Annotated in this window: 51 protein-coding genes; 20 read left to right on the forward strand and 31 right to left on the reverse strand. The window is 63.7% G+C overall.

Annotated elements, in window-relative coordinates; genetic code table 11:
- From BKY26_RS02090 to BKY26_RS02135, 10 genes are all read left to right on the forward strand, one after another.
- A partial coding sequence (locus BKY26_RS02090; protein WP_131541746.1) for an SPOR domain-containing protein occupies positions 1-250 on the forward strand: 250 nt, incomplete at its 5' end.
- Positions 251-268: 18 nt separating this feature from the next.
- Positions 269-1,435, forward strand: coding sequence for a D-alanyl-D-alanine carboxypeptidase family protein (locus BKY26_RS02095; RefSeq protein WP_071688747.1), 1,167 nt, complete (start codon positions 269-271; stop codon positions 1,433-1,435).
- The gene (gene tmk, locus BKY26_RS02100; protein WP_071688748.1) at positions 1,435-2,046 is read left to right on the forward strand and encodes a dTMP kinase; all 612 of its coding nucleotides are present in this window, start codon (positions 1,435-1,437) and stop codon (positions 2,044-2,046) included. The genes BKY26_RS02095 and tmk overlap by 1 nt, the downstream gene beginning before the upstream one ends.
- Positions 2,043-3,179: a DNA polymerase III subunit delta' gene (locus BKY26_RS02105; protein WP_071688749.1), complete on the forward strand. Its 1,137-nt coding sequence runs from the start codon at positions 2,043-2,045 to the stop codon at positions 3,177-3,179. The genes tmk and BKY26_RS02105 overlap by 4 nt, the downstream gene beginning before the upstream one ends.
- Before the next feature lie 34 nt (positions 3,180-3,213).
- Complete coding sequence (locus BKY26_RS02110) at positions 3,214-4,020, forward strand: TatD family hydrolase (protein ID WP_071688750.1); 807 nt, start codon at positions 3,214-3,216, stop codon at positions 4,018-4,020.
- Positions 4,020-4,817, forward strand: a complete 798-nt coding sequence (locus BKY26_RS02115) for an MBL fold metallo-hydrolase (RefSeq protein WP_071688751.1) — start codon at positions 4,020-4,022, stop codon at positions 4,815-4,817. The genes BKY26_RS02110 and BKY26_RS02115 overlap by 1 nt, the downstream gene beginning before the upstream one ends.
- Entirely contained in the window at positions 4,818-5,750 is a 933-nt protein-coding gene (locus BKY26_RS02120) for an AEC family transporter (RefSeq protein ID WP_071688752.1), read from the forward strand.
- Positions 5,751-5,820: 70 nt separating this feature from the next.
- Complete coding sequence (locus BKY26_RS02125) at positions 5,821-6,555, forward strand: fused DSP-PTPase phosphatase/NAD kinase-like protein (RefSeq protein WP_083431279.1); 735 nt, start codon at positions 5,821-5,823, stop codon at positions 6,553-6,555.
- Positions 6,548-8,293, forward strand: coding sequence for an ABC transporter ATP-binding protein (locus BKY26_RS02130; protein WP_071688753.1), 1,746 nt, complete (start codon positions 6,548-6,550; stop codon positions 8,291-8,293). The genes BKY26_RS02125 and BKY26_RS02130 overlap by 8 nt, the downstream gene beginning before the upstream one ends.
- Before the next feature lie 260 nt (positions 8,294-8,553).
- Complete coding sequence (locus tag BKY26_RS02135) at positions 8,554-9,462, forward strand: DUF2927 domain-containing protein (protein WP_071688754.1); 909 nt, start codon at positions 8,554-8,556, stop codon at positions 9,460-9,462.
- Positions 9,463-9,626: 164 nt separating this feature from the next.
- On the opposite strand, the gene BKY26_RS02140 is transcribed toward BKY26_RS02135, so the two are convergent.
- Positions 9,627-9,998 (reverse strand): hypothetical protein, encoded by a 372-nt coding sequence (locus tag BKY26_RS02140; protein ID WP_071688755.1) that lies wholly within the window; start codon positions 9,996-9,998, stop codon positions 9,627-9,629.
- Positions 9,999-10,353: 355 nt separating this feature from the next.
- Here BKY26_RS02140 and BKY26_RS20570 point away from each other — a divergent pair, with 355 nt between their 5' ends.
- Positions 10,354-12,771 carry a glycosyltransferase family 2 protein gene (locus tag BKY26_RS20570; RefSeq protein ID WP_227434888.1) on the forward strand — a complete coding sequence of 806 codons (2,418 nt, stop codon included), beginning with the start codon at positions 10,354-10,356 and terminating at the stop codon, positions 12,769-12,771.
- On the opposite strand, the gene BKY26_RS02155 is transcribed toward BKY26_RS20570, so the two are convergent.
- The 3 genes from BKY26_RS02155 to BKY26_RS02165 are packed head-to-tail and all read right to left on the reverse strand — an operon-like array spanning position 12,765 to position 14,360.
- Positions 12,765-13,421: an SDR family oxidoreductase gene (locus BKY26_RS02155; protein WP_071688756.1), complete on the reverse strand. Its 657-nt coding sequence runs from the start codon at positions 13,419-13,421 to the stop codon at positions 12,765-12,767. The two genes, BKY26_RS20570 and BKY26_RS02155, sit on opposite strands and share 7 nt — an antisense overlap.
- 1 nt (position 13,422) lies before the next feature.
- The gene (locus BKY26_RS02160; protein WP_071688757.1) at positions 13,423-13,857 is read right to left on the reverse strand and encodes a DUF1178 family protein; all 435 of its coding nucleotides are present in this window, start codon (positions 13,855-13,857) and stop codon (positions 13,423-13,425) included.
- A gap of 59 nt (positions 13,858-13,916) precedes the next feature.
- Positions 13,917-14,360 (reverse strand): NUDIX hydrolase, encoded by a 444-nt coding sequence (locus tag BKY26_RS02165; protein WP_227434889.1) that lies wholly within the window; start codon positions 14,358-14,360, stop codon positions 13,917-13,919.
- A 168-nt stretch (positions 14,361-14,528) separates the two neighbouring features.
- On the opposite strand from BKY26_RS02165, the gene BKY26_RS02170 reads away from it, so the two are divergent.
- On the forward strand, positions 14,529-15,689 hold the full coding sequence (locus tag BKY26_RS02170; RefSeq protein ID WP_071688759.1) for an acetoin utilization protein AcuC: 1,161 nt from the start codon (positions 14,529-14,531) through the stop codon (positions 15,687-15,689).
- Here BKY26_RS02170 and BKY26_RS02175 read toward each other — a convergent pair.
- The 12 genes from BKY26_RS02175 to BKY26_RS02230 form a co-directional block, all read right to left on the reverse strand.
- Positions 15,676-16,026: a hypothetical protein gene (locus BKY26_RS02175; protein WP_071688760.1), complete on the reverse strand. Its 351-nt coding sequence runs from the start codon at positions 16,024-16,026 to the stop codon at positions 15,676-15,678. The genes BKY26_RS02170 and BKY26_RS02175 overlap by 14 nt on opposite strands.
- 152 nt (positions 16,027-16,178) lie before the next feature.
- A complete protein-coding gene (locus tag BKY26_RS02180) occupies positions 16,179-17,900 on the reverse strand; it encodes an IlvD/Edd family dehydratase (RefSeq protein ID WP_071688761.1) in 1,722 nt (573 codons plus the stop codon).
- Complete coding sequence (locus BKY26_RS02185) at positions 17,897-19,348, reverse strand: NAD-dependent succinate-semialdehyde dehydrogenase (RefSeq protein ID WP_071688762.1); 1,452 nt, start codon at positions 19,346-19,348, stop codon at positions 17,897-17,899. Before BKY26_RS02185 ends, BKY26_RS02180 begins: the two co-directional genes overlap by 4 nt.
- A gap of 8 nt (positions 19,349-19,356) precedes the next feature.
- The gene (locus BKY26_RS02190; RefSeq protein WP_071688763.1) at positions 19,357-21,237 is read right to left on the reverse strand and encodes a thiamine pyrophosphate-dependent enzyme; all 1,881 of its coding nucleotides are present in this window, start codon (positions 21,235-21,237) and stop codon (positions 19,357-19,359) included.
- Positions 21,230-22,741: a tripartite tricarboxylate transporter permease gene (locus tag BKY26_RS02195; protein WP_071688764.1), complete on the reverse strand. Its 1,512-nt coding sequence runs from the start codon at positions 22,739-22,741 to the stop codon at positions 21,230-21,232. The genes BKY26_RS02190 and BKY26_RS02195 overlap by 8 nt, the downstream gene beginning before the upstream one ends.
- A 5-nt stretch (positions 22,742-22,746) precedes the next feature.
- Positions 22,747-23,250, reverse strand: coding sequence for a tripartite tricarboxylate transporter TctB family protein (locus tag BKY26_RS02200; RefSeq protein ID WP_071688765.1), 504 nt, complete (start codon positions 23,248-23,250; stop codon positions 22,747-22,749).
- A 24-nt stretch (positions 23,251-23,274) separates the two neighbouring features.
- The gene (locus BKY26_RS02205) at positions 23,275-24,240 is read right to left on the reverse strand and encodes a Bug family tripartite tricarboxylate transporter substrate binding protein (protein WP_071688766.1); all 966 of its coding nucleotides are present in this window, start codon (positions 24,238-24,240) and stop codon (positions 23,275-23,277) included.
- Positions 24,241-24,304: 64 nt separating this feature from the next.
- On the reverse strand, positions 24,305-25,357 hold the full coding sequence (locus tag BKY26_RS02210; protein ID WP_083431281.1) for a xanthine dehydrogenase family protein molybdopterin-binding subunit: 1,053 nt from the start codon (positions 25,355-25,357) through the stop codon (positions 24,305-24,307).
- A complete protein-coding gene (locus BKY26_RS02215) occupies positions 25,354-27,243 on the reverse strand; it encodes a molybdopterin-dependent oxidoreductase (RefSeq protein WP_071688767.1) in 1,890 nt (629 codons plus the stop codon). Before BKY26_RS02215 ends, BKY26_RS02210 begins: the two co-directional genes overlap by 4 nt.
- Positions 27,236-28,156 (reverse strand): FAD binding domain-containing protein, encoded by a 921-nt coding sequence (locus tag BKY26_RS02220; protein WP_071688768.1) that lies wholly within the window; start codon positions 28,154-28,156, stop codon positions 27,236-27,238. Before BKY26_RS02220 ends, BKY26_RS02215 begins: the two co-directional genes overlap by 8 nt.
- A 23-nt stretch (positions 28,157-28,179) precedes the next feature.
- On the reverse strand, positions 28,180-29,343 hold the full coding sequence (locus tag BKY26_RS02225) for a zinc-dependent alcohol dehydrogenase (protein WP_071688769.1): 1,164 nt from the start codon (positions 29,341-29,343) through the stop codon (positions 28,180-28,182).
- A gap of 32 nt (positions 29,344-29,375) precedes the next feature.
- Positions 29,376-30,215 (reverse strand): IclR family transcriptional regulator, encoded by an 840-nt coding sequence (locus BKY26_RS02230; RefSeq protein WP_071688770.1) that lies wholly within the window; start codon positions 30,213-30,215, stop codon positions 29,376-29,378.
- Positions 30,216-30,656: 441 nt separating this feature from the next.
- On the opposite strand from BKY26_RS02230, the gene BKY26_RS02235 reads away from it, so the two are divergent.
- The gene (locus BKY26_RS02235; protein ID WP_071688771.1) at positions 30,657-31,088 is read left to right on the forward strand and encodes a BLUF domain-containing protein; all 432 of its coding nucleotides are present in this window, start codon (positions 30,657-30,659) and stop codon (positions 31,086-31,088) included.
- A gap of 23 nt (positions 31,089-31,111) precedes the next feature.
- Here BKY26_RS02235 and BKY26_RS02240 read toward each other — a convergent pair whose 3' ends face one another.
- The 7 genes from BKY26_RS02240 to BKY26_RS02270 all read right to left on the reverse strand — a co-directional run bounded on the left by BKY26_RS02240 (position 31,112) and on the right by BKY26_RS02270 (position 39,534).
- Positions 31,112-32,314: a sugar ABC transporter permease gene (locus BKY26_RS02240; protein ID WP_071688772.1), complete on the reverse strand. Its 1,203-nt coding sequence runs from the start codon at positions 32,312-32,314 to the stop codon at positions 31,112-31,114.
- A gap of 15 nt (positions 32,315-32,329) precedes the next feature.
- On the reverse strand, positions 32,330-33,094 hold the full coding sequence (locus BKY26_RS02245) for an ATP-binding cassette domain-containing protein (RefSeq protein WP_071688773.1): 765 nt from the start codon (positions 33,092-33,094) through the stop codon (positions 32,330-32,332).
- 70 nt (positions 33,095-33,164) lie between these two features.
- Positions 33,165-34,253, reverse strand: a complete 1,089-nt coding sequence (locus tag BKY26_RS02250; RefSeq protein ID WP_071688774.1) for an ABC transporter substrate-binding protein — start codon at positions 34,251-34,253, stop codon at positions 33,165-33,167.
- A 153-nt stretch (positions 34,254-34,406) separates the two neighbouring features.
- Complete coding sequence (locus tag BKY26_RS02255; protein WP_083431282.1) at positions 34,407-35,282, reverse strand: SDR family oxidoreductase; 876 nt, start codon at positions 35,280-35,282, stop codon at positions 34,407-34,409.
- Complete coding sequence (gene iolG, locus BKY26_RS02260) at positions 35,279-36,283, reverse strand: inositol 2-dehydrogenase (protein ID WP_071688775.1); 1,005 nt, start codon at positions 36,281-36,283, stop codon at positions 35,279-35,281. The genes BKY26_RS02255 and iolG overlap by 4 nt, the downstream gene beginning before the upstream one ends.
- A gap of 229 nt (positions 36,284-36,512) precedes the next feature.
- A complete protein-coding gene (locus BKY26_RS02265; protein WP_071688776.1) occupies positions 36,513-37,946 on the reverse strand; it encodes an NAD(P)(+) transhydrogenase (Re/Si-specific) subunit beta in 1,434 nt (477 codons plus the stop codon).
- Between the two features lie 13 nt (positions 37,947-37,959).
- A complete protein-coding gene (locus BKY26_RS02270) occupies positions 37,960-39,534 on the reverse strand; it encodes a Re/Si-specific NAD(P)(+) transhydrogenase subunit alpha (protein ID WP_071688777.1) in 1,575 nt (524 codons plus the stop codon).
- A gap of 300 nt (positions 39,535-39,834) precedes the next feature.
- Here BKY26_RS02270 and BKY26_RS02275 point away from each other — a divergent pair, with 300 nt between their 5' ends.
- The gene (locus BKY26_RS02275) at positions 39,835-41,118 is read left to right on the forward strand and encodes a DUF3422 family protein (protein ID WP_071688778.1); all 1,284 of its coding nucleotides are present in this window, start codon (positions 39,835-39,837) and stop codon (positions 41,116-41,118) included.
- A 389-nt stretch (positions 41,119-41,507) separates the two neighbouring features.
- Here the strand turns inward: BKY26_RS02275 and BKY26_RS02280 are convergent, their stop codons facing one another.
- Positions 41,508-43,121, reverse strand: coding sequence for an AMP-binding protein (locus BKY26_RS02280; protein ID WP_071688779.1), 1,614 nt, complete (start codon positions 43,119-43,121; stop codon positions 41,508-41,510).
- A gap of 1 nt (position 43,122) precedes the next feature.
- On the reverse strand, positions 43,123-43,575 hold the full coding sequence (locus BKY26_RS02285) for a hypothetical protein (protein WP_071688796.1): 453 nt from the start codon (positions 43,573-43,575) through the stop codon (positions 43,123-43,125).
- 74 nt (positions 43,576-43,649) lie between these two features.
- Between BKY26_RS02285 and moaA the strand changes: the two genes are divergently transcribed.
- A complete protein-coding gene (moaA, locus tag BKY26_RS02290; protein WP_071688780.1) occupies positions 43,650-44,660 on the forward strand; it encodes a GTP 3',8-cyclase MoaA in 1,011 nt (336 codons plus the stop codon).
- On the opposite strand, the gene BKY26_RS02295 is transcribed toward moaA, so the two are convergent.
- The 6 genes from BKY26_RS02295 to argE all read right to left on the reverse strand — a co-directional run bounded on the left by BKY26_RS02295 (position 44,661) and on the right by argE (position 51,406).
- Positions 44,661-45,257 (reverse strand): SAM-dependent methyltransferase, encoded by a 597-nt coding sequence (locus BKY26_RS02295; RefSeq protein WP_071688781.1) that lies wholly within the window; start codon positions 45,255-45,257, stop codon positions 44,661-44,663. It lies immediately after the preceding gene.
- 5 nt (positions 45,258-45,262) lie between these two features.
- Entirely contained in the window at positions 45,263-46,426 is a 1,164-nt protein-coding gene (locus BKY26_RS02300) for a M20 aminoacylase family protein (RefSeq protein WP_071688782.1), read from the reverse strand.
- Positions 46,427-46,446: 20 nt separating this feature from the next.
- Positions 46,447-47,613 carry a M20 aminoacylase family protein gene (locus BKY26_RS02305; RefSeq protein WP_071688783.1) on the reverse strand — a complete coding sequence of 389 codons (1,167 nt, stop codon included), beginning with the start codon at positions 47,611-47,613 and terminating at the stop codon, positions 46,447-46,449.
- A 14-nt stretch (positions 47,614-47,627) separates the two neighbouring features.
- Positions 47,628-48,797, reverse strand: a complete 1,170-nt coding sequence (locus BKY26_RS02310; protein WP_071688784.1) for a M20 aminoacylase family protein — start codon at positions 48,795-48,797, stop codon at positions 47,628-47,630.
- A 102-nt stretch (positions 48,798-48,899) separates the two neighbouring features.
- Entirely contained in the window at positions 48,900-50,246 is a 1,347-nt protein-coding gene (locus tag BKY26_RS02315) for an NAD(P)/FAD-dependent oxidoreductase (protein ID WP_071688785.1), read from the reverse strand.
- Positions 50,243-51,406, reverse strand: a complete 1,164-nt coding sequence (gene argE, locus BKY26_RS02320; RefSeq protein WP_071688786.1) for an acetylornithine deacetylase — start codon at positions 51,404-51,406, stop codon at positions 50,243-50,245. The genes BKY26_RS02315 and argE overlap by 4 nt, the downstream gene beginning before the upstream one ends.
- Positions 51,407-51,628: 222 nt before the next feature.
- Here argE and BKY26_RS02330 point away from each other — a divergent pair, with 222 nt between their 5' ends.
- From BKY26_RS02330 to BKY26_RS02350, 5 genes are all read left to right on the forward strand, one after another.
- Complete coding sequence (locus tag BKY26_RS02330) at positions 51,629-52,636, forward strand: ABC transporter ATP-binding protein (RefSeq protein WP_071688788.1); 1,008 nt, start codon at positions 51,629-51,631, stop codon at positions 52,634-52,636.
- A complete protein-coding gene (locus BKY26_RS02335; protein ID WP_071688789.1) occupies positions 52,629-53,621 on the forward strand; it encodes an ABC transporter ATP-binding protein in 993 nt (330 codons plus the stop codon). The genes BKY26_RS02330 and BKY26_RS02335 overlap by 8 nt, the downstream gene beginning before the upstream one ends.
- A gap of 68 nt (positions 53,622-53,689) precedes the next feature.
- Entirely contained in the window at positions 53,690-55,399 is a 1,710-nt protein-coding gene (locus BKY26_RS02340; RefSeq protein ID WP_071688790.1) for a peptide ABC transporter substrate-binding protein, read from the forward strand.
- A 92-nt stretch (positions 55,400-55,491) separates the two neighbouring features.
- Positions 55,492-56,502 carry an ABC transporter permease gene (locus BKY26_RS02345; protein ID WP_071688791.1) on the forward strand — a complete coding sequence of 337 codons (1,011 nt, stop codon included), beginning with the start codon at positions 55,492-55,494 and terminating at the stop codon, positions 56,500-56,502.
- Entirely contained in the window at positions 56,495-57,412 is a 918-nt protein-coding gene (locus BKY26_RS02350; RefSeq protein ID WP_071688792.1) for an ABC transporter permease, read from the forward strand. The genes BKY26_RS02345 and BKY26_RS02350 overlap by 8 nt, the downstream gene beginning before the upstream one ends.
- Positions 57,413-57,446 lie beyond the last annotated feature (34 nt).

A 57,446-nucleotide genomic window follows, 5' to 3' on the forward strand; every position in this document is an offset into this window, starting at 1 on the left:
CCCGCAGACCAGCAGCCTGGACCGGCCCTATATCCAGATCGGCATTTTCAGCGTCGAGGCCAATGCCAACCGCACCGCCCAGATGATGCGCGACGCCGACCTTTCGCCCATTGTGCATGAGCAATCCAGCAGCGGCCGCACCTTCTGGCGCGTCGTGATCGGCCCCGCCCAGACCAGCGCCGAGCGCAACCGGATGCGCGAAACCGTGCGCGGGCTTGGCTTTACCGACGCCTATTTCGTCACCAACTGACCTGATCAAAGAGGACCCATGTTCGCCCGGCTTCACCTCGTCATCGTCTTCCTTCTCGGGCTATTGGCCCTGCCCGCGGCCGCGTTCGAGACCGAGGCTAATGCCGCCTATGTGATCGACCACAATACCGGACAGGTTCTGCTGGATCTCAATGCCGACGTGCCCCTGCCGCCGGCCTCGATGTCCAAGCTGATGACGCTGAACATGGTGTTCGAGGCGTTGGAGGACGGGCGGCTAGCGCTTGATACAATGCTGCCGGTCAGCCAGCACGCAATGGATTACGGCGGCTCGACCATGTTTCTAAACACCCGAGACCGGGTCAGCGTCGAGGATCTGATCCTTGGCGTCATCGTGCTATCGGGCAATGACGCGACGGCGGTTCTGGCCGAGGCGCTGTCGCCGGATGGCACGGAAGCGGGATTTGCCGAGCTGATGACGCAGCGTGCCCGGCAATTGGGGATGATGAACTCCACCTTCCGCAATTCCAATGGCTGGCCAGAGCCGGGCCACGTGATGTCCGCCCGCGATCTGGGCATTCTGGCGGAACGGCTGATCACCGAGTTTCCGCAGTATTACCATTATTTCAATGTCCGTGAGTTCGCGTTCGACGGGCGCGCGCCCGACAACCGCTTCAACCGCAACCCGCTGCTTGGGCTGGGGATCGGTGCGGATGGTCTGAAGACCGGCCACACCCAAGAGGCGGGCTATGGGCTGGTTGGCTCCGCAGTACAGGGTAATCGGCGGGTAACCTTCGTGATCTCTGGTCTTGGCAGCGCCGAGGCACGGGCGCGCGAAAGCGAACGCATCGTTAACTGGGCCTTCCGGCAGTTCGCCGAACGCGAAGTTGTGACCGAAGGCACCGAAGTGGCGCAGGCCGAGGTTTTCCTTGGCGATGCCGCCAGTGTTGGCTTGGCCGCCGCCGAAACCGTCACCATGCTGCTGCCTGCGCTTCTGGACAGCGAGATGGAGGCAGAGGTGATCTATACCGGCCCCATTCAGGCCCCTATCGTGGCGGGCCAGGAACTGGGGGAGCTGGTCATCCGCGTGCCCGATATGGAGGAACGCCGCGTGCCATTGCTGGCCACGCAGGATGTGGGCACCGCCGGGATCAGGCTGCGGCTGCGCACCGCCTTCGAACAGGTCATGCAGATGGTCTTCGGCGGCGGCGATCCTCTGGCCGGCTGATGTTCATTTCCCTTGAAGGCATCGACGGATCGGGCAAGAGCACTCAGGCGCGACTGCTGTCCGATGCCCTGCGCGCAATGGGCCGCGACACGGTTCTGACACGCGAACCCGGTGGCTCACCGGGGGCTGAAGAAATCCGTGCGCTGGTGTTGGAAGGCGACCCGGACCGCTGGTCGGCGGAAACCGAGATCCTGCTTTTTACCGCCGCGCGCCGCGACCATCTGGAACGCACGATCCTGCCCGCTCTGGCTGCCGGGAAAGTGGTGATCTGCGACCGTTTCGCCGACAGCACCCGCATGTATCAGGGCCTGTCGCGGGGCGATCTGCGCGCACAGGTGGATGCGCTGCATTCCCTGATGATCGGGCGTGAACCGGACCTGACGCTGCTGATCGACATGGACCCGGCCAAGGGACTGGCCCGCGCCAAGGGCCGCAACGGAACCGAGGAGAGGTTCGAGGATTTCGGGCTGGAACTGCAGGAACGCATGCGTGCGGGGTTCCTTTCGCTTGCCGAAGAATTTGCCGATCGCTTCCGCGTGATCGACGGCGATCGGCCTCAGGAGGTTGTGGCGGCCGATGTGCTGGCCACCGTTCAGGCGGCGCTGGCATGAAAACTCTGGGCGAAGCCGATGACCTGCCCGAAGCCGACCGCGCCGAAGGGGCCCCGCATCCGCGTGAGGCGCATGACCTTTATGGTCACGACAAGGCCGAACAGGCGTTCCTGGAGGCCTACAACTCCGGGCGGATGCATCATGCATGGCTGATCACCGGACCAAAGGGCATCGGCAAAGCGACACTGGCTTGGCGCATTGCGCGCTTCCTGCTGGCCACGCCCATGGATGACGGTGACGCGCTGTTCGGCGCGCCGCCCCCGCCCGACCGCTTGGATATCTCGCCCGAGAACCCCGTCGCGCATCGCATTCATGCGCTGTCGGAGCCGGGGCTGTGCCTGATCCGCCGCCCCTGGGATCATGAGAAAAAGCGGCTCAAGACCATGATCACGGTCGATGAGGTCCGCAAGATGAAGGATTTCTTCGGGCTGTCCGCCGGGGGCAATGGCCGCCGCGTGGTCATCGTCGATGCCGCCGAGGAGATGAACCAGAACGCCGCCAATGCGCTTCTCAAGATGCTGGAAGAGCCACCGAAGAACGCTACGCTGCTGCTGGTCTCGCATCAGCCCTCGCGCCTGCTGCCCACCATCCGGTCGCGCTGCCGCACCCTGACGCTTGGCACGCTTGGACCCGAGGATATGGGCCGCGCCTTGCAGCAGGCCGGGATCGAGGCGGCGGACAGCACCGCGCTGGCCGAACTGGCCGCAGGATCGGCGGGCGAGGCGGTGGCGCTGATCCAGCAAGAGGGCCTGACGCTTTACGCCGAGATCATGGAGCTGTTTGCCACCCTGCCCCGCATGGACCGCAGCCGCGCGACCAAGCTCGCCGACAGCGGCGGCGCGCGCGGGGCCGAGGCGCGGTTTGACCTGACGCTCGACATGATCGACCGGATGATGTCGCGGCTGGCCCGCACCGGGGCCACTGGCCAAACCCCGCAGGAAATCCTGCCGGGCGAGGCCGATCTTCTGACCCGCCTTGCGCCCAATATGCAGGCAGGCCGGGCCTGGGCTGACCTGTCGGCGGACCTGACCTCGCGTGCCCGGCGCGGCAAGGCGGTCAACCTTGACCCTGCCGCGCTTCTCCTTGATATGTGTCTGCGGATTGGCAGCACCGCCGAGCGCCTGCCCCTCTGATCCATCCACGGGAAGGCACAAAGGACGACACTTGATGAGTGACCTGCCGGATATTGTCGACAGCCATTGCCACCTCGATTTCCCCGATTTCGCGGAGGAACTGCCAGAGGTGATCAGCCGCGCGGTCGATCAGGGCGTCACGCGCATGGTGACGATTTGCACCAAGCTGCGCAACGTACCCCAGGTACAGGCCATCGCCGACGCCCATGCGCCGGTGTTTTGGGCCGCTGGCACCCACCCGATGAGCGCCGCGGATGAACCCATGGCCACGGTTGAGCAGCTGGTGGCGCTGGCGCAACATCCCAAATTCGTGGGTATCGGCGAAACCGGGCTCGATTACCACTACACCGCTGAGAGCGCAGAGGTGCAGCAGGTCAGCCTTCGCCTGCATATCGAGGCCGCGCGCCAGACCGGCCTGCCGCTCATCATCCATTCGCGCGATGCCGATGACGACATGGCCCGCATCCTGACGGAAGAACACGCGGCAGGCGCGTTTTCCTGCGTGATGCACTGCTTCACCTCGTCGCCCGCTTTGGCAGAAACGGCGCTTGGGCTTGGCTTCTACCTGTCCATGTCGGGGATCACCGCCTTCCCACGCTCCTCCGACCTGCGCGATATCTTCGCGGCCGCGCCGGTGGACCGCATCCTTGTGGAAACCGACGCGCCCTACCTCGCCCCCCCGCCCTATCGCGGCAAGCGCAATGAACCGGCCTACACCTTCCACACCGCCAAGCGCGCGGCAGAAACCTTTGGCATGAGCGAAGCGGAGTTCTTCGCCCAGACCACCGCCAATTTCGACCGCCTGTTCTGGAAGGCCAAGGATTGGAGGCAAGCCGCCTGATGGCCGAGCTGCGCTTTACCATTCTGGGCTGCGGATCGTCCGGCGGGGTGCCCCGGCTTGGCGGCCATTGGGGCGATTGCGACCCGGAGAACCCGAAAAACCGCCGCCGTCGCTGTTCAATGCTGATCGAACGCGAAACCGACGCAGGCATTACGCGCGTTCTGATCGACACCTCGCCCGACCTGCGGTCTCAGCTGCTGGACGCAGGTGTGGGCGAACTGCATGGCGTCGTCTATTCCCACGGCCATGCCGACCATGTGCACGGGATCGACGACCTGCGCATGATCGTCTTCAACATGCGCCAGCGCATCCGGGTCTATGCCGATGGGGCCACGCAAAACGACCTGCTCAGCCGCTTCGGCTATGCCTTCGTGCAACCCGAAGGCTCGGCCTATCCGCCGATCCTCGATCTTTGTTCCATCGACGGCGAGATCGAGATCGACGGCCCCGGCGGCCCGATCCGCCTGACCCCGTTCGAGGTGGAACATGGCAATATCGACAGTCTGGGGTTTCGCATTGGCGACCTGGCCTATCTGCCCGATGTCTCCGATATCCCGGAGGCGACCTGGCCCGCCCTGCAAGGCCTCGATTGCTGGATCGTCGACGCCCTGCGCCGCACGCCACACCCCAGCCACGCGCATCTGGACAAGACCCTCGGCTGGATCGAGCGCGCTGCCCCCCGCCGCGCGGTGCTGACCAATATGCATATCGATCTCGACTACCAAACCGTTGCGAATGAAACGCCCGATCATATCACCCCCGCCCATGACGGGCTGGTGATCCGATACGAGGTCTGAATGACCGCCCTTCTCGACATTGTGCTGCCGGTCTTTCTTGTTCTGGGGGCCGGGTATATCGCCGTCTGGCGGGGGCTGTTTTCCGATGCGGGCGTCGATGGGCTGATGGTCTTCACCCAGAAATTCGCGATACCCTGCCTGCTCTTTACCGCGATCTCGACGCTGGACCTTGGACAAGGCTTCGACTGGCGGCTGCTGCTGTCCTACTACACGGGGTCCACGACCGTCTTTGTCCTGGGCATTCTTGGCGCGCGCTTTGTGTTCGGGCGCAGCATGGCAGACAGTATCGCAATCGGCTTCGTGGCGCTCTTTGCAAATTCGGTGCTTCTGGGCCTGCCCATCACCGAACGGGCTTACGGCATCGACGCGCTGGTTCCGAACTATGCGATTGTCGCGATCCATGCGCCGTTTTGCTACGTGCTCGGCATCACCACGATGGAAATCGCCACGGCCACCAGCCGGGACCCGCTGCGGCTGGTCACCACGGTCGGCAAGGCGGTGTTCAGCAACGCGCTTATGATCGGCATCCTTCTGGGCTTTGCCGCCAATCTGAGCGGCCTTGAAATGCCCGGAGTCGTCGGCGACGCGCTCGACCTGATGATCCGCGCCGCGCTGCCTGCCGCGCTTTTTGGCCTTGGGGGGGTGCTTTATCGCTACCGGCCCGAGGGCGATGCCAAGGTGATTGCCTTTGTCTGCGGCCTGTCGCTGCTGGTTCACCCCGCCATCGCCTATTGCATGGGGCAGGTGGTCACCGATCTGACCACCGATCAGCTGCGCAGCGCGGTCCTGACCGCGTCCATGGCCCCGGGCGTCAACGCCTATCTCTTCGCCAATATGTATGGCGCGGCGCGGCGGGTCGCGGCCTCTGCCGTGCTGATCGGCACTGCGGCCACGGTGCTGACGGCCTCCGGCTGGCTGTTGCTGTTGCCGTGACGCGCTTGTGAAACGGCTCTGTCCAGCGTAATCAGCCCTCTACCTGAAACAGCCCGAGGCACCTGCCCCCGTGATCCCCGCCCTCAAGACAGCCCTGCGCAATCGCCGCGCCCGCCGCCGAGCAGCGCTGGCCCGTTGGCGTTCAGGTTGGTCGGCGGATCTGGATGCCCCCGGGGCGCGCGCGGCCGCGCGCTATGACATGAATGTGCTGGATCATGGTTTCGTCCGGCGGTTCTGGACGAATGCCCGTGAAATCGCGCCGGGCGTCTGGCGATCGAACCAGCCCTCGCCTGAACGGGTGGCCGTGCTCGCGGATATGGGCATCCGCACGATCCTGAACTTTCGCGGCGTCAACCACTGGGGCAGCTATCTGCTGGAGGTCGAAGCCTGTGCCCGCCATGGCATCACCCTGCTGAACGGTCGGCTCAGTTCCAACACCGCCCCGACCCGAGAGGAGATCCACACAGCGCTGGCGCTGATGCAGACAGCCGAACAGCCGATGCTGATGCACTGCAAATCGGGGGCCGATCGGGCCGGGTTGGCCTCTGTGCTTTATCTTCTGTCCAACGGAACCGGGCCAGACGACGCCGCGCAGCAGCTGTCTTGGAAACACGCACATTTCCGGTTCACCCGAACGGGCATTCTGGATGCGTTTGTTGCCGCCTACGCGGATGCCCGCCGCAAGACGGGCATCGGCTTTCTGGACTGGGTCGACACGGTCTATGATCCCGAAACGCTGACCGCTCGATTCACCGAGACCCGAGGCGGAAACCAATTGCTGGACTGGGTATTGCGCCGTGAATGAGCCCAAGACAAACCTTCTGATCCGCCTTTGGCGGGACCACGTGGTGCAGTTCTGGCCGCTGCTGGTCGTGGCCTTCCTGCTAATGGTGATCGAAGGCGGATCGCTTGGCGCGATATCTTACCTGATCCAGCCACTGTTCGACGAGGTCTTCGTCGCGGGCGACGCCGGTGCGGTCACCTGGGTCGCCATGGCGATCTCGGGCGTTTTCATCCTGCGCGCAATTTCAGGCTTCGGGCAACGGGTGCTGATCGTCACGGTCGGCCTGCGCGTGACCACCAATCTGCAATCGCGGCTGCTGGCACATCTGCTGGGACTGGACGCGCGGTACTTTCAGGACAACGCGCCGGGCGCGCTGATTGAACGGGTGCGCGGCGACACGCTGGCGCTGCAAGGACTGGCCAGCGCCACGCTGATGACGCTCGGGCGTGACACGATTTCGGTCATTTCGCTGCTGGCCGTCATGATCTGGTCGGACTGGCAATGGGCGCTTCTGGCGCTTGCGGGCGTGCCCTTGCTGATCTTCCCGCTAACCTTCCTGCAAAAGCTGATCCGAAAGACCACCCGCGCCGCCCGCGAAGCCGCCTCGCGCCTCTCGACGCAACTTGATGAGATCTTTCATGGCATCGTATCCATCAAGGTCAACCGGCTGGAACGCCACGAAGCCAACCGCTTTGATCGCGAAGTGAACGGCTTCCTTGCCGCGCAGTTGCGGGCGGAACGGGGCAAGGCCGCCAACCCGGCGCTGATCGACATTATCGCAGCCATCGGGTTCATGGCGGTGCTGATCTATGGCGGGCATCAGATCATGTCGGGCGACAAGACCGTGGGGCAGTTCATGTCCTTCTTTACCGCGCTGGCGCTGGTCTTCGATCCGCTGCGGCGGCTGTCCGCTCTGGCCGGAAATGTGCAGGCCGCCATGGCCTCGCTCGACCGGCTTTACGAAGTGCTAGAGGCGCGCCCGACCATCCTGACGCCCGCTGCCCCCAAACCGCTGGCCGCCGGCGATGTGGTGTTCGACGCGGTCGATTTCGCCTATGGCGACACGCCGGTTCTGCAAGGGCTGAGCTTCACCGCCGCCGAGGGCAAGACCACCGCGCTTGTCGGGCCTTCGGGCGCGGGGAAGAGCACCGTATTCGCATTGCTGTCACGCCTTGTGGACCCGGTATCGGGGCAAATCACACTGGGCGGCACCACCACGACCGATGCTGATCTGGAACGCCTGCGCGATTCCATCGCGCTCGTGGGACAGGCAGAGGCGTTGTTCGACGAAACCATTGCCCAGAACATTCGTCTCGGGCGGCTCGATGCCAGCGATGAAGACGTGCGCGCCGCTGCCGACGCTGCGTCCGTTCTGGACTTCGCCAAGACCCTGCCCCTCGGGCTGGACACGCCCGTCGGTCCGCGCGGGTCCGGGCTGTCCGGCGGACAGCGCCAGCGCGTGACCATCGCCCGCGCCATGCTGCGCGATGCGCCGATCCTGCTGCTCGATGAACCGACCTCGGCGCTGGATGCGCAATCCGAGAAATTGGTGGGTGAGGCGCTTTCACGCCTGTCCAAGGGGCGCACAACGCTGGTGATCGCACATCGCCTATCCACCATCCGTGACGCCGACCTGATCGTCGTGATGGACAAGGGCCGGGTTGTGGAACAGGGCACTCATGAAGCGTTGATGCAGGCGGGCGGGGCCTATGCGCGTCTGCACCAGTTGCAAAGCGCCGGGGTGACGACGTCGCTATAACCCGCACCCCGCCGATTCTTTCCCGCCTACGTTTCTCCGGCGAAACCCCAAAAAGTGATGAAAACCGGTTTGCGCCGATATCATCCTTTTTCTCGATTTCCACCAACGGTTTAGCATTGCTGCGAGCGGACAGGCCGCTTTTCCGTGCGTTCACAATTTCCGCTCAGCGGTTGACAGTCTGAAAGCACCCCAGAACACTGATTTTCAAAGGCCCGGATCGCTCGCCGGTGCCGATCCCGACACCTGTGCCGGAGACAGACATGATCTTTACCCGCAACACGCCCGCATGTGGCGCGCTTGCCCGACTGATCCTTTGCCTCGCCGCTTGCGCGGTCTGCGCCCTTGGGGCGACGGGCGCATCGGCACAGCACCAATCAGTCATCCAACTGGCCAGTTACTACCAGCAACTGGAACATCAGCTCGTGTCACAGGGGCGCTTGCGGCAGGAACGACGGATCGTCGGCATTGATGCAGAGACCCTGGCGCGCAACTTCATGGCGATTGCGATGCGGTCGGAATATTCCCTTCGCGGTGGCGGCATGGCTCAGGGTGGGGGCGCATCGGCCCTGCGCCGGTGGGAACAGCCCATTCGCCTGGGTGTGCATTTCGGCCCGTCCGTAAGCGGACCGCAACAGCAGCGCGACCTGTCCACGGTGCAAAGCGTGGCGCAACGGCTGCAACGGGCCAGCGGGCACCCGATCCGCGTTGTTGGGTCCAACCCCAATTTTCACGTGTTGATCCTCAATGACGAGGAACGCGCCAATGCCCGCTCGGTCCTGCAGCAGATCGCACCGGGGCTCAGCCGCGCAGCGCAGGGGGCGATCCTGCGGATGCGGCCCAATACGTTCTGCATGGTCGTGGCCATCCCCGGCGCCAATCCCGCCGATGGCTATCAGCAGGCCATCGCCATCGTGCGCGCCGAACACCCGCCTTTGATGCGCCGGTCCTGTATTGAAGAGGAGCTGGCCCAAGGTATGGGGCTTGCCAATGACAGCCCCGAGGCGTGGCCATCTATCTTCAATGATGACGAGGAATTCGGCGTACTGACCCGCCATGACGAGCTGCTGCTTCGCATGCTCTACCATGACAGCCTGCGCTGCGGCATGTCTGCCGGAACGGTCGATGACTATGTCGAGGCTTTGGCGCGCACGGTGTTGTCCACAGGCTGATCCGGGTCCGGCTTCGAAACGCAAACCGGCCCCGGCGCTTTCGCGTCGGGACCGGTTCACCGCACCGCATCCATGGGTGATCCGCTTGGGGAGGGTCGGATCAGGAACAGGGGGACGGTCAGGGATGGGGCGGTCAGGGCAGGCCGATCCGGCCCGCCATGGTCTTAGTTGTCGTCGGCGGCAGCCAGTTCCGCGAAGATGCGGGCGGCGGTATCGTTCATGGCAAAGCTCTGGGTCGAGATCACTTCCGAGCCGCTGTTACGCAGGTACGATGCGATGGCGAAGTCGCCGTCTTCCTCGGCCTGACGCAGGCGGGCCTCATAGGCGACCGATCCGTCGACGGGGTTTGCAGTTCCATTCAGAATGAAGGCTGCTGCGGCCCGGTCATCGCCTTCCAATGCGTCGCGCAGCTGGATCAGTTCAGCCAAGGAATACTGGCCTGCTTCCACACCGACAGAAGCGGCAAGGGTATCGTTTGCGAAGGCCGGTGCGGACAGGGCGGCAACGAGCGAAGCGGTGATTGCGAGGGTTTTCATGGGTCTTTCCTTTCGAGTGTCATATGTCTGTTTGCGGTGTTGTGGCGGCGGTGCGACCCGCCTTGTGAGGAAGCAGATAGGCCCGGTTTCAGCCGACCAAAACGGCGAAACTGGCAGAGAGTTCTGCGCATTTACGCACACAACTTTTCGCGACGGAAAGTTTTAGCTCATCACGATAGATTGATCATCCCACCTCTTGCGACAGGAAAAATGGTTCCAATTGGAACCGACCGCATGCTGCCCCTCGCATTTCCACTCGATATGCGCTTTAATCCTCAACAACGCGAATGACCGGTCCCGCCAGACGGACCGGCACGAGGATACGAGTAACGGGCACGCGCCCAGGGGGCAGTTCATGCCGAAGCACAGGTTTACGATCCTGTCGATGATGAAGGACGAAGGTCACTGCCTGCTGGAGTGGGTGGCCTATCACCACCTGATCGGCTTCGATAACATCTGCGTCTACACCAACAACTGCCAGGACGGCACCGACGACATGCTGATCCGGTTGCAGGAGATGGGCTATTGCCAGCATTTCCGCAACGAGGTGCCGAAGGGCAAGAAACCACAGCCCCACGCGCTTTGGCTGGCGGGCAAGAACCCGGAGATCTGCGAGTCAGACTGGGTTCTGACGATGGATGCCGATGAATTCGTCAACATCAAACTGGGTGACGGCACCGTTCAGGAACTGGTCGATGCCATGCCCGATGGCACCGAAGGCATCATGATCACCTGGCGCTTTTATGGCTCCAACAACATCCTGGACTGGCGGCCCGGTCTGGTGACCGAAAGCTATACCCACGGCGCGCCCGACCGGTTCCGCAAGGGATGGGGCGTCAAGTCGATGGTGCGGCCCTTCCCCGACATGAAATTCGGCATCCACCGTCCCTCGATCAAGCACAAGGCCTCGAAGGAAGGGCAGGTCGAGAAGCTGCTGGCGCTCAAATGGATGAATGGCGGCGGCAAGCCGATGACCGAAAGCTTCAAGAAAAGCGGCTGGCGGTCGACCGGGCCGACGCTGTCCTACGATTTCGTCGAGCTGAACCACTACGCGGTCAAAAGCTATGAGGCCTACCTGCTGCGCCGCCTGCGCGGCAACGTGAACAACAAGGAGGACAAGTATAACGCCTCCTATTTCTCGATCTTCGACCGGAACGAGCAGGAACCCAATGTCAGCGCCGCGCGCCACGCCCCCAAGGTCAAGGCGTTGATGGCAGAGATGCTGAAAGACGCCAAACTGGCCGAGTTGCAGGACAAGGCGCTGGCCTATCACGCCGCCCGTGTCGATCAACTACGCCATACCGGCGAGTATGACGAATGGGTTGAAAGCCTGAGGGAAGCTGGCGCCGTGCGGATTGACCAGCTCGACGAGGTGCTGTTCACCCAGCATCTGCCGAAAGACACCCAGGAACTTGTGCGCAAGATGCAGGCCGATGGCGTGCCCAACAAGACCATCGCCAAGATGATCGCGCGGTCGACCGGGATCCGGAATGCCGAAAAGCGGCAGGATGCCACCGATGCGGAAGAGCTTGCCAAGATGACCGGGGTCGATCTCGAAACCGGTGAAAGGCAGGACAAGCAACCCGAACCCGAACAGCCCCCCGCCGCCAACCTGGCCCCGGAAACCCGCGCCCGGCTGATCGCGCTGATCCAGAAAGCCCGCAAGACCGGAGATGTGATCGACGAAACTGGGGCTGCTATATCCGAACCGGAACCTGTTGCTATGCCAGACGACAAACCCGCCGCCCCCGCTATCCGCCCCAAACTGTCGCAACCTTTCCCCGGCAACGGGCGTAAGGTGGTGCTGTCCACCATGAAGAATGAAGGCCCCTATCTGCTGGAATGGATCGCCCATTACCGCAACCTGGGCTTTGACGATTTCGTTCTGTTTTCCAACGACTGCACCGATGGCACCAACCTGCTGCTGAACAGGCTCGATGCAATGGGGATCGTGCATCATTACGACAACCCGCTCGGCCCCCGCATGGACCCGCAGCGCCGGGCCTATTCTCGCGCCAACCAGATGGATGTGGTGCGCGATGCGTCCTGGGTGCTGATTGCCGATGCGGATGAGTTCCTGAACGTCCATGTGGGCGATGGCACCGTTGACGCGCTGCTCGACGCCTGCCCGGACTATACCGAGGCCGTGTCAATCAACTGGCGGCTCTTCGGCTCTGGCGGCCAGCGGCACATGATGCCCGAACCGGTCACTCAGCGGTTCACCCGCGCCTGTCGCATCGAAGACCCCGAAAGCGGGCTGGTCTGGGGGTTCAAGACGCTCTTCCGCCCGGCCAGTTTCGACTATTTCGGCGTTCACCGCCCGCGCTTTGAAAAGAAGGTCGAGATCCACTCCGACCAGGTGACCTGGGTCAATGCCCGCGGCGAGCCCATGGGCGAGAAATACCTGCGTGGCGGCTGGCGGTCCAACAAAGAGATCGTGGCCTATGATTTCGCGCAGATGAACCACTACGCGATCAAGAGCCGCGAGGAATTTCTGCTCAAACGCCTGCGCGGCACCGCCAATTCCAAGGACAAAAGCCGGATCGACCTGGGCTACTGGGACAAGTTCGATCTCAATTCCTGTGAAGATGCGTCGATCCGGTCAGGCGACCTGCAGGGACGGATGGACGAGATGTTGCAGGATGGCGATCTGGCCGCATTGCACCGCGCCACGCTGGACAGCGCGCTTCGCACCATCGAAATGCAGCTGGAAGACCCGGAACTGCGCGAATTTGTCGAAGGCGACAGCCCGGCAGAGATGGCCGCTCAGTAAGGGTGCTCGCGCCCGTCCCATGTCAGGAAACAGCCGGTCGAGGCCAGAGACAAGCCGTCAAAGCGCGCCAACAGCCCCGCTGCGGACTCCGCCACCGTGATGTCAGCCGCGGTGCCGCCCATGTCCGTCTGAACCCAACCGGGATGATAGATGCCCACGGCAATCCCCTCGGGCAGCAGTTCCGCCGCCAGGTTGCGCCCAAGGTTCAGCGCCGCCGCCTTGGACGCCCTGTAAATGAACGACCCGCCCGGCGCGCGCGTATCGCTGCCCATCTGTGACCCGATGATGGCGATCTTCGCGCCCGGCGCGGCGCGCAGTTGCGGCAACAACGCCTGAACCGTCAGGAACACGCCGGTCACGTTGACGGCAAAGGTCTCGGCCCAAAGCTCTGGCGGAAAGCCATCATCAATCTGGTGCAGCTTGTCCAGATACACGCCCGCGTTGCACACCAAAAGATCGACCGGGGCAGGATGCGCGTCTGACAACGCCGCGACCGCGCCCGGATCGGTCACATCCAGTGCGTGCCACGCCCCGACGTCATGGGTCTGACCATCGCGGCAGGTGCCCATAACCTCATCGCCGCGCGCCGACAGTGCCCTGACCAGTTCCAATCCGATGCCACGGGACGCCCCGGTCACGACTGCGCGCATGTCAGGTGCTCCGGCTCTTTGGGATGATCGGCAAGGGCGCGACGGGAATGCCATCCTCGATCAGCGCCTTGGCCTCTTCCGGCTTGGCTTCGCCGTGGATCAGCCGGTCGGGGGCCTCGCCCAGATGGATCTTGCGCGCCTCGCTGGCAAAGTTGCCGCCCACATAGGTGGAGTTCTCCTCCACATGTTTGCGCAATGCCTTGAGAGCCTCTTCCATCGGGTTGTCCGGCTGAGACAGCTTGACCGGTGCTGTGCCCTCGCGCTGCGGGGCGGATTTCGCCACGCCCGGCGCCATCATGGCCTTTTGCACAGCGCCGCCGCCACAGACGGAACACGACAGCATGCCGCGCCCTTCGAGCGCCTCGAAGGCTTCGGCGGATTTGAACCAGCTGTCAAAGCTGTGGCCATCGGCGCATTTAAGCGTATAGCGGATCATGATCTCGAAACAGTAATCTTCGCGGGTGCAGAATCAAGCCCTGCAACGTCACAGAGGCGTCACAAGTACTTTCCCGGAGTGAAATTGCGAATGATTTTCTTCAATTCCGGTTCATCGACGCGGGCCGCGGCCTTGCGTTGGGAAAACCATTTCAGCTTGCGGATGCCTTCCTCGGGAAACTCTCGCTCCAGCTTGCGCACTTCCAGCGGAAACACGGCAACGATGCAAGGGGTCCGGCCATCGTCCGGCAGCGACTTGGTGTAGGAATAAAACCCCGCGCAGGTTTCACTGATCACCCCGCGCAACCCGCCTTCCTCCCACGCTTCCTGTGCGGCAGCCTCGGCCGGGGTCTTGCCATCCATCGGCCAGCCCTTGGGAATGATCCAGCGCCCGGTATCGCGGCTGGTCATCAGCAGGATTTCAACCTCGGACTTCCTGCGCCGGAACGGAAGCGCGGCGAACTGCATGCGCGGCTCGCGCTTTCCCGCGCCGTCCAGTCGCATGGGCGCTTGATATGTTCGAAAGCTTCCCATCTGCGCTTGGGTGCCTCTTGTTGTGACGGTGCTGCTCAGCCATCAATCTAAGCGGAAATTCCGGGATCGCAAACAGAAGGGCTTGAATTGCGGCCATTGGGCGCGAAGTCTTTTCGGACAATGGCCGGAAAATCACGCATGACCGATACCAATCCCCCGCAAGGCCCGTCCGACGGGGAAACCTGGCCGCTTTTCTTCGGCTCCGAGATATACCGGCATTCCTCTTACGGTGCGCATCATCCGCTGCGTGTGCCGCGCGTGTCGACCGTCATGGACCTGTCGCGCGCCTTGGGCTGGCTGCCACCCGACCAATACCGAAACAGCCCTCGTGCCAAGCCCGCCGCGCTGACGATCTGGCATACATCCGACTATCTGACTGCCCTGCAAGAAGCCGAGGCACGGCAAGAGGTCAGCCCGGAGACCCGCGAGCGCCATGGGATCGGCACTGTGTCGAACCCGGTCTATGGCGAAATGTTCCGCCGCCCCGCCACCGCCGCAGGGGCATCCCTGCTGGCAGGCGAGCTGCTGGCCGGTGGCGGTGTCATCTACCATCCCGGCGGCGGCACCCACCACGCCCTGCCCGACCGGGCGAACGGGTTCTGCTATCTCAACGACCCGGTTCTAGCGATGCTGTCCCTGCGACGCGCAGGTGCGCAGCGCATCGCCTATGTCGATATCGACGCCCATCACTGCGACGGGGTCGAACATGGCTTTGCCGGCGATCCCGACACGCTGCTGATCTCGGTGCACGAGGACCGCCGCTGGCCCTTCACCGGGGCACTCTCGGACGACGGTGGTGGCAACTGCTTCAACCTGCCGGTGCCGCGCGGGCTGAATGATAGCGAAATGGCCCTGATCCGCGACAGCCTGATCCTGCCCGCGCTGCACGCCTTCCGCCCTGACGCCATCGTCCTGCAATGCGGCGCGGACGCGGTCGAGGAAGACCCGTTGTCGCGCCTGACACTATCCAATAACGCCCACTGGGCCGTGGTCCGGGCAATCATGGACCTGAACGCTCCGCGCCTGCTGGTCCTGGGCGGGGGTGGCTACAACCCGTGGTCCGTAGGCCGCCTCTGGACCGGGGTCTGGGCCACTTTGAACGGTCTTGAGATCCCCGACCGCCTGCCGCCAGAGGCTGAGGCGGTTCTGCGCGCGTTGAGATGGGACAAGGCCCGGCGCGGGAAGAACCCACCGGACCACTGGTTTACCACACTGCGCGATGCGCCTCGTGGCGGGCCGATCCTGAGCCAGCTTCGCCACGATCTGGGGCGACTGATCAAGCGGCTCAGTCGATGGTGAACGCCACGATCACGTTTTCCCGGTCCGGGTATGCGGACCCCTTGCTGATATAGACCTCCAGCCAATTGGACTGCAGCAGGAAGGACGTGTCGATCTGGTCGGGGCCGGTTTCGGGCGTATCAAAGGTGGTATCCGTTCCGCCGATGATGCGCACATGCGCGACCTGACCGGGCCGCACGCGAAGGAAGAAACACTCGGTCAGCGCGTGATAGGAGGTTGCGTGCACCTGCGCGGAATTCGTGCCGGGGGCGAATTCTATCACCCGACATTCGGCATGGGCGGCGGCAGTCGAAAGGGTCAAGGCGGTCAGGGCAGCGGCAAGAAGGCGGGTCATCATCAGGAGCTCCGGGATCAGTCATTGTGTCTGACCCGAGCCTAGTCAAACCTGCAAGCAGAGGGCATGGGGGCAATCCCCCATCCTTGCCCCACGGAAAGAACGCCCCCAAGGATCACCGCCTTGGGGCACGTTGTTCGATGCTGTTCAGGCGCTCAGCCGCCTGTTTCGTCCAACGGTTGCAGGAAGTCGAAATCGCATCCCGCATCGGCCTGAAGCACGGTTTCCGCATAGAGCCGGTCATAGCCGCGCCGTTTCTCGGGCGGGACATTGACCGGCTGCCAGTCTGCACGGCGGCGGGCAAGCTCGTCCTCGTCCACCAGCAACTCGATGGATTTGTTGGCCACCGACAGGCGGATCCGGTCGCCATCGCGCACCAGCGCCAGCGGCCCGCCCACGGACGCCTCGGGCGCGACATGCAGCACGATGGTGCCAAACGCCGTGCCCGACATGCGCGCATCCGAGATGCGGACCATGTCCTTGACGCCCTTGGCGCTCAGCTTTTTCGGGATCGGCAGGTAGCCTGCCTCGGGCATGCCGGAGGCGCTTTTGGGTCCGGCATTCTGCAACACCATGAAATCGTCCTCGGTGATGTCGAGATCGGGGTCATCCACCCGGTTCGCCAGATCTTCAAGCGAGGAGAAGACGACCGCGCGGCCTTCCTTCTCGAAAAGCGTCGGATCGGCGGCGGAGCGTTTCAGAATCGCGCCCCTGGGCGCGAGATTGCCGAACAGCGCGACAAGCCCGCCTTGGGGTTCCAGCGGTGCTTCGGCCTTGGCGATGATGCGATGGTCGACATAGCCGGGGTCTTCCTCCAGCCGGTCGCCAAGCGTGGTGCCCGCAACCGTCAGCGTGTCGAGATGCAAAAGCGGTTTCAACTCGCGCAGCACGGCGCCTGCCCCGCCTGCAAAGAAGAAATCCTCCATGTAGTGCTGACCCACCGGCTTGAGATTGACCAGAACCGGCGTGGTGTCCGACAGCTCGTTCAGGCGGTCGAGCGAGATCTTGATGCCAAGCCGCCCGGCGACCGCCGTCAGGTGGACAATGGCATTTGTTGACCCGCCCACGGCCAGAAGCATCCGCATCGCGTTTTCGACCGATTTTTCCGTGATCACCTCGCTTGGGCGGATCGGGTGGTCGATCATCCGCGCCGCCGCAAGGCCCGAGGCTTCTGCCGCGCGCAACCGGTCGGCATGGACCGCCGGGATCGCTGCGGTGCCGGGCAGCGACATGCCGAGCGTTTCGGCGATACAGGCCATGGTCGAGGCCGTGCCCATCACCGCGCAGGTGCCCGAGGTCGTGGCCAGCCGCCCCTCGATATCGTCGATCTGGGTCTTGTTGATCTCGCCCGCGCGGAACTTGCCCCAGAAGCGGCGGCAATCGGTGCAGGCGCCAAGCCGCTCTTCCTGATAGCGCGAGGTCATCATCGGCCCGGCCACCAGTTGCACGGCAGGCAGATCGGCCGAGGCCGCGCCCATCAGCTGCGCAGGCACCGTCTTGTCGCAGCCGCCAAGCAGAACCACCGCATCCATCGGTTGCGCGCGGATCATCTCTTCTGTGTCCATGGACATGAGGTTGCGGAACTTGAGGCTGGTGGGGTTGAGGTAGACCTCGCCCAGGGAGATCGTCGGAAACTCGATCGGCAGACCGCCACCCAGAAGAACGCCCCGCTTCACCGCCTCCACCAGTTCGGGGAAATGGCGGTGGCAGTTGTTGAAGCCGGAAAAGCTGTTGGCGATGCCGACGATGGGCTTCTTCAGCACCTCCTTGGAATAGCCCATGGAGGCGGCAAAGGAGTTGCGCAGGTAGACCGAGAAATCCCGGTCGCCATAATTGGTCAGCCCGCGGGCGAAGCCCTGGTCCTTCTTGTCGCTCATGCGCCCAACTCCGGCAGCTTGGTCTTGATGTATTTGGGGTTCAGGTAGTCATGGACGCCAAGCGACCCGCCCTCGCGCCCCATGCCGCTTTCCTTGATGCCGCCGAACGGGGCCTCTGCGGTGGCCAGCAGCATTTCGTTCACGCCGACCATGCCAAGCTCCAGATCCTCTGAGGCGCGCGTGGCAAGGCCGAGATCGTTGGTGAACACATAGCCCGCCAGCCCGAAGGGCAGCGCATTGGCGCGCTCCATCACCTCGTCGTAATCGGTGAAGGTGGTGATCGGCGCGATGGGGCCGAAGGGTTCCTCGGTCATGACAAGGGCATCGTCGGGCACCCGGCCCAGAACCGTGGGCTCAAAGAAATAGCCCTGGTTGCGGCCATCGGGCACGCGGCCACCGGCCAACAGATCGGCGCCTTTCGACACGGCGTCCTCGGTCATCTTGCGGATGGTCTCCACCCCGCGACGGTTGGCCATCGGACCGACCTGAACGCCCTCTTCCAGCCCGTTGCCGATCTTCAGCCCCTTGGCGATTTCCGCGAAGCGGCCCGCGAAGTCCTCATAGCGGGATTCGTGCACGTAGAAGCGGGTCGGCGAAATGCAGACCTGCCCGCAATTGCGGAACTTGGTGGGCGCGCAGACCTCGGCGGCCTTTACGGGATCGAAATCCTTGAAGACCACGACGGGACCATGCCCGCCAAGCTCCATCGAGACCTTCTTCACCCCTTCAGCGGCAAGTGCGAGGATCTGCTTGCCGACAGGCACCGACCCGGTGACCGAGACCTTCTTGACGATAGGCGACCGGATCAGTTGTTCCGCAATGGCACCGGAATTACCGGTGACGAAATTGACCACCCCCGGCGGAATGCCCGCATCATGGCAGGCCTGCACCAGCGCGGCACAAGAGGCAGGCGTTTCACCCGCAGGCTTGATGATGATCGAACAGCCCGCCCCAAGCGCCGCCGCGATCTTGCGCGCGGGCAGAAGCGCGGGGAAGTTCCACGCGGAAAAGGCCGCAACCACGCCCACGGGCTGGTAGATCACCGACATGCGGCTGTCGGGCGTGCGTGCCTCGATGATCTGGCCGTAGAGACGCTTGGTTTCCTCGGAATACCACTCGAATTGATCCGCCGCCGCGCCGGTTTCGCCAAGCGCCTCGGCCTTGGGCTTGCCGGTTTCCAGCGACATGAGCGTGCCGATCTGATCCGCCCGCTCGCGGATCAGGTCCGCCGCGCGGCGGATCTTGGCAGCGCGGTCCCACGTTCCGGTGCGTTTCCAGACGGTGAAGCCCTCGCGCGCGGACTCCAGCGCCGCGTTCACATCGGCCTCGGTCGCCATGGCGATGGTGCCAAGCGCGTCCTCGGTCGCGGGGTCTGTAACCGGTTTGGTCTGGCCATCCGACGCAGGGCGCCATTCCCCTTTGATATAGAGGTCGAGATCTTGATACATGGTGTCCCTCAAATCTTCGAGTTCAGGTAAGCCGCCTGGACGTCATCCACCCAGTTGCCGACATTCCAGGAGCCATAGGCCCCCATGGATGCAATCGGATCGCGCCCCGCGTAGACCGGGATATGCACAAGCGACAGCCCGTCATGGGAAAAGGCATTGTCCAGTGCGGCGTTGAGGCTGGCCTTGGTCGTCCCCGCATAGACCGAGCGCACGCCGGAAACGGCCCCGGCCAGCGTGGCGTAGTCCACCGCGACGGAGTCATTGGTTTTGAACTCGCGCCCATACTGGTCGTATTGCAGCCCGGTGATCGCCGCCATCCGCCGATTGTCAAACAGCGCGATCATCCCGCGCACACCATGTTCCACCGCATCAATCAGGATCTGCGGGTTCATCATGAAGGACCCGTCTCCGGTAAAGGCGATGCCATAGGGCGCGTCCCTCTCCCCCGCCAGCCCGAGCAGCGCCGACCCGGCGAAGCCCATGAAGGACGCCCCGGTTTCGGTGTAGGTCTGCCCCGGCAGGTCATCCTCGACGATCTGGAACCCGTTGGCCTGCACATCGCCCGCGTCGAAGAACTTGATCGCGCCGACGCGGTTGGCGAAGGAGGACACCGTGTGGATCGCGGCGGGCTGCGTAAGAACAGGGGCCTTCCAAACCACATCGGCCAGAGGCGCGGCCCCGATCCGTTCCGCCTTGAAGCGGGTCCATTCGTCTTTCTTGGCCTCGCAGGCGCGCAACCAATCGGTGCGCAGCTCGGCCCCGGTGCCATCGCCGAGGAAATCCAGCAGCGTGCCGATCACCGCGCTGATGTCACCCGGCAGGCCCACGGTGTTGGCGTAGTGGTCGAGATCGTCGAAATCGCCGTTGATGTTGATGACGGCCTTGGCATTGGGATAGCCCGCGCCGGAACAATCGGCCTGGCAGACGCCCCGGCTGCCGATGATGACGACCGCCTCGGCCTGTTCCATCGCGTGATTGCCGCTGATCGAGCCCTTGGAGCCGCCCACATGCATGTTCTGCACATGAGCATCCATCATCACGCCGGTCGATCCGGGCGACAGAACCACCGGCGCACCGATCCGCATGGCGAACTCGCGCAGCGCCTCGTGGTGCTTGCGGGTGCCGCCCCCGGCCTTGATCGTGACCTTTTCGACCGTGCGCAGAATGCCTGCGGCTTCCGCGAAGGCATCCGGGGTCGCGGGCACCAGCGGCGGCTGTGCGCTGCGCCCCGGCAAGGTGCCGGTGTTGACCTTCACGCGCTCGGGCTGCGTGTTGATCGGCAGCAGGATGTAGAACGGCCCCGCCTTGTAGGGGTGATGCACGCAGGCCGTGCCCCGGCGCAGGCATTCGCGCAACGCGCCGGGCGTGTGCAGCGTGTAGGATTGCCCCATCAGCGCGCCCATCTTGCCGAAAATCCCCTGTTCGGGCTTCGGCACCTGCTGCATGTTGTAGCCTTCGCCGCGCGTCGTCTCGTCCCCGTAGATGTGGTAGACGCCGACGCCGTTGGAGGCCGCTGCCAGTGACCCCGCCATCGCCTGCAAACCGCCCGGCCCGATGGACGTGACCACGGCGGGCGTCTTGCCCGTCACCCAGGCATGCGCCGTGGCGGCATGGGCCATTTCCACCTCGTTGCGGCAGTTGACGACGTTGACGACGCCTTCCTCGTGGTAGATGCGCAGCACTTCGCCCAGATCGGTCGAGCCATGCCCGAAGATCGCGTAATACTGGGTCACCCCCTGCTTCAGAAGGCCGACGATCAACGCCTCCGACAGCGTCAGTTCGACAATCCCCCCGCCAAAGGTCATGTCCACATCGGCCTTGGCCAGCCGGACGGCGCGGGCGCGGATTTCGCGGGTGACGGGATCGTTCTTTTCGGTTTCGTCAAGCATCGGCTTTGACCTCGTTCTTGGGTTGTTTCTTGGCCTTGAATTCGCTCACGGCCTGAAGACCGATCACCAGCAAGGCGAAAGAGAAGAAAACCAGCACCGTGGGCGATGTGTAGAAGATCGCCGGATCGCCCATGGACAGCATCATCGCGGTGCGGAACTCGTTTTCCAGCGTCGGCCCCAGCACCATGCCGAGGATGATCGGCGTGATCGGCACCCGGAAGGAGACCAGCACATAGGCCGCAACCCCGATCGCCCCCATGGCGTAGATGTCGAAGACGCTGTTGCGGATCGAAAAGGCCCCGATGGCGCAGAGCACCAGAACGGCAACCGCCAGCAGTTCGCGGGGGATCTTCAGCACATGCACGAACAGGCGGATGCCCATCAGTTGCAGGCCAAGCACCCACAGATAGGCCAGCACCACGGCGACATACATGCCATAGACCTCGCCCGCATGGTTCATGAACAGCGCCGGACCGGGGGTGATGCCGTGGATCATCAGACCCGCCAGCACGATGGCCGTGGCCGGATCGCCGGGAATACCAAGCGACAGCAGCGGGATCAGCGTACCACCCGTAACCGCGTTGTTGGCGGTCTCGGGAGCAACGACACCCTCGATATTGCCCTTGCCAAAACTCTCGGGCTTCTTCGAGAACCGCTTGGCGTGGTCATAGGCCAGAAAGGAGGCGATGGCGCCGCCGGTTCCGGGAATGGCGCCGATGCCGGTGCCCATCACCGAACACTTGATCATCAGCCACAGGTTGCGGCCAAGCAGGCCAATCGAGGGCAATTCCGCCTTCACGCGGCTGATCCTCTGGGATTTCTCCGGCATGGAGGTCTTGACCGCGAAGGCCTCGATGATGAAGGGCACCGCAAAGAGACCGATCATGGCCACCAGCAGGTTCACCCCCTGCATCATGTTCACGCTGCCGAAGGTCATGCGCTGCACACCGTCAATCGTGTCGATGCCGATGGTCATGATCATCAGGCCGATCGCCCCGCTGATCAGCCCCTTGATGAGTGATCCACCGCACAGGCCGCAGATCGTGGACAGACCGAAAAGGACCAGGGCGAAGATTTCCGCCGGGCCGAAGGAAATGGCCACGCGCGACACAAGATCGACCGAGACGATCATCACGATCAGGCTGAAGACACCGCCGAAGACCGAGACGATCACCGCCGTACCAAGCGCGATAGAGGCATTGCCTTGCTTGGTCATCGGATGGCCGTCCAGCACCGTGGCGGCGGCAGACGGCGTACCCGGTATGCCCAGAAGAATGGCCGAGACCGACCCGCCGGTCATGCCGCCGATATAGGTGCCCAACAGCAGGCCGATGGCGGGCACCGGGTCCATGCTGAAGGTGATCGGCAAGGCCAGCGCCAAAGCGACCGTGAAGGTCAGTCCGGGGATCGAGCCAAAGATCAGCCCGATCAATGCCCCAAGACCGATCGAGGCAATGGCCATGGGCGTCATGGCAGACGCAAGAGCTTGAAGGAAGATGTCCATGGCGGTTATCCGATATTGAACCAGCTGCCATTGGCCAGGTAAATCCCGAGAAGCTTCTCGAAGAACAGCCAGCAGCCGAGTGTCATGCCAAGGGTCATGCCAAGGATCGTTTTCCACGATCTCAGGCGCAGATGGATGACCAGCACGAACAGGATGAGAATGGGGGTGGCGATCAGGAAGCCGAGTTTCTGCAAGAGAAACCCGTAAGCAGAGATCTCGATAGCCACGAGGATCATGGATCCCCAACGTTCGGAGGACGCCTCTTCGATGGCATCCACATCGCCCGTGCCTGCCTTGCCTGCCGGGGTTCGACCCAGCAGATAGGTTCGGATCAGCAGCAGGATGCAAAGCCCCCCGAGGATGATCCCGAGCACCATGGGAAAGGCTCTTGGTCCGATGTCGCCATGGCCCCAGCCCGTCGGGATCGTATCAATGACCAGCCAGGTCCAGACCGCCGAAAGCGCCAGCAGGCTCAGGCTCAGGGCCACGTCTTTTGCACTGTTGGTCATTGATACGTCTCCTGCTGTTCCGGCTTACTGGGCCATGCCGAGTTCGGTCAGCAACGCGCCATAGAAGGCATCGTCCTCAGCGATCAGCGCACCGAATTCGGCGGCGGGCAGGAAGGCCGGGGTAAAGCCGATATTGCCCGATGCTTCCTGGAAGGTGTCGCTCATGACGGCGGCTTCCGCTGCGGCCTGAAGGGCGGCAACAACGTCATCGGGGGTGCCCGCCGGGGCTGCAAGGCCGCGCCACATCGAGATATTCACGTCATATCCCTGCTCCATCGCCGTGGCGACATCGGGCAGCACGTTGACCCGCGTGTCACCGGTCACGGCCAGCACGTTCAGCTCTCCTGCCTCGACATAGGAGGCGAACTGACCGGGCCACTGGATGGCGGCGTCGATCCGTTCCGCCAGCAGTTCCACCGGGGCACGCCCGTCGCCATAGGCGATATAGGCAACCTGCTCGCCGATCCCGAGCGCATCGAAGAGCGCCGCAGAGGTCAGATGGGTAAACGACCCGCGCCCGGAAATGCCGACGCGCAGCACATCACCAGAGGCCTGAACGGCTTCGACCATGTCAGAGAGGTCTTCCCACCCGGTCGACGCATTCACCGCCAGCGCCGGGATCTCGGTCGAGACACGGGCGATCGGTGCGAAGGCCTCGTAGTTGAAGTCGATCCGGCCCATGTGATTGCCGGTGTTGATGGAATTGGAGTTCCAGACGATGTTGTAGCCATCCGCGGGCGTGTTCACCACGTAGGAATAGCCGACCGCGCCACCGCCACCGGTCCGGCTTACGGGCACGATTGGCTGGCTCATTTCCTGCGACATCAGGTCGGTGAGAAGCTGTGCGATGGAATTCGCCGTACCGCCGAACAGGATGGTCATCTCGATCGGCCGGTCGGGGAACTCCGCCTGAGCGGTCCCGGCGAAGCTCATCGCTGCGGCGGCCAGCAGGCCGGTTGTGGCTCTGCGCAATGTCTTGATCTTTGTCATTGTCTTTCCTCCCAGTTGGTTGATGTTCTGCGCCCCCTCCTCCGGAGACGCGGTCTTTCGCGTGTCAAAGGCCTCTTCTGTGGGCCTCGGCACGATCCTGCCGCGCGGATTGCGCGATCTGTTCCCGGCCCGGCACATGGTTGCGCAGGGCGTCGAGGATCTTTTCCGGTGTTGCGGGTAGCGATTTGATGCGCACGCCAATGGCGTCGTAGATCGCGTTCATGATCGCGGGCGCGGTCGGCACAAGCGCCGGTTCCCCGATACCCTTGGCCTGAAGCGGGCTCAGCGGATCGGGATCCTCGACGATGGTGCAATTGATCTGCGGAATATCCAGCGACGTGGGCAGGATATACTTGGCGAACCCGTGGGTCGTCGTATAGCCCTTCTCGGTCTGGTAATCCTCCATCAGCGCCTGGCCGAGCCCCTGCACCACGCCGCCTTCGATCTGGCCCTCGACACCACGCGGGTTGATCGCCCGGCCCACGTCATGGGCGGCCCAGATGCCCAGAACCTGCACCTCGCCGGTCCATGTATCGACCTCGACCTCGGCGATCTGGGTGCCGAAGACATAGGCCTGCCACGGGCTGCCGGAACCATCGACGGGATCGAGCCCGGTGCCATGCGCGGTGAACGATGCAGACCCCACGGGCACGACGCCGCGCCCCTTGCAGGTCTTCACCGCCTCGTCCATCGACATGCGCAGGTTGGTGTCCTGCGCCCAAAGCTCGCCGTTGAAGGCGCGCAGGCTGTCCACCGGCACATCCCAGTGATCGGCGATTTCGGCGAAGAGCTTGGCGCGCGCATCGCGCGAGGCCAGAGCCACCGAATTGCCGATCATGTAGGTCTGGCGCGTGGCGCCTGCATGGGCGGCCTCGGGCGAGCGCGAGGTATCGTTGTCCCCGATAGTCACGTCTTCGGGGCGCACGCCCAGTTCCTCTGCTGCGACCTGCGCCAGCACCGTCAGGATGCCTTCACCGATCTCGGTCACGCCGGTGACGATCTTGGCGGTGCCGCCGTCATCCAGTTCGGCCCAGGCCCCGGCCCGGTCGATGGTGGCGGTCCGGGCGATGCCGTACCAACTCGACGCCATTCCGCGTCCGCGCATCTTGCGGTTCATGATGCTACCCTTTCGTCCTTGGTTTCGGTGTCGGCCGCGTCACCGATCCGCGCGCCAAGCGTGCAGGGCTTGCGCGCATCCGGCCCGCCGAGGTCGCCACGCCGGGGGCCGCGCACCTTGGGTGCGCCCGCTTCCCAACGCGAGGCCGCTTCCGCCGCGTCCAGCACCCGGTCGAGCGAGGCGGTGGTCAGTTCCTGCTGCGTATGGGTGCGCGAGCCGATCCGCATCATGTTGATGCGGCGCAACTCGAACGGGTCCATGTCCAGCGCCTCGGCGGCCATGTCCATCATGCTCTCGGTTGCGAATTGCGCCTGCATGCCGCCAAAGGTGCGGAACGCGCCCGATGGCGTGTTGTTGGTATAGACCACCTTGGTATCGACCTTGAGGTTATGCACCTCGTAAGGTCCGCAGGACAGGATCGCCGCCTTGCGCATCACGCCTTCGCTGGACATGCCGTAGGCGCCGCCGTCGCTGAGCATGTCGAACTCGATCGCGGTGATCTCGCCCGACCACTTGAGGCCCATCTTGTACTTGACCCGAGACGGGTGCCGCTTGGCGCTTGCCACAAGGCTTTCCTCGCGGGTGAAGTTCAGTTGCACCGGGCGATGCGTCTTCATGGCTGCCAGCGCCAGCATGCCCTGGTAGATCATGTCCTCCTTGCCGCCAAAGCCGCCTCCAACGGGGCTCATTATGAAGCGCACCTTGTTGATCGGCAGATCGAGGATATGGGCCAGCATGTGCCGGTGATGGGTGATGTTCTGAGAGGGCGAGAGCACCGTGACCACATCGTCGTGATCGACATAGGCGATGCCCGCTTCCGGCTCCAGATAGGCGTGTTCGACCTGTTGGGTGCGGAACTCGTCCTCCAGGATCAGATCGGCCTCGGCAAAGCCCTTGTCGATGTCGCCCTTGCGGATCGGGATATGCTTGATGACGTTGTCCTGCGCGTAATCGTGGATCACGGGCGCGCCGGGTTTCAGCGCGTCCTCGGGCGCGTAGATGCCCGGCAGTTCCTCGTATTCCACCTTGATCTTGGCCAGTGCGCGGCGCGCTGTGACCAGGTCTTCGGCGGCAACAGCCGCAACTGCCTCGCCGAAATGGCGCACCTTGCCGCGCGCCATGATCGGCTGGTCATGGATGAATACGCCGAACCCGTCCGTGCCGGGCACGTCATCTGCGGTGATCACGCAGGCCACACCGTCCATCGCCTCGGCTTCGCTGGTGTCGATGGACACGATCCGCGCATGGGGCATCGGCGCCCGCAGCACCTGCATCTGCAGCATGTCCACCATCTTCATGTCGGCGGCATATTTCAGACGGCCCGAGACCTTCGACGGCGCATCCAGACGGCGCACATTGGCCCCGATGAAGGACTCGCCCGTCGCATCCTCGTCCAGTGCGGTTTCCGGCAAGCGGCCTGCGATTACGTCGCGGGCGATCTCGACCGCCTCGAAGATCTTGGTGTAGCCGGTGCAGCGGCAGATATTGCCGCCAAGGCGTTCCTTGATCTCCTCGATCCCCGCATCGGGGTTTTCGCGCAAGGCGGAGGTCGCGGCCATCACCATGCCGGGGATACAGTAGCCGCACTGGCTGGCCCCGGTCTTGTGAAAGGCCTGCTGCACCGGGGTGAGAGAGCCGGGCCGCGCCAGCCCTTCGATGGTTTCGATCTTCGCGCCATCGGCCTTGGCGGCGGGCATCAGACAGGATTTCACCAGCTTGCCATCCACGAAGACGGAACAGGTGCCGCATTCGCCCGCGCCGCAGCCTTCCTTGGTGCCGGTGAGGTTCAGATCCTCGCGCAGGAAGTCCAGAAGGCGTTTATGCGGCTCGGTCTGTTTCACGACCTTGCGGCCGTTCACATCCATGGTCAGGTCGATCTTAGGCATTCTCGGTCTCCCCGAAATTCTTGAACTTGGCGCCGATTTCCGGCTGGTTGGCGAGTGCCTCTTCCAGCCCGGCGCGCACGAAATTCACCACCACGTCGCGGCGGTATTCCTTGCGGCTGCGCGATCCGACAGAGTCGGCGGCGCTTTCCGCCACCCGCTGGATCAGCTCCTGCGTGATGCGTTCTCCCTTCAGGCGCCGTTCGGCGTCGCGCAGGCGGATGGGACGTGGTCCGACCCCGCCGAGCGCCAGCCGGACATCCTCGAACATGGTGCCGGTGCTGTCGGCGCGCACCAGCGCGGCACAACAGGCGACCGAGATCACCAGCGACCGGCGCTGCCCCACCTTCTGGAACGAGCCGCCGTAGCCATAGGCGCTGTCCACGGTGACGGCGGTGGCAATCTCGCCGGGTTGAATGAGGGTCCGGCCAGGGCCTTCGATGAAATCGACAACGGGGACCGTGCGGCGTTTCACGTCGCCTTCTTCCAGCCGCGTCAGTTCGATCTCGCCATTCAGGGCCACGACCGGAGGGGTGCCGTCGGCAACCGGTGACGCATTCACCAGGTTGCCGACGACGGTTGCCTGTTCACGGATCTGGTCGTCGGCAAACCAGATCGCGCAATAGGGCATGCAGGGAAGGTTGCTCATCAGGGTGCGGTCGGTCAGGAAGTCCTGATAGACGGTCGCGGCCCCCAGACGAATGCGCCCCTTGTCACAGGAATACCCCTTCAGTTCCGGGATCTTCGTGACGTCGATCAGCGCCGGGATTTCGACATCCCCTGCCCGGCCCTCACGGGCCCAGGGCAGGATGTCGGTGGCGCCGGAGACGAGCCGGCTGCCATCCGGTGCATCACCCCAGAGGCGCAACGCCTCTTCGAGGGTTTTCGGAACGTGGTAGCTCTCACAGATCAGCATTGGCTCGTCTCCTTCGTGCGACCTTATTCCGCCGCGACCTTGCCGGCTTCGGCGTGCTTGTTCTTCACCACCACCTTGATGGCATCCTCGACCCGGTCCTTGGCGTAGCGCAGGGCCTCTTTCAGGTCGGACATCTCAAAGGTGTGGGTATGGATCAGCGTGGCGTCGAAACGCTTCTGCCGCATGAAGGCCTCGGCCCGGTGCGTGGCGGTCTTGCCCTCGCCGCGGATGCCGTAGAGGTAGATGTTGTTGCGCACCAGATAGGCGACATCGACCTCGGGGCTGTTATGCGGGAAGGCCGCGAGACAGATCTTGCCGCCCCGGTTCACCATCAGTGCCGCTTCGTTTACACCGTTGGGTGCCCCGGCGCATTCCACCACGTAATCGACGCCCTTGCCGCCGGTCAGTTCGCGGACCTTCTCGACCGCGTCTTCGTTGCGCACGTTGATCACGTGATCGGCGCCAAGCTGCTTGCCGATTTCCAGACGGTTGTCGCGGGTGCCGGTCAGGATCACCGGCTGCGCGCCAAGCGCCTTGGCCACGGCCGCGCCCATCAGACCGATCGGACCGGGGCCGGTCACGACCACGCTTTCACCAGCGACGAGGCCGCCCAGTTCGGTCAGGCCATACATCGCGGTGCCAGCCGTCACGACCAGCGTCGCCTCTTCGTCGGTCATGTTGTCATCGACATGAACCAGCGTGTTGATGTTGTTCACCGCGTATTCGGCAAAGCCGCCATCGGTGGTGAAGCCGTTGGCGCGATGGCCCTTGTCCACGCCGCCGTAGTTCTTGCCGTAGTTGTGGCAGGAGGTGTACATCCCTTGACGGCAGCGCTTGCACTGGCCACAGCCGGCGTGAATCTCCACCGTCACACGCTCGCCGATTTCGTATTCATCGACACCGGGGCCAAGCGCCACGACGGTGCCCATGTATTCATGGCCGGGGGTGAAGTTCTTGTTGAACGGATCGCCACCATGGATCTGGGCGGGCGGGCCGTGATGGATGATCTCCAGATCGGTCGCGCAGATTGCAACCGCGTCGATACGGACCAGGACCTCCGCCTTGCCCGGCACGGGAACCGGCTTGTCCGAAAGCGTCAGCTCGCCGGGATCGCCCAGAACCCAGGCTTTCATCGTCTCGGGCACCGGGTAATCCGGGCTGGTTTTCACATTGGCGGGAAGCGTCATGTCCTGTCCTCCTAAGGTTGCTAACGGGGCTGCTAACGTTGCGCGTTTCGCAGCTTGTTCGAGAATATGTTGGCCGCCTCGATCATCTGGCGGGTCAGCTGGGCCTTGCGCTCCTCGGTCGCCTCGCTGGCGGGCAGCGTCGTCGAGATGGACGCCACGACCGCGCCGCCCCCCTCGCGGATGGCCGATCCGATGCAGACGACGCCCTCGCGCAGTTCCTCGTTGTCGATGGCGTATTTGAAGCGGCGCACGCTGCGCAGTTCTTCCACGAGACCGGACAGGCTGTTGATCGTGTTGGGCGTGTAGGATTTCAGCCCATTGGTCGAAATGATCCGCACAAGTTCCGTATCGGGGATCCAGGCAAGAATGGCCTTGCCCGTCGCGGTTGCGTGCAGCGCGGTCATCTTTTCGACCTCGTTGGGCTCTTGCAGGGTCGAGGCCGCGCCGGGAAAGCTGAGCTTGGTCAGCAGCGACGTTTCGCTAAGCACGGCAAGCTGCACGCCGAGCCCGAGCTGTTCGCCCAAGCGCCGCAGGTCTTCGCGCAGCAGAACCGCCGGGTCGGAGTCATGCTCCATCATCTCCAGCAGTTCCCGAACCCGCGGGCCAAGCGCATATCCACGGCTGCGGCTGATATGGGTCAGATACCCCCGCGCCACGAGCGTCATGACAAGGTGATGGCAGGTCGAGGCGTTCAGGCCGATCCGATCCGACAATTCCGACAAGGTGATGCCGTCGATTTCACCGGCTGCCAGTTCCAGAAGCGTCAGGGCCCGATCAACCGACTGGATCGTCCGAACCGGTTTTTGCGGGCTGCGCAGCACGCCTCGCAGGTCCTCTGCCGACCGGTCCTGAGTGTGAAGCTGTTCGTTCATGATCTGGCGATCTCCTCTGGCATCAGGGTTTCGAAATGGGCCCCTCAGGGCAAGATAATTTGATTATATTGGCTATAATTTGATATCGTGAAACTTAATTCGACCACGCCAGGACACTACCGGATCGCTACAGATGAAAAATCCCCTTAAGATCAATGGGCTAGAAGGCTTTCCTCGCCCCTCTGCCATTGCTGCAATTGCGAAGGCCTCACGCAGCATTCCCTTCGCAAAGACGCGAATCGGGGGCAGAGCCAATGGGCTGACCATGGCACGGATTGCGGATCTCAGGTCACTAATTTCACAATATCAAATTCGCAATCCAGAACTCCGTTTTGTTGACAGCTGCACTGGACTTTCGCCAATGGGCAACCAAATGCCCGTAACACGTAAGCTCCGGGGCGAACCCATCGGTCGGGGCAGACAAGAGAGGATGACCTCAAGATGAAATTCATAGCCTATGTCAGTCAGGCCGAGCGGCCCTTCTCTCAGGAAGATCTTGGCGAATTGCTGCGCCACAGCCGCGCGCGGAATGAAAAGGACGGCGTCACCGGATGCCTCGTCTATCGCTTCAACGAGGATTTCCGCCGCGGGAATTTCATTCAGGTTCTGGAAGGGCCGGACGCGGCCATTGACGATGTCTGGCGCCGGATTTCCAACGATACAAGGCACCATACCATTGTGGTGATCGACGAGGGGCCGATTGACGACAGGATGTTTTCCAACTGGTCCATGGGCTTCAAGAATGTCGACGCCGATGACCTGACCGGCGTCGAAGGTTTCGCCGATCTCGGCAGCGATGCCTTCTGGCAACGGGCAAGCGACGGCGAGCTGTCCAACGGGCTGCAATTGCTGCGCAGCTTCTACGAGGGCTGAGCGCCGCCTGCTTTCGGTCCGCCTCAGCCCGGACGCGCCAGCCTTTCGATCCCGCGGTCGATCGACACCGCCACGACCAACAGCAGGCCGGTCACGATCAGACGCGCCTCATTGGCCACGCCCATCAGGTTCAGCCCGTTCGACACGGTTGCGATGATCAGCGCCCCGAACAGGGCCCCGACGACCATGCCGCGCCCGCCGAACAGGCTCACCCCGCCAATGACCGCCGCTGCGATGCTTTCCAGCAGCAGCGCCCCGCCGCCGACGCCGCCGCCAGACGACACCGATACGCCAAGCGAGCGCGAGGCCGACAGGATACCGCCAAAGGCCGCCATGCCGCCCGCGATGGCGAAAGCGGTGATCTTGATACGGTCTACCTTGATGCCCGCCCGCCGCGCGGCCTCGGCATTGTTGCCGATGGCATAAAGATAGGTGCCAAAGCGGGTTTCGGAGGTGATGTAGGACATGATCCCAAGCAGCGCGAGGAACAGGATGACCGGCATCGGCAACCCCCGCTGGTTTTCCAGAAAGATCAGAACCCCGACAAGAAACAGCGCCACGATGACCACCGGCAGCAGAACGCCCGCGTTGAAGGATGCAGACAGCCCCGCCCGCTGGCGTGACCGCCAGGTCGATCCCATGACCAGGGCGAACAGCACGATGGCGCACAGCACCAGCCCCCAGGCCATTGGGCCGGTCACATGGGTCGCGGCAAGCTGATCGACACCGGAATTCATCAGGTTATAGCGGCCCGTGCGCGGCAGCAGCAGCAACTGGATGCCGTTCAGCACCAGCCCCACGCCAAGCGTCACCACGAAGGACGGCACCCCGATCAGCGTCACCCACCTTGCCGAGGCCGCTCCGACAATCCCGCCCAGTGCAACGCCCGCAAGGATCGCAAGCGGCACCGGCAGGCCGAAATCCATCACCAGCTTGGCCATGAAGACAGAAGCCACGCCCGAGGTTGCGGCGACAGACAGGTCAATCTCACCCGTTAGCAGCACGAAGACGAGGCCAAGCGCGATGATCCCGGTCACGGTCGATTGCACCAGCAGGTTGGACAGGTTGCGGCTTGTCAGGAACACATCCGACTGCGTTGCAAAGAAAAGGAACAGTGCGATCAGGCCAACGGCCACCGGCACGAAACTAAGCTCATTGCCCAGACGTTCCGTCAGCGACCGTGTCGGCGTCGCTGTGGGCGTGGGAGGGATGGATATATCGGTCATTCGTCTGTCCTCGCCTCAGCCTGCCATGTTGACGGCTTCATTGCCGCCCACCATCGCGTTGACGACCTGCTCGCCGGTCACGTCCTTGGAATTGAAGCTGGCGGCGTTGCGCCCCAGCCGCAGCACCTCGATCCGGTCGGTGTTGTCCAGAACGAAGTGATGGATGTCATGGCTGATCACCAGCACGGCCAGCCCGTGCGAGGCCAGTTCGCGCACGAGGTCACCCACCTGTTCCGCCGCCGAATGGCTCAGCGCCGCCGTCGGCTCATCCAGCAGCACCACCTTGGGTTCCCACAGGATCGACCGGGCGATGGCGATGTTCTGGCGTTGCCCGCCCGACATGGCGCCCACGTTGCGGGTCAACGAGATGGAGTCGAGCCGGAGCCGCTTTAGCACCTCCTTCGCCCGCCTCTCCGCCGCCGCGCGACTGACGCGGTAGCCCGTGTACCACGGCCCGGTCAGTTCCCGCCCCAGAAAGAGGTTCTGAACCGCATCGAGATTGTCGCACAGCGCGAGGTCCTGATAGACCGTCTGCACCCCCATATCGGCCACCTCGGCCGGGTTGGACACGGCGACCTCCCGCCCCTCGAACTGATAGGTGCCGCTATCGGGCCGGTGCACGCCGGACATCACCTTGACCAGCGTCGATTTTCCCGCCCCGTTATCGCCCACAAGCGCCACGACCTTGCCGGGCTCCAGATCGAGCGACACGTCGGTCAGCGCCTTGACGCCGCCGAAATGCTTGGTGATGCCACGCAGGCTGAGGATGGGCTGTGTCATGTCTGCCTTTCCGTATCGCGAGGTCGCCGGCGGAGGTTGCGCCGCCGACGACCGGGAGAAACCTCTGCTGTCAGAGGTTATCCTGGCACAATTGAGAGTCTTCCGCGCCCTGGCAGACTTCAGCCCAGGTGTAGATACCGGCTTCGACCACATCCGAGATGTTGTCGAGCGTGACGTTGTTCACCGGCAGGAAGGCGGCGGGGACCATCATGTAGTCATTGTCCACCTCGCCGTTCATCCATTCGGCGGGCAGGTCCTCACCGTTCAGGATCGCGACCGCCATGTCGGCAGCGGCCTCGGCCATCACCCGCAGGTCCTTGAAGACAGTGTTGTCCTGCCAGCCCTGCGCGATGAACTGCAACGCCTCGATGGTGGCGTCCTGACCGCCGGTCACGACGATTTCGCCGGGTGCATAGCCCTGGCTGATCAGCGCGGCGACCGAGCCGCCGGTGGTGCCGTCATTCATGCCAAGGAACATGTCCACCTCGCCACCGGTCCGGGTCAGGCAGTCCTCTGCAAAGGCCTGCGCCTGCACCGGATCCCAGTTGGGGGTAAAGTCCTCGCAGACGATCTCCACCCGGCCCGATGCAATCAGCGGATCGAGATACTCGTTCTGGCCCAGCTCATACTGGGTGGTGCCGTATTCGCCCTGATTGCCCTTCACGCGGGCGATGCGGATCGTCCCCTCGGGCATCGCCTCGATCAGCTCCGCCGCGCGCTGGCCCTGTGCCTGGCCCACGGCGCGGGCGTTGAACAGAACATGCGCCTCGGCCAGACCGCCGATCGCGTCATGTTCGTAAAGCAGAACCGGAACCCCCGCCTCTTCCGCGGCGCGCAGCGCGCCCGCAGACAGGTTGGCGTCGGACGAGGTATAGACGATCAGGTCAGCCCCCTGCGCGATGGCGTCTTCCACCAGCCGCTGCTGGCGCACCGGGTCGCCCTCTCCGTTCTGCACGGTGACCGTGGCCCCCGGCATCCGTTCTTCCATCGCCGCCACGAACAGAGGCGCGTCGCGGCGTTCGAAGCGGATTGTGGTGGAATTGGGTAGCATGAAGAACACTTGCTCGCCATCGGCCAGCGCGGGCGCGGCGGTGAAGCCGGCCACGGTAAGCGCAACGGCGGCGCTGCTATTGGTCAGGATTTTCGTCAGTCTGGTCATTGTCGTCCTCCCTTGATGTCGGTGGCCCATCGGGGCCTTGCGGGTCCGGCCGCGCGGGGCCGGTTCCAGTTCGGTATTCGTGTGCTCAGTCTAGGCCCGCAGCCCGCCCCGGTCGTGTCGAGTTCTGTCCAGTCTGGAACCGGACAGCCCCCGTCAGTCCGGTTTCGCAGGTAGGGGAGTCGCCTCGTAGCAGCCGATAACCCCCTGATCGAAATCGAGAACGGATCCCGTCATGATGCCCGACTCGTCACTGGCCAGATGCGCGATCCAGCGCGCGACCTCGTTCATGTTCAGCAACCTGCCAGCAGGCAACTGCCTGCCCGCCTCGGCCTGCCAGCCATCGGGCATGTCGTGGAATGTCTTCTGCGTGATGTCCTCGGCGGGGGTGTCCATCCAGCCGATGGCCAGCGCATTCACCCGGATTCCGTCACGCATCAGCGAAAAGGCCGCGTTCTTGGTGGTGGCCACAAGCGCCGCCTTGGACGCGGCATAAACCGTCAGAAACGGCACCCCGCCATGGGCGGTCACGGTGGCCACGTTGACGATGGCCCCCGGCTTGCCCTCTGCCCGCCAGTGATTGGCCGCGTTCTGCATCAGGAAGAAGGGCGCGCGGGCGTTGATCGCGAAGGTGCGTTCCCAAAGTGCCGCGTCCCCATCCAGAATGCCGCCCCGGTCGGTGATCCCGGCGGAATTGACGAGGATGTCATAGGTTCCGAATTCGGCAATCGCGCGGTCGTGGATAAACTGGCAATCGTCCAGATCGGTCAGGTCGGCGCGGTGATAGACCACCCTTTGTTCCGACGTAGTCAGCGCGTCTGCCGCCGCCTGCCCCTCGGCCTCTTTGCGGCCCATGATCAGGGCGCCTTTCAGCCCGCGCCGCAGCATCAGCTTGACCGCTGTCAGACCAAGCCCCTGCGTGGACCCGGTCACAACCGCCACCTTACCCGCGAATTGCCGGTCCAGCGGGACATCAGTCTCGGACGCCGCGTGATAGGCGGCACTGCCATAGGGGCTTTGATAGTTGGTCATGCGTAATTCACCTCCACCGGCTTGTTGGTCTGGTAGGATTTCAGCGCCGCCTCGGACAGCAGCAGCGCCCGCCGCCCGTCCTCGAATGTCACGTTCGGGGGTTTGCCCGCCGTCACCTGGTCGATGAAATCGCGGATCTCGGCCTCGTAGGCGGCGCGGTAGCGCTCGATGAAGAAATAGAGCAACTCGTCCTTCGTCGCCGTCCCCCCCGCCCCATGGCGCGACACCTCGGTCGGGCGGTGGTTGTTGGACCGCACCATGCCCTCGGCCCCGAATGCTTCGACCCGCTGGTCATAGCCGTAGTTGGTGCGCCGCGAATTGTTGATATGGCACAGCGCGCCCGACGCCGTGCGCATCACGATCATCGCCGTATCCACGTCGCCCAGTTCCGCGAAGATCGGGTCGACGCGGTTTGCGGCCATAGCGAACACCTCGACCGGCTCTTCGCCAAGGACGAACCGCGCCATGTCCATGTCGTGGATCGTGGTGTCGCGGAACAGGCCGCCGCAGGCCTCCAGAATGGCCCGGGGGGGAGGAGGCCCCGGGTCCCTGCTTGTGATGACAAGCAGTTCCAGCGCCCCGATCTCGCCTGCTGCGACAGCTTTCTGCACGCCTGCGTGGCTGGGATCGAACCGCCGGTTGAAACCAAGTTGAAGCGGAACGTCGAAGGCAGCCAGCTTCTCTCGGCACTCCTCGACCTTGTTGATATCGACGTCGATCGGCTTCTCGCACAGGATCGGCTTGCCCGCTTCGGCGGAACGCAGGATCATCTCCACATGGGTGTTGGTGGGTGAGGCGATCAACACCGCGTCGACATCATCGGCCCCAAGCAGCGCATCCAGATCGGTCGTCGCCCGCGCCCCAACGGCGGCGGCGGTGCGTGCGGCGCTTTCCTCGAAGAGGTCATAACACCAGGTCACCCGCGCATCGGGCTGCAACGCCACAAGGCGCGCATGCATGTCGCCGATCCGACCGGTGCCGATTATTCCGAAGCGAAGCATCGCGCCCCTCCCTTACATCCGATTTACGGACAGCCTCTTGGAAAATCCGCCGGTCAACAATGCAGGGTTTGTCCAGATTGGAACTGCGGCTCTCATGGGCAGCGGGAAAAAGTGACGGGAATGGAATTCTCTCGTGGTCGGTATGCTTGCTCACTGGGCGCGCCGCCCAACCAACGAAAAAGCCCCGAGGCTGGACCTCGGGGCTTTCTGATTTCAGGTTCGACGGGCGTCAGCTGATCTTTGGCAGAAGCGAGTCGATGCTGGCCTTGGCGTCACCGTAGAACATGCGCGTGTTCTCCTTGTAGAACAGCGGGTTCTCGATGCCGGAATAGCCGGTGCCCTGCCCGCGCTTGGACACGAAGACCTGCTTGGCTTTCCACACCTCCAGCACCGGCATGCCGGCGATGGGGCTGTTGGGATCTTCCTGCGCCGCCGGGTTCACGATGTCGTTCGAGCCGATCACGATCACCACGTCGGTGGACGGGAAGTCCTCGTTGATCTCGTCCATCTCCATCACGATGTCATAGGGCACTTTGGCTTCCGCCAGCAGCACGTTCATATGCCCCGGCAGACGGCCCGCAACGGGGTGGATGGCAAAGCGCACCTCCTTGCCCGCCGCGCGCAGCTTGCGCGTCAGGTCGGCCACCGCCGATTGCGCCTGCGCCACCGCCATGCCGTAGCCCGGCACGATGATCACGCTGTCGGCCTCATTGAGGGCCGTCGCCACGCCATCGGCGTCAATCGCCACCTGTTCGCCCTCGATCTCCATCGCGGGGCCCGCGGTGCCGCCGAAGCCGCCCAGGATTACGCTGATGAAGGACCGGTTCATCGCCTTGCACATGATGTAGGACAGGATCGCACCGGAGGAGCCGACCAGCGCCCCCACCACGATCAGCAGATCATTGCCGAGCGAGAAGCCAATCGCCGCCGCGGCCCAGCCCGAGTAGCTGTTCAGCATCGACACCACGACCGGCATGTCGGCGCCGCCGATGCCCATGATCAGGTGATAGCCGATGAAGAGCGCCGCCAGCGTCATGATGAAGAGCGGGAAAAAGCCGCCCGAGTTGAAGTACCAGATCAGGCAGATGACCGACAAAGCCGCCGCGCCCGCGTTCAGCGCGTGACCGCCGGGCAGCTTGGTCGCCGCCGAGGTCAGCTTGCCCGCCAGCTTGCCATAGGCCACCACAGACCCGGTGAAGGTCACCGCCCCGATGAAGATGCCCAGGAACAGTTCAACCCGCAGGATGTTCTGCTCGATCACCGATTTATGCGCCAGCAGTTCGGCAAACCCGGTCAGCGCCTCGCGCGCCTCCGGCTCCATGCCCAGCACGCGGACCAGCTCGAAATGGGCGTTGAAGCCCACGAACACCGCCGCAAGGCCCACCAGCGAGTGCATTGCGGCAACCAGCTGCGGCATCTCGGTCATCTCAACCTTCTTGGCCACGTACCAGCCGATGATACCGCCGCCCGCGATCAGCAGGATCGACAGCAGCCACAGGCCCGATCCGGGACCGATAAGGGTCGCAAAGACCGCCAACGCCATGCCGGCAATGCCGTACCACACCGCACGCTTGGCGCTTTCCTGCCCGGACAGACCGCCCAGCGAAAGGATGAAGAGAACCGCCGCGACCACATAGGCCGCCGTCGTGAATCCGAATTCCATAATCCCTACCCCTTCACGATTTCTGGAACATGGCGAGCATGCGCCGTGTCACGAGGAAGCCGCCGAAGATGTTGATCCCGGCCATGAACACGCTGAGCCCTGCCAGCAGGATGACCAGCCAGCTGCCCGACCCGATCTGCATCAGGGCGCCCAGGATGATGATCGACGAAATGGCGTTGGTTACCGCCATAAGTGGCGTATGCAGCGAATGCGCCACGCCCCAGATCACCTGGAAGCCGACGAAGACGCTCAGCACGAAGACGATGAAATGCTGCATGAAGCTGGCTGGTGCATAAAGCCCCGCCAGCAGGATCAGCCCGCCGCCCACGGCAAGCAGCGTCACCTGTTGCTTGGTCTGCGCCTTGAAGGCCGCCACTTCCTGCGCCCGGCGCTCTTCCGGGGTCAGTTCCTTGGGCGCGTCCTTCTTCGGCTGCGCCGCGATCGCCTGGATCTTCGGCGGCGGCGGCGGGAAGGTGATCTCGCCCTGATAGGTCACGGTCGCGCCACGGATCACGTCGTCTTCCATGTTGTGCACGACCTGCCCGTCCTTCTCGGGCGTCAGATCGGTCATCATGTGACGGATATTGGTGGCGTAAAGCGTCGAGGCCTGGCTGGCCATCCGGCTCGGGAAATCGGTGTAGCCGATGATGGTGACGCCGTTCTCGGTCACCACCTTCTCATCCATCACCGTGCCTTCCACGTTGCCGCCCCGTTCGGCAGCGAGGTCGACGATGACAGAGCCCGGCTTCATCGCCGCGACCATGTCCTCGGTCCACAGCTTCGGCGCCGGACGGTTCGGGATCAGCGCCGTGGTGATGACGATATCCATCTCGGGCGCCAGTTCGCGGAACTTCGCGAGCTGCGCGTTGCGGAACTCTTCGGACTGGACGGACGCATAGCCGCCTGTCGCCGCGCCATCCTGCGCCTCTTCCTCGAAATCGAGATAGACGAACTCGGCCCCCATCGATTCGACCTGCTCGGCCACTTCGGGCCGCACGTCGAACGCATAGGTGATCGCGCCGAGGCTGGTCGAGGTGCCGATCGCGGCCAGACCCGCCACGCCCGCGCCCACGACAAGAACCTTGGCAGGCGGCACCTTGCCCGCCGCCGTGATCTGCCCGGTGAAGAAGCGGCCATAGTTGTTGCCCGCCTCGATCACGGCCCGGTAGCCCGCGATATTGGCCATGGAGGACAGCGCGTCCATCTTCTGCGCGCGGCTGATCCGGGGCACCATTTCCATGGCGATCACATTGGCACCCTTGGCCTTGGCCAGTTCCATTCCCTCTTCGTTCCCCGCCGGGTTGAAGAACGAAATCAATGTCTTGTCGGCAGTCAGCCGCTTGAGTTCAGTCTCGTTGGGAATGCGGACCTTGGCGATGATGTCGGCGTCTTTCCAAAGCGCCGCCGCGGTCTTCACCACGCTGACACCGGCCGCCTCGTAATCGGCATCCGCAAATCCCGCCTTTTCACCTGCGCCAGCCTCGATCAGGCAGTCATAGCCCAATTTCTGCAGCTGCACGGCACTGTCCGGTGTCATCGCAACGCGATTTTCCCCGGCTTCAATCTCCTTGGGAGCGCCTATCTTCACACTGATCCCCTTTCCCTTTGATCCCGTTGTCCGGGCGTTGCAGGCGCTTTTACAGTGCACAGCCCCCGGCTACAACGGAATGGACGCCGCAGGGCTCATTTACGACACGGCAGCCCCCCAATCGCCCGCGACCATCTGACCCTGCGTCACCCTCCGGCCGGGAAAAGTCCATCGCCCAGCGGGGCTTAGATCGCTCGGTATACCGTTGCACACGTCCAACCCATTCATTTCATTAATTTAATATTGTTGAAAACCACGGCGAACAGGCTATCGCTAGGCAACCGCGCCAAAGGACCACCGATGCCAAGCTTCCCCGATCACCCTCAGCGCTATGACCTGGCGAATGAGCTGCACGCCCGCCCCTTCCCTTCGATTCGGCACGGCAGCCAGGCTGCGATCATCGCCCTGAAACCGGTCAAGAACGCCGCCGCCCGCGACCGTGATGCCGACCGCGCCCACCTGATCGCCCTGCTCGACCGCTACGACGCGCAGCACCCCAAGCCCGGCGCCACCCATTTTTCCGGCAAGCTCGGGCGCTATCACCTCAAGTGGGAACAGCATACGGAATTCGTGACCTACCTGGTTCATGGCGAGGGGCTAAGCGACCGCCCCTTCGATTCCGCGATCTGGGATCTCTTTCCTCAGGACTGGATGGCCACCGCCCCCGGCCCGCGCATCACGTCGGCGCATTTCCGCATTTCCGAAGGCATCGCGGATGATGACGCCATCTCCACCTGCCTCAAGGACTGGTTCGAACCCGAAAGCCTCGCCGCCAACCGGGTGCTCGACGGCAATGCGGTGCTGGCCAGCGATTTCCGCATCGACCCGGCGGGCCATATGCGTTTCGCGATCTTTCCAAGGCCCGAGGCCGGCCCGGCACGGATCGGCCGCATCGTCCAGCGCCTGTGCGAGATCGAGACCTACAAGGCCATGGCGATGCTCGGCTTCCCCAAGGCGGGCGAGCTTAACGCCCGCATGGCCCAGATCGACACCGGCCTCTCGGCGCTGCTGCGCGACATGACCGGCGACAGCACTGCGCCGGACCAGCAGCTCGACCAGCTTCTGACCTATGCCACCGAGCTTGAAAACCTCATGTCCCGCGCCTCCTTCCGCTTTGGCGCGACCGGCGCCTATGAGGCCATCGTGCAGCAACGCATCGAGATCCTGCGCGAGGAACGTTTCGCGGGCCGCCAGACCTTTGCCGAATTCATGCTGCGCCGCTTCGACCCCGCCATGCGCACGGTCAAAAGCACCGAGACGCGGCTCAGGTCCATGACCGACCGCGCCTTCCGCGCCGGTGAGCTGCTGCGCACCAAGGTCGAGGTCGGCCGCTCCGCCCAGAACCAGGACCTGCTGGAAAGCATGGACCGCCGCGCCGCCCTGCAACTGCGCCTGCAGGAAACGGTCGAGGGGCTCTCGGTGGTGGCCATCAGCTACTACGCGGTCAGCCTGCTCAGCTACCTGCTCGCCCCCGTGGCTTACGAATTCGGCATCGAGAAACCCTGGGTCACCGCCGCCCTCGTCCTGCCGGTGATCGCCGCCGTCTGGCTCATGACCCGCCGCATCAAGAAGATGGTGCACTAACCGCGCTCCGCGACATGCCTGCCCCTCCCCTTTCATCTTGGCGAGAAATACCTCCGCCGGAGGCATCCGAACCATCCACCCGAACCACCCGCCCGGCGACGCGACTCCCTCACCACACTTCCGTGGCAACGCGGCCCGAGGAGGGCCCCGCAGGGGCCTGACGAGGGCCGCCCCCGGGTCGACGCCGGCAGGCGGCGAAACCTGATGAGCGCCAGCAAGTAAGAGCCATGGATTCATGAAACTGCCGACCAGGCACCCTGCCTCCGGCTGGTTCGACACCTGGTCCGTGGCCCAGTACGCACCCGTCATCATTTCCCCATTGCATATGCACGGGGGGTGTACGGGGGGTGCACAGGGGGTGTACGCATGGCATCCCCCTGTTTTTCGCCTCACTGACCCCGCAACGCGCGGCGCATGATCTTGCCGGTGGCGGTCATCGGCAGGCTCTCGGCCCGGATCACTTTGCGCGGCACCAGATGCGCCGAGACACGCTCTCTCACCAGCGTTTTCAGGGCCTCTTCCATCCCCTCCCACTCCGCACCGTCCCGCAGAACCACATGCGCCACGACGATCTCCGTGCGGATCGGGTCAGGCTCCCCCACCACCGCGGCCATCAGCACATCCGGGTGCCGCACCAGCGCCGCCTCGATCTCAGACGGCCCGATTCTGTACCCCGCCGATGTGATCACATCGTCATCCCGCGCGTGGAAAGTGATCTGTCCATCCGCCCCGCGTGTCGCCAGATCTCCGGTCCGGAGCCAGCCGTTTTTCACTTTCTTTTCCGTCGCTTCCGGCTTGTTCCAATAGCGCAGGAAGGCGACCGGATCGGGCATTCTCAGGCAAACCTCGCCCACCTCACCCGCGCCTGTCTCGCGGTCGTCAGACCCAAGCAAACGCACCTCATGTCCCGGCACCGGCAGCCCCATGGCGCCGGGAACACGGGTCATCATCGCAGACCGAGCCGCCACGATCAGGTTGGCCTCGGTCTGTCCGTAAAGCTCGTTGATCTCGGCCCCGAGCCGCGCCTCGCCCCATTCCAGCATGTCCGCCCCCAAGGGCTCGCCCCCGGAGCTGACCGCGCGCAGGCACAGCCCCTGCCCCACCGGGGCCTGTTTCATCAGCCGCAACGCGGTCGGCGGAATGAAGGCATTGGTCACATTTTCCGCCGCCAAAAGCCGGTACGCGGCCTCCGGCTCAAACTTGGAAAAGCGATGGCTGACCAGGGGAATTCCGTAGTAAAGACAAGGGATTGCCATGTCCATCAATCCGCCGATCCAGGCCCAGTCCGCGGGCGTCCAGCCCACATCACCGGGACGCGGGAACAGGCCCTGGCTGATCTCCATGCAGGGCAGATGACCATAAAGGAAGCGATGCGCGTGCAGCACCCCCTTGGGATCGCCCGTGGTGCCCGAGGTGTAGATCATCATCGCCGGGTCTTCGGCCAGCGTATCGGCAGCCGCGAATCCCCGTGCGGGCGTCTCGATAAGATCGGGCAGCGACAGAACCGGCGCAGGCGCAGACCCGGTCGAGATCACCACCTCCAGCCCCGGCAGATCGGGCTGCAACGCCATCACCCGATCCAGATTGGCGGGGTCCGTCACCACCGCCCGCGCGCCGCTATCCGACAGGCGGTAGCGCAGCGCATCCTCACCAAAGAGCGTGAACAGCGGCAGCACCACGGCCCCCAGCTTCATCACCGCCATATGGGTCAGCAAAACAAAGGGATGCTGCGCCAGCAGAACCGCCACCCGATCACCCTTGCCCACGCCCTTTGCCGCCAGTGCCACGGCCAGCCCGTCAGAGGCGCGCTTGAGCTGGCCATAGGTCCATTCCTGCCGCTGGCCATCCTGTCCGATATGGATGATTGCGACCTGATCCGGACGGATCGCGGCCCAGTCATCACAGCACAGCCGTGCGATATTCATCCGCTCAGGGATGTCCCAGTGAAAGCCCGCGCGCAGATCTTCCCACCGGGCCTCGGCCCGGAACAGACACCGGTCCATGTTATCCGCCAGCAATGACCGTCAGCGTCGGCAGATCCGTCAAGCCAAGCCCAAGGGCCTGCATCGCCATCAGGGAGATGCGGCTGCCGGACCCTGCTTCGCCGCCGCTCGGGCGCAGGGTGACCTCGACGGAGTTGCCATTCTCAGCTTCCAACCGGCCCTCGGTTTCCACGCTCACCAAAGGCGTTTCCAGCCAGAGCCCCGGCGCTGTCGGGTCGCCCAGAGAGGCCACGGTCGTGCCAAGCACGCCGGAGGCTGGGGCCGCAGCGGCCTCCTCTTCCGGCTCTTCGCCGTCTTCCGTCTCCTCCTCTGTTTCGCTGGCCACCGAGGGCGGCGGCACGGCGCTGGCCTCGCGGTCGCGGTTCAGGAAAGACAGGGGGCGGAACCCACCACCGCACCCGGCAAGCGAGGCGACGAGGGCAAGGGCCAGAAGGGCGCGGAAGATCTGTGTCATGATGCGAAGCCTAGGCGCAAAAATCGCACGCATCAACGCTTGCCGCGCCTGCCTGCGCAAACTACCTTCTCAATATGGAAACGCCCGCCCCCCTGATAGACCCGTTCGCCCGCGCCATCGACTACCTGCGCGTTTCGGTCACCGACCGCTGCGATTTCCGCTGCGTCTATTGCATGTCTGAAAACATGACCTTCCTGCCGAAGAAGGAGCTTCTGACGCTGGAAGAATTGGACCGCATGTGTTCGACCTTCATCCGGCTTGGGGTGAAGAAACTGCGGATCACAGGGGGCGAACCCCTGGTGCGCAAGGGGATCATGACCTTTTTCGATTCGATGACACGGCATCTGGACAGCGGCGCGTTGCGCGAACTGACGCTGACCACCAATGGCAGCCAGTTGGCGCGCTTTGCGGACCAGCTTTACGCCGCAGGAGTGCGGCGGGTGAATATCTCGCTCGACACGCTGGACGAGAAGAAATTCGCCGACATCACCCGTTGGGGTCGCCTGCCGCAGGTGCTGAACGGCATCGACGCGGCGCAGAAGGCGGGTCTGCGGGTCAAGATCAACGCGGTGGCGCTGAAGGGCTTCAACGAAGAGGAGCTTTTCACCATTCAGGATTGGTGCGCCAGCCGCGACATGGATCTGACCTGGATCGAGGTCATGCCCATGGGTGACCTGGGCAACGAAGACCGGCTGGACCAGTATTGGAGCCTCAAGGACCTCCGCGCGCGGTTGGCGGAACGCTACACGCTGACCGATCTGGCCGAACGCTCGGGCGGGCCGGCCCGCTATGTAAAGGTCGAGGAAACCGGCCAAAAGATCGGCTTCATCACGCCGCTTACCCATAATTTCTGTGAAAGCTGCAACCGGGTGCGGCTGACCTGCACGGGTGAGCTTTACATGTGTCTCGGTCAGGAAGACATGGCCGATCTGCGCGCGCCGCTCAGGGCATCGCCTGATAATGCGGTGCTGGAAGAGGCCATTCGCGCCGCCATCGCGCTGAAGCCCAAGGGGCACGATTTCGACTATTCCCGGCAGACCGTGGACGGCCAGATGACCCGCCACATGAGCCACACCGGCGGCTGATCAGGCGGGCTTGCGCGCGATCAGGTCAATGAGCGCCGAGCGCCCGGAATGGCCCCGGCCCTCCTGAACATCGCGTTCATAGGCGGCAAGCCGCTCCACCTGCCAATCCGCGAACGCCTCTCGCAACAGATCGGCTGTGTACATATGCGCCCGGTTGCCCGGCCCTCCGGTGCCATAGTCGACCTGTTCCGGCGTGTATCCATGCAGCATCAGAACGCCCCCCGGGGCCACGGCACGGCGCAGATCCGCAAACTGGCCCACCCGCGCGGCAGGATCGGCGAACTGGATGAAGATCGCGACCACCAGATCATAGGTCTGCGACCAGTCCCACCCGGCCCAGTCCGAGACGTCGTAATCCACCACCACGCCCTTCGCAGCCGCCAGGGCACGGCCCCGTTCCACCGCTGTCGGGGCCATGTCAAAGGCCGAGACCTCCAACCCCCGTTCGGCAAGATGCACGGAATTGCGCCCCTCGCCATCCGCGACGCAAAGCGCGCGCTGCCCCGGCTGCATCCAGCCGGGGTTGTCGGTCAGGAACCCGGCAGGGGCGATACCGAACAGGTAGTCCCCGGCCGATCTGTATCGGTCCTCCCACATGCGCGTCAGGCCGCCGGCATCCGGCGTTCCACGATCTCGGCCCACCAGCTGCAGCCTGCCGGAATCGCCTCATCCGTGAAGTTGTATTCCGGGTGATGCACCGCCGCCGTATCGCCATTGCCGACGAGGATATAGGCGCCGGGGCGTTCCTCCAGCATGAAGGCGAAATCCTCGCCGCCCATGACCAGCGGCGCCTCGTCACAATCACCGGAAACGGCGCGGGCGACCTCGGCGGCGAATTCGGTCTGCTCGGGGTGGTTCACCATCACCGGATAGTTGCGCTGATAGCGCACGTCTGCGCTTCCGCCCATGGCGGCGCTGACTTGTTCCGCGATGGCAGTCAGGCGCGTCTCGGCAAGGTCGCGCATCTCGGGCGACATGGTGCGCACGGTGCCTTTCAGATGGACGCTTTGCGGGATCACGTTGAACGCCTTGGAGCTGCTTTCGATAGACGTCACGGACACCACGATGTTTTCCACCGGGTCGGCATTGCGGCTGGCGATGGTTTGCAGCATCGTCACCACCTGCGCCGCCGTCACGGTCGGGTCGATGGTTTCCTGCGGTTTCGCGCCATGACCGCCGCGACCCGTCACGGTAATCTCAAACAGGTCCGTGGCCGCAAAGAACGCGCCGGATCGGATGGCGAACTTGCCGACGGGCTGGCCCGGCCAGTTATGCATCCCATAGACCTCCTGAATACCCCACCGGTCCATCATGCCATCGTCGCACATCTCCTTGCCGCCGCCGCCGCCTTCTTCGGCGGGCTGGAAGATGACAACGACCGTGCCGTCGAAATTCCGCGTCTCGGACAGGTATTTCGCCGCCCCAAGCAGCATGGCGGTGTGCCCGTCATGGCCGCAGGCATGCATGGCATTGGGCGTTTTGGAGGCATAGGGCAGCCCGGTTTCCTCGTTCATCGGCAGCGCATCCATATCGGCGCGCAGACCGATCACCTTGCCGCTCGCGTCAGACTTGCCCTTGATCACGCCAACAACCCCGGTGCGCCCGATGCCGGTCACGATCTCATCGCAGCCGAACTCCTTCAGCTTCTCGGCCACCAGGGCAGAGGTCCGGTGGGTTTCGAACAGGATTTCGGGATTCTCATGGATATCGCGCCGCCATTCGGTGATTTCGGGCAGCAGTTCCGCGAAGCGGTTCTTGACGGGCATTCTCTCTCTCCTGGTTCGGGTTATTGCGCCGGCATGCGGCGTTCAACGAGTTCTGCGAAGAAGCTGCAACCGGCAGGGATCGCGTCGTCGTCGAAAACATAGGCGGGGTGGTGGCACATGGCCGTGTCGCCATTGCCAAGGAAGATATAGGCGCCGGGGCGTTCTTCCAGCATGTAGGCGAAATCTTCCGACGGCATGATCGGATCGACATCATCGATGACATGGCCCGCGACGGCGGCGGCGGCCTCGGCCGCGTGGCGGGTTTCTTCCTCGTGGTTGATCGTGGCGGGGTAGCCCGGTGTCCAGATCACCTCTGCCGTTGCGCCGAAGGCGGCGGCGGTCGATTCCGCCACCTGCCGCACCCGTTCCTCGGCCATGGTGCGATATTCGGGGTCGAGCGTGCGCACCGTGCCCCGAAGCGTCGCCGTATGGGCGATGACATTGGACGCTGTGCTGTCGGTCTCGAACGTGCCCACGGTCAACACCACGCGCTTGATCGGATCGACATTGCGGGACACGATGGAATGCAGGCTGACCACGATTTGCGAGGCCACCAGCGTCGTGTCGATGGCGTGATGGGGCGCGGCGGCGTGGCCGCCCTTGCCCGTCACCTTGATCTCGAATTCATCCGAAGACGCAAGCAGCGCGCCGGGTCGGATCGCGAATTGCCCCGTGGGCAGGCCGGGCATGTTGTGGAGGCCATAGACCTCCTGGATGCCCCAACGATCCATCAGGCCATCATCGCACATGGCCTTGCCGCCTGCGCCGCCTTCCTCGGCGGGCTGGAAGATCAGCACAACGGTGCCGTCGAAATTCCGCGTCTCGGCCAGGTATTTCGCGGTTCCGAGCAGGATAGAGGTGTGCCCATCATGGCCGCAGGCATGCATCTTGCCCGGTACGGTCGAGGCATAATCAACCCCCGATGCCTCGTGGATCGGCAGCGCGTCCATGTCGGCGCGCAGCCCGATCACACGGCCCTTGGTGTCGGTCTTGCCCTTGATGACGGCGACCACGCCTGTCTTGCCGATGCCTGGGGTGATGTCGGTCACCCCCATCTCCTTCAGGCGGTCCACGACGAAAGCGGCAGTTTCATGCACCTCGTACATCAGTTCCGGGTGCTGGTGCAGGTGGCGGCGCCAGCCCGCGATTTCGGGCTGCATCTCGGCAAGGCTGTTCTTCACGGGCATGGCGCGGTCTCCTGTCAGGCGGGCATTCGTCGTTCGACAAGTTCGGCGAAGAAGCTGCATCCGTAGGGGATCGCCTCGTCGTTGAAGTTGTATTCGGGGTGGTGGACCTTGGCGCTGTCGCCATTGCCCACGTTGATGAACGCCCCGGGGCGGGCGCGCAGCATGTAGCTGAAATCCTCGGCACCCATGCGCGGCGGACGGCCATAGCGCACGCGGGTGTCCCCCGCGACAGCGCGGGCCACATCGGCGGCGATCTCGGCGTTTTCCTCGTGGTTCACGGTCACCGGATAGCCGCGCTGATAGTGGATTTCGGCGGTGCAGCCATAGGCAGCGGCGGTGGCGTTCACGATCTCGATGATGCGCACCTCGGCCATATCGCGCACCTCTTCATCGAGCGTGCGGATCGTGCCCGCCAGCCGCACCGAATCGTCGATCACGTTGGTTGCCGCGCTTTCGGTGGTCATCACGCAGATCGATACCACCACGGATTTGATCGGGTCCACGTTGCGGCTGGCCACGGTCTGCAACGCCATGACCGTGGCGCAGGCGGCTGGCACCGGGTCGATCACGTTATGGGGCTGTGCGGCATGGCCGCCCCGGCCCCGGATCACGATCTCGATCTCATCGGCGGCGGCCATGATCGGGCCGGGGCTGACGCCGAATTCGCCCACGGGCAGGCCCGGTTCATTGTGCATCCCGTAGACCTCCTGGATGCCCCACCGTTCCATCATGCCATCATCGACCATGGCCTTGCCACCTGCCCCACCTTCCTCTGCGGGCTGGAAGATCAGCACCACTGTGCCGTCGAAATTGCGGGTCTCGGAAAGGTATTTCGCGGCCCCAAGCAACATCGCCGTGTGCCCGTCATGGCCGCAGGCATGCATCTTGCCAGCGGTCTTGGAGGCATAGGGCAACCCGGTCTTTTCATCCATCGGCAGCGCGTCCATGTCGGCGCGCAGCCCAATGACGCGGCCCTTGCTGTCGGAATTGCCCTTGATCACGCCGATGACGCCGGACCGGCCCACGCCCGGCACGACCTCGTCACAGCCGAAGGCGCGCAGCTTTTCCTCGACCAGCGCCGTGGTGCGCGGCAGGTCGTAGAGAATCTCCGGGTTCTCATGCAGGTCGCGCCGCCACTCGGTGATCTCGGGCAGCAATTCGGCAAGACGATTCTTCACGGGCATTCGCAGATTCCTTACCAAAGCAATGAAAGGGGTCAGGGGAAACCTGACCGATTGTTCAAATCCCGGCAAGGGGGCGTGCCGCCAATCTGACGGCACGTCGCGTCATATGTCCGGGCCGAGTTCGATCCGGGAGCCATCCGAGAAGCGCGAAAGACGGAAGCGCGTCAGGTCGTGGCCCACCTCCTCGCCCGTGATCAGAGAGGCCATTACCCGCCCAAATCCCGGACCGATTCCGAAGCCATGCCCGCACATGCCGGTGCAAATCGACAGGCCCGGCAGGCTGTCGGCGCGATCCACCACGGGCACGATATCGGGCATGGTGTCGATCATGCCCGCCCAGGCCAGCGCGCCCTCGACCCGGCCAAGCGCGGGAAACTCCTGCCCGAACTGGTGCAGCAGGCGCGCGACGGTCTTGCGGTGCGGTTCAGGGTTCAGGACACGCATGCGTTCGAACGGGGTTTCGTCCACGTCGCGCCAGACGCGCGGGGTGGACCAGCCGTCGGGATAGCCGCGCGGGGCCAGCGGGTGGTAGACCCGTCCCCATGGGTCGCGGCGCAGTTGGGGGATGTATTTCGGCACATGCCGGAACGCGTCCCAGCCCAGGAAGATCTCGTGAAACCCGCCATTGGCCAGCGTATAGCCGCCGTCATCGCGCCTGCGGAAGGCAAGGCTTTGCCCGGTCGCGCCGCCGCCGTGCACATCGGGCAGCGCCTTGGTGGCCACGACCGTCGCCTTGACCGACAGTTGCGGGATGCGGATGCCATGCTGGCGCAGAAGCAGCGATGACCACGCACCGCCCGCGACCACCACCTCGGGCGCGCGGATGCGGCCCTGTTCGGTGATGACGCCCGCGACCCTGCAGCCTGCGACATCCACCAGCCGCGCGGCGCAGTTTTCCACGATCACCGCGCCCTTGCGCACGGCGGCCCGCGCCAGCGCAGGCACCGCGATCCACGGTTCGGCCTTCATGTCACTTGGCGTATGCAGCGCTCCGGCCCAGGGCGTCCTGCCGCCGGGAAGCAGGTCGGCGGTCTCACGCGCGCTTAGCAAGCGGCTGTCCACGCCCGACCCAGCAACTGCATCCAGCCAGCTCTGAAACCCCTCCATCTCGGCCTCGCTCCTGGCCAGATAGGTCAGCCCGCATTGCTTAAGGCCCAGATCCTCGCCCACCTCTGCGGCGAGGTCTTTCCACAGCCGGTTCGCCTCCATCATGATCGGCAGTTCGGCGGGATCGCGCCCCTGCTGGCGGACCCAGCCCCAGTTGCGACCGCTCTGTTCCGCTGCCACCCGTCCCTTTTCCAGGACCACGGGGCGCAGACCCTTTTCGGCGAGGTAATAGGCCGTCATCACCCCGATGACGCCACCGCCAATGATCACCACATCCGCCGCATCCGGCAGGGGGCCGGCATGTTCCACGGGCCGGTGCAGGCCAAGCGGGAAAACCGTCATTCGCAGAGCGTCTCCAACAGCCGGTCCATGAAGCTTTCCCCGGCCTCGAACTGTTCAACGGTGATGAACTCATCGGGCTGATGCGCCTGCGCGATGTTACCGGGGCCGCAGACCACGGCGGAATAGCCGCCGTGCTGGAACTGCCCGGCTTCGGTGCCATAGCTGACAACGTGGGTGGCATTGTCGCCGGTCAGGCGTCGGACCAGTTCCTCCGCCGCACCGTTTTCCTCGGGCTTCAGTCCCGGCACGTCCCAACGGCGGTCAATCTGGATGAAACAGGAGGGATGCACCTTCTGCATCTGCGCTTCCAGCCGCCGCACCTCGGCCTCATACCGCGCGCCCCAATCGTCCATGGACTCGCCCGGAACACAGCGGAAGGACATGACGAAATGGCAATCCTTGGCGGTAATGTTATGGGCGGTGCCGCCCTCTATCATGCCCACATGCAGCGTCGTGAAGGGAGGATCGAACAGCGCATCTGCCCCCTGGGGAACCTTGGCGCGATTCTCGTCATTCATCTTGTTGGCCCAGTCGATCAGCTTGGCGCCCTCCATGATCGCGGAGACGCCATCGTCGATCATGGATGAATGAACCTCGAAGCCGCGCAGATGGGTGTCGTAACCGATTCCCCCCTTATGGCCGGTCACCGCCTGCATCATCGTGGGTTCCCCGATGATCGCCAATTGTGCTTTCGGCAAGGTTCCCTGCATGTGCCGGATCATGGGTGGCGCACCAGTGCAGCCAATCTCTTCATCGCGGGAAAGGCATATTTGCAAGGGTTTCCTGAGCGGTAGCTTCGCCGCCTTCGCCATCGCCGCCATCGCCAGCGCATCGAAGCCTTTCATGTCGCAACAGCCGCGCCCGAAGAGCTTGCCGTCCTTCTCGACAACGGAGAACGGATCGGTGGACCAGTTCTGCCCATCCACCGGCACAACGTCGGTATGACCCGACAGAATGACGCCGCCCTCGATGTCGGGACCGATATGCGCATAGAGGCTCGCCTTGGTCCGATCCTCGTTATAATCGCGGAAGCAACGCGCCCCGAGCCCGGTCAGCCAGGTCTCCGCCCAGTCAATCAGGTCTAGGTTGCTGTCACGGCTAACTGTCGGAAATGAAACGAGCTTTTCAAGAAGGTCGCGGGAGGTCATCTCGGCGGGCATGGTCAGGGTCCTTTGTGCTTCGCGCCTGAGCCTCTTCTTACCCTGCCAGCCCGTCAAGCCCACCCCCGACAAATGCTCAAATTTTGCCCGAATGGTCAAAACCGAACCCAAGGTCATCCTCAAAGCGCTTGCGAGGGGGGAAATTCCTGATACCGTGACGGGAATGAACGCACCCGCCCGGCAGAGGCGGGGCGATGTCCAACCGGTGAGGAGCGTCTGGTGATGCTTGATGGGGCACAGCCCTCCGTCCTTGATGTCAAGGACCTCAAGACTGTATTCAAAACCCGCCGCGGCGAAGTCCACGCGGTCAACAACGTCAGCTTCCACCTGAAGGCGGGGGAGCTTCTGGGCGTTGTCGGGGAAAGCGGTTCTGGAAAATCCGTGACCATGATGTCGCTGATCGGCCTTGTGCCAGCACCACCTGCGGTGGTCAGCGGCGAGGGTGTCTTTTTCGAAGGTCAGAACCTGCTGACTGCCACCGATGACGAATTGCGGGCCGTTCGCGGCGCCCGGATCGGCTTTGTCTTTCAGGACCCGATGACCTCGCTGAACCCGGTGTTCAACGTCGGCTTCCAGCTGATGGAGCCGCTGCGCAAGCATATGGGCATGTCCAAGGCCAAGGCGCGCGTGCGGGCCAAGGAACTGCTGGAACTGGTCGGCATTCCCGATGCGGAACGGCGGCTCAAGGATTATCCGCACCAGTTTTCCGGCGGCATGCGGCAACGGGTGATGATCGCCATTGCGTTGGCCTGCGACCCGAAAGTGCTGATCGCGGACGAACCCACCACGGCGCTTGACGTGACCATCCAGGCGCAGATCCTCGAATTGATGAAAGACCTGCGCGACAAGCTTGGCATGGCGGTGGTCTGGATCACCCATGACCTCGGCGTCATTGCCGGCATCGCCGACCGGGTTCTGGTCATGTATGGCGGGCAGGTGGTGGAGCACGCGCCGGTGCGCGAATTGTTCGCCAACCCCAAGCATCCCTATACCCGCGCCCTGCTGGAAACCGTGCCGCATGTGCGCGGCGAACGGGCCGAGCGGCTGGAGGTGATCGAGGGTCAGCCCCCGATCCTGCGCGCCCATCCCACGGCCTGCCCGTTCCGCGACCGCTGCGACAAGGCGTTTGACCGCTGCGCGCGGGAAAACCCTTCGCGCTACCCGGTTGGCCCTGTCCATGACGTGGCCTGTTTCTGGGACCCCGAGACCGGAGGCGCACGCGATGTTTGATACGGCTCAGCGCAAGAAACTCGTCTCGGTCAACGGGCTAAAAATGTATTTCCCCATCCATACCGGCCTGTTGCGCCGCCACACGGGCGACGTGAAGGCAGTAGATGACGTCAGCTTTGACATCTATGAGGGCGAGACGCTTGGCCTCGTGGGGGAATCCGGCTGTGGCAAATCCACCTGCGGGCGGGCGGTGCTGCGGCTTTACGATCCGACCGCCGGAACGATCGAGGTTGATGGCACCGATATCTCGACCACCTCGCAAAGCGCGCTGCGCAAGATGCGGCCCGTGATGCAGATGGTGTTCCAGGATCCTCAGGCCAGCCTTAACCCGCGCATGTCGGTGGCCGATATCATCGGCGAACCTCTGCGCGAGCACACCAAGAAATCCAAGGCCGAACGGCTGGACCGCATCTATGAACTCATGGATGCCGTGGGCCTGAACCGGGACTTTGCCAACCGCTACCCGCACGAGTTTTCCGGCGGCCAGCGTCAGCGCATCGGCATTGCCCGCGCCCTGGCGCTCAACCCGAAATTCATCGTTTGCGACGAGCCGATTGCGGCGCTTGACGTGTCGATCCAGGCGCAGGTTGTGAACCTGCTGGAGGATCTGCAATCCGAACTTGGCCTGACCTACCTCTTCATCAGCCACGATCTGTCCATGGTCCGCCATATCGCGGATCGGGTGGCGGTGATGTATCTGGGCAAGGTGGTGGAACTTGCGCCGCGCGAGGGGCTCTATGACGATCCCAAGCACCCTTACACGATTGCGCTTCTGTCGGCGGTCCCCGAACCCGACCCGGCGGCGCATGACTCTGCCAACCGCGTCATTTTGCAAGGCGACGTGCCAAGCCCGTCGAACCCGCCGCAGGGCTGCAACTTCTGCACCCGCTGCCCGAAAGTCATGGATATCTGCAAGCAGGAAGACCCCGAGTTCCGCGAAATCGAACCGGGCCGCTTCGTTGCCTGCCACCTGTATAATCAATGAGATCGCCGAAGAACGGCGGCACCCATGAGGTCACAAGAGCTCAAGAGACCAACAAGGAGAGAGACAACATGAAGTTAAGACATCTCATGCTAGGGGCTGCGGCGGCTTTCGCCCTCGCCCCCGTGGCCGCAATGGCCGAGCGTGGCTCGGATGGCCAGCTCAACATCATCTACTGGCAGGCGCCCTCGACGCTGAACCCGTATCTCTCGGGCGGCACGAAAGAGGTGGAATCCGCCTCGCTGGTGCTGGAATCCATGGCGCGCTTCGACAGCGACGGCAACCTTGTGCCGTTCATGGCCGAAGACATCCCGACCGTTGAAAACGGCGGCGTGGCCGAGGATCTGACCTCGATCACCTGGACCCTGCGCGAGGGCCTGCTGTGGTCCGACGGTACGCCCGTGACCGCGAATGACGCGGTTTTCACCTGGGAATACTGTACCCACCCCGAAGGCGGCTGCGCTCAGGCCAGCTACTTCGACGGCGTGGAAAGCGTGGAAGCCCTCGACGACCGCACCGTTCGCGTGAACTTCGCGGCACCCAAGCCCTTCCCCTACACCGCCTTCGTCGGCTCCGAGAGCCCGATCATTCAGGCCGCTCAGTTCGCTGACTGCCTTGGCGCGGCCGCGCCCGAGTGCACCGAGGCCAACTTTGGCCCGATCGGCACCGGCCCGTTCGTCGTGGAAGAATTCCGCCCGAACGACGTGATCACCTTCGTCGCGAACGAGCACTACCGTAACCCCGACCAGCCGGCCTTCGCCCGCGTGGTGTTCAAAGGTGGCGGCGACGCTGCATCTGCGGCCCGCTCGGTTCTGGAAACCGGTGAATTCGACTACGCCTGGAACCTCCAGATCGACCCGACCCTTCTGGCCGAGATGGAAGCCAACGGCATCGGCACCGTCGTGACCGCGTTCGGCACCTCGGTTGAGCGTCTGCACCTCAACCAGTTCAACCCCGATCCGGCCCTTGGCGACGCACGTTCGACCGCAGAAGGCGGACCGCACCCGTTCCTGACCAACCCGGTGATCGGTCAGGCCATGTCCATGGCCATCGACCGCGCGCTGCTGGTTGAAATCGGCTATGGTGCAGGCGGCCAGCCCACCTGTAACGTGCTGCCCGCACCGGCGCTCTATGCGTCCACCGCCAATGACGGCTGTCTGACCCAGGACATCGCCGGCGCCAACGCGCTGCTCGATGAAGCGGGCATTCTGGACACCGATGGCGATGGCGTGCGCGAATACGAAGGCACGCCGCTGCGCGTGCTCTACCAGACCTCGACCAACGCCGTCCGTCAGGACACGCAGGCGCTGATCAAGCAGTGGTGGGCAGAGATCGGCATCGACGCCGAGCTTCGCAACATCGACGCGTCCGTGTTCTTCGGCGGTGACCCGGCTTCGCCCGATACCTTCCAGAAGTTCTATGCAGACGTGGAGATGTACACCAACAACTTCGCTGGTGTGGACCCCGAAGCCTACATGGCCAACTGGCGCTGTAACGAGATCCCGGGCCCGGACACCCAGTGGCAGGGTTCGAACATCCAGCGCTTCTGCTCGGAAGAGTATGATGCCCTCGTCACCGAGATGAGCCAGACCGCACCGCTCGAAGAGCGTGGCCGCCTGGCGCGCGAGATGAACGACATGCTGATGCAGTCCTACTCGATCATCCCGCTGATCCACCGCGGTGGCGTGTCGGCCCATGCAAACTCGCTCGGCGGTGTGCGCATGTCCGACTGGGACTCCGAACTGTGGAACATCGCAGAATGGTATCGCATCGACGAGTGATCTCGATCTGAACACCGCAGCCGCATCCCTTCGGGGGTGCGGCCCCTCACAGACCCCACGCAGTACAGACTTCTGAACCGAGGCGCCCGCCCATGCTGACTTTCACGATCCGTCGCTTGTTCATGGCAATCCCGACGCTTCTGTTCATAAGCCTGATCATCTTCCTGATCCTCGATCTGGCCCCGTCCGATCCCACGGCCAGCCTGCCGCTGACCATCCCGCCAGAGGTGCGGGCCGAAATCCGGGCCTCGCTCGGCCTGGATGAACCCATCCACATCCGCTTTGCCCTGTGGCTGCAGCAGTTTTTCGTGAACGAGCCGCTGAACCTCATCGAACAATGGACCGGCTGGACCATCGGCGATGGCGACCGCACCCGCGTGATCTCGTGGCAGACCCGCAGCCCCGTTGTGGACATCATCGCACAGCGTATGCCCCAGACCCTGTGGGTGGTCGGCACCGCTTACGTGGTCGGCATTCTGATCGCGCTGCCCATTGGCATCTACTCGGCCTATCGCCAGTATTCGATCTTCGACCAGGCCGGTACCTTCATCACCATGGTCGGCTTCTCGGTTCCGCCCTTCTTCTCGGGCGTTCTGGTGATCGTGATCTTTGCCGTGCAGCTTGGCTGGTTCCCTTCGGTCTATGACACGACCCATGTGGTGGTCGACTGGGACAGCTTCGTCGTGCAGCTCAAGCAGATGATCCTGCCTGTCATGGTGCTGGCGCTACAGATCACCAGCCAGATCAGCCGTTTCATGCGCGCCTCGATGCTCGACAACCTCAACCAGGATTACGTGCGCACCGCCCGCGCCAAGGGTCTCACGGAAAGCGTCGTAGTCATGGTTCACGTCCTGCGCAACTCGATGATCCCAGTGGTGACTGTGATTGCGCTCGGCGTGCCGCAGGTCTTTGGCGGCGCCATCATCACCGAGCAGGTGTTCAAGGTGAACGGCCTGGGCCATCTGCTGATCGGTGCCATCCAGGGCGGCGACATTCCCACGGTGCAGACGCTGACCTTCATCTTCGCGGTGCTTATCGTGCTCTTCAACCTGATTGCCGATGTGCTCTACGGCATTCTTGACCCGAGGATCCGCTATGACTGATCTGACCACGCTCGAAGCGGAAACCTACCAGAAGCCGCGCAACCAGTGGTGGGATGTGTGGGACCAGTTCAAGACCCACAAGGGCGCCGTAATCGGCGCGGCCTTCTTCATCTTCGTGCTGATCTTCGTCTTTCTGGGCCCGATCTTCTGGACGCTGGACGCGCAATATATCGACATCCGCGCCCGCAGCCAGGGCCCGTCCTGGGCCCACCCGATGGGCACCGACCAGTTGGGCCGCGATACGCTGTCCCGGATCATGGTGGGCGGTCAGACGTCTCTTCTGGTCGGGCTGACAGCGATGCTGCTGGCGCTGGTCGTCGGCACGCTGGTGGGGGTTCTGGCGGGCTATTTCAAACGGCTCGACGGTATCCTGATGCGCCTGACCGATCTGTTTCTGGCACTGCCGCTGCTGCCGCTGCTCTTGGTCATCATCATGCTGTTCCGCGACACGCTGCGCGCGCAGTTCGGGCCGGAGAAGGGTATCTTCATCCTGATCGTCTTCGTCATCGGCATCACCAGCTGGATGCAGACCGCGCGGATCGTGCGCGGCGACGTGCTGGCGCTGAAAGAACGGGAATTCGTTCTGGCCGCCCGGTCCATCGGAACGCCGCCCTACCGGATGATCACCCGGCATGTTCTGCCCAATGTGCTGTCGCCGATCATGGTCTCGGCCACGCTCGGCATTGCCAACGCGATTATCACCGAAAGCGCACTCAGCTTCCTCGGGCTTGGTTTCCCGTCGGACTTCCCGACCTGGGGGCGGCTGCTGTTCGACGGCACCGACTGGCTGCAGCGCAACCCCGAACGGGTGATCTGGCCGGGCCTTGCCATCTCGCTGACCGTTCTGTCGGTGAACTATATCGGCGACGGTTTGCGTGACGCGCTCGATCCCAGAATTCGTGGCCGCTAGTCGCGCAGCCCATTCATCTTGGTCCAAATACCTC

This window comes from Nioella sediminis, from assembly GCF_001879695.1.
Classification (GTDB): Bacteria; Pseudomonadota; Alphaproteobacteria; order Rhodobacterales; family Rhodobacteraceae; genus Nioella; species Nioella sediminis.

What these genes read in the sequence shown, in the direction of transcription:
- argE (WP_071688786.1), bottom strand. Translation starts at nt 51,406, where the DNA reads ATGCCCGCCGAGATGACCTCCCGCGACCTTCTTGAAAAGCTCGTTTCA.
- BKY26_RS02210 (WP_083431281.1), bottom strand. Translation starts at nt 25,357, where the DNA reads ATGAACCGCAAGATGCGCGGACGCGGAATGGCGTCGAGTTGGTACGGC.
- BKY26_RS02175 (WP_071688760.1), bottom strand. Translation starts at nt 16,026, where the DNA reads ATGATGACCCGCCTTCTTGCCGCTGCCCTGACCGCCTTGACCCTTTCG.
- BKY26_RS02285 (WP_071688796.1), bottom strand. Translation starts at nt 43,575, where the DNA reads ATGACACAGATCTTCCGCGCCCTTCTGGCCCTTGCCCTCGTCGCCTCG.
- BKY26_RS02300 (WP_071688782.1), bottom strand. Translation starts at nt 46,426, where the DNA reads ATGCCCGTCAAGAACCGCTTCGCGGAACTGCTGCCCGAAATCACCGAA.
- BKY26_RS02185 (WP_071688762.1), bottom strand. Translation starts at nt 19,348, where the DNA reads ATGTATCAAGATCTCGACCTCTATATCAAAGGGGAATGGCGCCCTGCG.
- BKY26_RS02340 (WP_071688790.1), top strand. Translation starts at nt 53,690, where the DNA reads ATGAAGTTAAGACATCTCATGCTAGGGGCTGCGGCGGCTTTCGCCCTC.
- BKY26_RS02200 (WP_071688765.1), bottom strand. Translation starts at nt 23,250, where the DNA reads ATGACCAACAGTGCAAAAGACGTGGCCCTGAGCCTGAGCCTGCTGGCG.
- moaA (WP_071688780.1), top strand. Translation starts at nt 43,650, where the DNA reads ATGGAAACGCCCGCCCCCCTGATAGACCCGTTCGCCCGCGCCATCGAC.
- BKY26_RS02235 (WP_071688771.1), top strand. Translation starts at nt 30,657, where the DNA reads ATGAAATTCATAGCCTATGTCAGTCAGGCCGAGCGGCCCTTCTCTCAG.
- BKY26_RS02275 (WP_071688778.1), top strand. Translation starts at nt 39,835, where the DNA reads ATGCCAAGCTTCCCCGATCACCCTCAGCGCTATGACCTGGCGAATGAG.
- BKY26_RS02255 (WP_083431282.1), bottom strand. Translation starts at nt 35,282, where the DNA reads ATGACCAACTATCAAAGCCCCTATGGCAGTGCCGCCTATCACGCGGCG.
- BKY26_RS02165 (WP_227434889.1), bottom strand. Translation starts at nt 14,360, where the DNA reads ATGCGACTGGACGGCGCGGGAAAGCGCGAGCCGCGCATGCAGTTCGCC.
- BKY26_RS02180 (WP_071688761.1), bottom strand. Translation starts at nt 17,900, where the DNA reads ATGAGCGACAAGAAGGACCAGGGCTTCGCCCGCGGGCTGACCAATTAT.
- BKY26_RS02335 (WP_071688789.1), top strand. Translation starts at nt 52,629, where the DNA reads ATGTTTGATACGGCTCAGCGCAAGAAACTCGTCTCGGTCAACGGGCTA.
- BKY26_RS02160 (WP_071688757.1), bottom strand. Translation starts at nt 13,857, where the DNA reads ATGATCCGCTATACGCTTAAATGCGCCGATGGCCACAGCTTTGACAGC.
- iolG (WP_071688775.1), bottom strand. Translation starts at nt 36,283, where the DNA reads ATGCTTCGCTTCGGAATAATCGGCACCGGTCGGATCGGCGACATGCAT.
- BKY26_RS02220 (WP_071688768.1), bottom strand. Translation starts at nt 28,156, where the DNA reads ATGCTGATCTGTGAGAGCTACCACGTTCCGAAAACCCTCGAAGAGGCG.
- BKY26_RS02345 (WP_071688791.1), top strand. Translation starts at nt 55,492, where the DNA reads ATGCTGACTTTCACGATCCGTCGCTTGTTCATGGCAATCCCGACGCTT.
- BKY26_RS02190 (WP_071688763.1), bottom strand. Translation starts at nt 21,237, where the DNA reads ATGCTTGACGAAACCGAAAAGAACGATCCCGTCACCCGCGAAATCCGC.
- BKY26_RS02170 (WP_071688759.1), top strand. Translation starts at nt 14,529, where the DNA reads ATGACCGATACCAATCCCCCGCAAGGCCCGTCCGACGGGGAAACCTGG.
- BKY26_RS02230 (WP_071688770.1), bottom strand. Translation starts at nt 30,215, where the DNA reads ATGAACGAACAGCTTCACACTCAGGACCGGTCGGCAGAGGACCTGCGA.
- BKY26_RS02115 (WP_071688751.1), top strand. Translation starts at nt 4,020, where the DNA reads ATGGCCGAGCTGCGCTTTACCATTCTGGGCTGCGGATCGTCCGGCGGG.
- BKY26_RS02135 (WP_071688754.1), top strand. Translation starts at nt 8,554, where the DNA reads ATGATCTTTACCCGCAACACGCCCGCATGTGGCGCGCTTGCCCGACTG.
- BKY26_RS02350 (WP_071688792.1), top strand. Translation starts at nt 56,495, where the DNA reads ATGACTGATCTGACCACGCTCGAAGCGGAAACCTACCAGAAGCCGCGC.
- BKY26_RS02295 (WP_071688781.1), bottom strand. Translation starts at nt 45,257, where the DNA reads ATGTGGGAGGACCGATACAGATCGGCCGGGGACTACCTGTTCGGTATC.
- BKY26_RS02330 (WP_071688788.1), top strand. Translation starts at nt 51,629, where the DNA reads ATGCTTGATGGGGCACAGCCCTCCGTCCTTGATGTCAAGGACCTCAAG.
- BKY26_RS02310 (WP_071688784.1), bottom strand. Translation starts at nt 48,797, where the DNA reads ATGCCCGTGAAGAATCGTCTTGCCGAATTGCTGCCCGAGATCACCGAG.
- BKY26_RS02205 (WP_071688766.1), bottom strand. Translation starts at nt 24,240, where the DNA reads ATGACAAAGATCAAGACATTGCGCAGAGCCACAACCGGCCTGCTGGCC.
- BKY26_RS02095 (WP_071688747.1), top strand. Translation starts at nt 269, where the DNA reads ATGTTCGCCCGGCTTCACCTCGTCATCGTCTTCCTTCTCGGGCTATTG.
- BKY26_RS02195 (WP_071688764.1), bottom strand. Translation starts at nt 22,741, where the DNA reads ATGGACATCTTCCTTCAAGCTCTTGCGTCTGCCATGACGCCCATGGCC.
- BKY26_RS02315 (WP_071688785.1), bottom strand. Translation starts at nt 50,246, where the DNA reads ATGACGGTTTTCCCGCTTGGCCTGCACCGGCCCGTGGAACATGCCGGC.
- BKY26_RS02225 (WP_071688769.1), bottom strand. Translation starts at nt 29,343, where the DNA reads ATGACGCTTCCCGCCAATGTGAAAACCAGCCCGGATTACCCGGTGCCC.
- BKY26_RS20570 (WP_227434888.1), top strand. Translation starts at nt 10,354, where the DNA reads ATGCCGAAGCACAGGTTTACGATCCTGTCGATGATGAAGGACGAAGGT.
- BKY26_RS02155 (WP_071688756.1), bottom strand. Translation starts at nt 13,421, where the DNA reads ATGCGCGCAGTCGTGACCGGGGCGTCCCGTGGCATCGGATTGGAACTG.
- BKY26_RS02265 (WP_071688776.1), bottom strand. Translation starts at nt 37,946, where the DNA reads ATGGAATTCGGATTCACGACGGCGGCCTATGTGGTCGCGGCGGTTCTC.
- BKY26_RS02305 (WP_071688783.1), bottom strand. Translation starts at nt 47,613, where the DNA reads ATGCCCGTGAAGAACAGCCTTGCCGAGATGCAGCCCGAAATCGCGGGC.
- BKY26_RS02120 (WP_071688752.1), top strand. Translation starts at nt 4,818, where the DNA reads ATGACCGCCCTTCTCGACATTGTGCTGCCGGTCTTTCTTGTTCTGGGG.
- BKY26_RS02140 (WP_071688755.1), bottom strand. Translation starts at nt 9,998, where the DNA reads ATGAAAACCCTCGCAATCACCGCTTCGCTCGTTGCCGCCCTGTCCGCA.
- BKY26_RS02215 (WP_071688767.1), bottom strand. Translation starts at nt 27,243, where the DNA reads ATGCCTAAGATCGACCTGACCATGGATGTGAACGGCCGCAAGGTCGTG.
- BKY26_RS02110 (WP_071688750.1), top strand. Translation starts at nt 3,214, where the DNA reads ATGAGTGACCTGCCGGATATTGTCGACAGCCATTGCCACCTCGATTTC.
- BKY26_RS02240 (WP_071688772.1), bottom strand. Translation starts at nt 32,314, where the DNA reads ATGACCGATATATCCATCCCTCCCACGCCCACAGCGACGCCGACACGG.
- BKY26_RS02245 (WP_071688773.1), bottom strand. Translation starts at nt 33,094, where the DNA reads ATGACACAGCCCATCCTCAGCCTGCGTGGCATCACCAAGCATTTCGGC.
- tmk (WP_071688748.1), top strand. Translation starts at nt 1,435, where the DNA reads ATGTTCATTTCCCTTGAAGGCATCGACGGATCGGGCAAGAGCACTCAG.
- BKY26_RS02250 (WP_071688774.1), bottom strand. Translation starts at nt 34,253, where the DNA reads ATGACCAGACTGACGAAAATCCTGACCAATAGCAGCGCCGCCGTTGCG.
- BKY26_RS02105 (WP_071688749.1), top strand. Translation starts at nt 2,043, where the DNA reads ATGAAAACTCTGGGCGAAGCCGATGACCTGCCCGAAGCCGACCGCGCC.
- BKY26_RS02280 (WP_071688779.1), bottom strand. Translation starts at nt 43,121, where the DNA reads ATGGACCGGTGTCTGTTCCGGGCCGAGGCCCGGTGGGAAGATCTGCGC.